Here is a 50,239-nt window from a genome sequence, read left to right on the forward strand (position 1 = left end):
GCCCTGGGGGCCTTACCCCCCGGCCTGGCGGCCGGGGCGCCGCTGACGCGGCGTCAGCCGGGGGTGCCGGCTACGCCGTCACCATGCGTGGCGTTGGCCTCGGCTACGCCTCGGCGGGCGGTGGGTGGTTGGGGGAATTCGCCGGTGGCGAATCCTTGGGCTTGGTGCGCGCCGTTGGGGCGGGCGTCGGGCGTCGCTGCGCTCCGCCTTTCCTGGGGCTTTTCCCCGGGCCTACGGCCCGTCAACCGGTCGGCTTTCCCGTCTTGTTCGCCTGGTGTTTTCACGGCCCTACGGGCCGGTTCGCTGGCATGGTTTCCCGGGCTGCGCCCGGGGGCGAGCGTTGACGATGTGACGCGAAACTCGGGTAGTGGCCCATCCTTCCGGACGGGCGGGAGTGCCGGCCGGGGCCTGCGGCCCTCGGCGTTGACGATGTGACGCGGACTTCGGGTATCAGTCACAACCCCACCCCCGGGGGCCCTCCGCCGGTCCCGGCCGGTGGCCGGTCAGCCGCCTGGTTGCTGGGCCGACGGCCCATCCGGCGCCCCTAGGGCGGGGCCTGCGGCCCTCGGGAGCAACCTCCGGGCATCGGCCCCGGCTCGGCCTCCCCGGCACCGGGTGGCGGGCCCTCACGAGCGCCCCGCACGGCGGTAGCTGGCGGGCCCTCAACCGCAGACTCCCGACCGGAATCCGGAGGGTTTTCAAGGGGTTTCAGGCGGCGTATCACCGGCTTCCGTACAGCTCTATCCTACCGATTCCCCGGCGGGCGCCATCGGCGAACAGGCAACCTCTCGACAACCGCCCATCACGCCTCCATCCGGCCGCACTCCCGGCGGGCATCCGAACTCCCTCCCACACCCTTTCCAGCGGCAATCCGAACCCTTTTCATGGCGCAGCGGCGGGGAATCGAATTCGGGTGCCTCGGAAAGGGGCCTACGGCCCCCATTTCCGACACGACGACCGCCCTTCCCAACCGCCCAGAAAATCCCGCCAGCGTCACCCGGGCAATTCCCGGAGTGGCGATACCAAACCGAACGCCGGACCAGGACGGCGGCCACGACGGCCGCCAGGGCGGGGCGCAGCGGGGCACGGCACCGGGCGGCCAGGACGGGTACGGGCACAACGGCCGGACGGCCGAGACCGGCGCAACGGACGGCCTGGCGGACGACCAGGACGACGGCCAGGGCCCGGCACCGGGCGACGCGGGCGGGCCGTCGAGGCCGGCCAGCCGGCGCCACCCGGTGCAACACGGGGTGCAACACGCCCACCCGCCCCCAACAAGCAGCTGAGAGCGGCACGACACGGGGCAACCGGGTGGTGCGGCACACTTCCACCACACAGCTGGATGAGCGAGGTATCGGTGGAGAACAAGCAGTTCTGGTACAAATGCGACAACTGCGACGGCTCGGGCGGCCCCGGCAGCGCCGGGTGCGCCGTGTGTGACGGCCAGGGCAAGGTGGAGGACCCCGAGTACTGGTACCAATGCAGCGACTGTGGCGGATCCGGGGAGGTCGACATCCCGGACGGTCCGGACGAGACCCACCTCATCAGCGCCACGTGCCCCGGGTGCGACGGCTCGGGCTGCTATCAGGGCGACCCGGACGACCACCTGTACGGCGGGATCCGCATCCCGAGCTCCGACAACTGGCTCCGTCTCTGACGGGCAATCGGCCTGACGGCCGACCAGAACGGCAACCAGAAGCACAGCACCCCGGGCGCAGCACCGCACGGCCCAAGCGAAGCGGCGCCCGTCCCGGACGCCGAGCGCCACCACCAGGGCAAGACCACCTAGAAGGCCGGCTCCGACAACGGCCGACCTCCTCGGCGGACCCGGCCGCCCCAGACAGCGGCAGCAGACACCCGGACGGGGCGCGGTCTCCGAGACAGCGGCGCAGCAAGGCCCGGACGGCGACAGCGGGCACCCGGACGGGGGCACGGCCTGGACCGCGGACCCGGCACGGCGGCGGCCAAGCGGGCGCAGCAGACCCGGACGCCGCCGGGCCCGCGCACCGCCCCGGCGGCGCAGCACCGGCCAGGCACAGCACCCCGGACGGCGACCCGGCGCAGCGGGACGCCCTGCCGGCCGACCAGGGCGGCGCCCAGGGGCCCAGCAACGGACCGGCGGGACGCGGCACCAGGCCACGCCGGCGTGCAGCGGCGGGCGGCGAGGTCAGGACCCGGCGGCGAGGATCAGTTCCGCCATCGTGAGCAGGCGCCGAAAGGCCGTAAGGCCCTCGTGGTACTCCGCAGACCGTTCCAGCAGGACGACGGCTGTCTGAAGCTCCGGCAGGCAGTTACGGAGGATGCCGAGGTGGCCGTGACCGGGAACACCCCCATTGCCGAGATAGGTCGAGACACAGCCGGCCACGGTCAGGTCCAGGTACGCCAGGTCGAGCTTGTCGTCGAGCGGCACCTCGGGGAACGGCCCAGGGTAGTGCCCGGCCCACATGAGGGCCACCTCGCGGACGGTGGCCAGGTGCCTGTCCGGGCCGGTGGCTGGAGGACGCGTGGTCATGAGGCCATCCTCCCGGGCCTGCCGTCACTGTGCCCCCACCGGGCCGGCCCCGGGCACTTCGGGCAAGCGACGGCACAGCAGCGGCAGGCCGGCGCAGCGGACCCGCACGGCACGGCGGGCGACCAGGAGGCGGGGCGCCTGGCGGCGCAGGGAACCGCCGAGGCGGCCGGCGAACCCACCCGCACCACCAGGACAGCGCCGGGACTGTCTCCACGGCGGCCTGACGGCCACCCAGCCGCCCAGCGAGGGGGCGCAGCGGCGGACACGGCCCGGACGGCGGCCAGCACGGCAGGACGGCGACACGGCGCGGCCCGGACGGCCCCGGACGGCGGCGCAGCAAGGCGGGCACGGCCACCAGGGGCGGCGGGCCCGGCCCGGACGAAACCAAACACCAACCCCCGCCAGCACCCCTGACCCGCAAATCCGGCCCGAATTTAGACCACCACCAGAAACCAATCCGCTAAAACAACCGGGCCAAATATCCGGCGGAATTCACCCCCGAAAACAACCCACAACACCAGACCGACCCCCCAACCGGCCCCGACCCGACCCCCGACCCCACCCAACACCACACACAGTCACCAAACCCCGACCCACACCAACCCTATCCGAGTCCCCAATAGGTCCAACCAAAGGTCCAGACAACACGGCGAACGAGGCCAAAACACCCCCACACCGGCCAACAGGTCACACAGAGCGACCTCGCGACGGCTCAAAGTTGTACTATTCTGAGAAGTGGAAGACCTAGATTAGGGGGCTCCAAAGTGGCCGTAGTCATCCGCGTCTCACTGCCTAACGCCACGGTCGAAACCAAGACCGTGGGCGACGACATCCACATCGACATCCGCGTTGCCGAGGGCGGCTCTGGCAGTGCTACCAGCACCACACCGGGCGGCCTGGCGCCAATGTTGGAAAGGGGCGACCTCGTAGCTGGCGAGGAGCTCTACTGGTCACGTCCCCGCCTGGGCGTGAAGCATCTCGCTACCGTCCTGCCCAACGGCTGGCTGCAGTTCGATGGCAAGGCGTACCGGACTCCCTCCGGGGCGGCCGTAGCCGCCGCTCACACCGCTGCTGACGGCTGGACCGCTTGGCGCCGCAGCCGAGACAAAGTCATCATCGGTTCGCTGCGTAATCAGGACTGACAAACCGGGTGCAGCTGAGGGCCGGCCCTCAGCTGCACTGGTGCGTGGTGGCGGCACGGTCGACCGCTCTGCCCTCCCGGGACAGATCCGACTACCAGTACTCCGAGCCTTCTCCCCTGATTCGCCGTCGGACCTCGTCGCCGAACCTCCGCGGCTCGCCCGCGCTCGGGTAGGGGCACGACCACTTGTAGTTGCCCGTCTCGCTGTCGAATACGTAGTCCGCGTGCCAAGTTTGCTTCCTGGAACCGCTCCAGAACTCCGCTGTCACGTTGAAGCCGTACGTCAAGACGCTCTTGACGCTCCTCATGCCGTCGGCGACCTCGTGCACCATCGCGTCGAACTCGCGTTCCGCAGGTGTCAGAAGCCGGGCAGGCAGTTCGTCTGCCTCAATCTCCACGGCGTCGTGCCGCTTCCTGGCGGCTTGGACCAGCAGACTGGCCATGCCGATGACCACGGCGCCGATGACAGCCTTCATCCGACTGGGCACAGTGGCCCCTTTCCGGTCCGGAGAACTGCCCCAGAGTAGCGATCAGGCTGGCACCGCGGCCCCTCGTTCCTACCCTGCGGCAGGCACCCCCGGCTGCCGCCTGCCTTCACCTGTCGCGGTCCTTGGGCGGATAGAGCTTGGCGTGCAGCACGCGGTCCTCCCACCACGGATCGTCCGGAGTGGAGACCAGCGCGGCCACCAGCTCGCGCTTGGTCGGGACCGGCAGCATCAGCGGGCCCAGGTCCTTCGCGGCGCGGGCCTGTACGCAGTCGGGGCACTCCAGCCGGTCCGGCCCGGCCTTCTCCCGCAGCTCCAGCTTCGAACCCTCCTTCCCCCCAATCGAGCCCCGGCACGACCAGCACGGGCGCAGCGCGGCGTTGGCTGTGCGGGCGGCCTCCAGCTGTTCTTGGGACTCCCGTTCCAGGCGTTCCTCGCGGTCCTGGTGGCAGGGCCAGCAGTGGCCGCCGGGGCGGCGGGTCCACTCGACCTGTCCCTGGGAGCCGTACTCCCAGGTGCTCTCCTCCCCGGGAACGTCGCCGCAGTCGATACAGGCCAGGAAGTCCATCAGCTCCTGGTGAACGCGTTGCTGCTCGTCCTCGCGGGCGTCCTGGCGCAGGTCGTAGGCGGCCCGGTCGTCCGGGTTCTCCAGCGCCTCGATGAGGGAGTGCCGACCCGAGCGGCCCAAGCGCCACCACACCGGCCCGAGCGGCCCGTGCTCGGCCAGCAGCTCCAGGGTGGTCGCGACGATGGGCACGGCGTCGTCGTACTCGCGCCACCCGTCGTCGTTGTAGTCGCGGACCTCCCTGCACCACCGGCCGCACCAGCAGTCGACGGACAGGTCCGCGACGGCCTGCTGCCGGTTGGCCAGCGCGAGGGGTCCGGCGTCGGTGACGACCAGCGCGACCGGCGGGTACCCGGGCCGGGTGTGGCCGGGCCAGGTGCGGCGCCACCAGTGCACCGTCCGCTCAACCGGCTCACGGCCGGCGAAGGCCGGGTCGTTGTCGCGGACCCTGGCGCGGAACAGCTCGCGGTACCGGGGAAACTTCGCCGCCACATCGGCCGGAGCCATGGTCGAGCGGTCCACCTCCACCATCAACACCGGCACCCCGACCTCCGGCGCCCGCCACACACCGTCCGGCCGCACCCTGCGCCTGCCGCCGGGCAGCAGGAACTCGGTCTCCGTCGACCAGGAACGCACCGTCCCAACCCCGCCCGCGGCCCCCGGCCCGCAGCCCGCAGCCCGCAGCCCGCAGCCCGCAGCCCCCGAGAACGAACGCGAGCACGGTCTCGTTCACTGCCATCGCATGCTGCGCACCTGAGCGGCCGGCGCCCCGGGCGGTGCCGCCCACCTCCGAGCGGACCATCCCGAGCACGGAGGCGGCCGCGTCCAGCCCGGCGGCGCCTTCCAGCCGCCAGGTCTTGCGCCGGTCCAGGGTGTTGCCGTCCGAGGCCACCAGACCATGCCCCCGAAGCTGAGTGGCGCCAATCCGGGATCTGACGACTACCGGGGCGCCTGGTCGACCGTCTCGGGCGGGTCGCTGAGCTCGATCGCCCGGTGTCGGCGCAGGGTGCCGACGGCCGCCTGGAGGAGTCCGTAGACGGTGACGCCGGTGCCGAGGCCTTCGGTCAGAAGGCCGTGAAGGCCGTTGGCGCTCTGGAAGTAGATGGCTACCGCACCAACGACAACGGAGATCGTGTTGTTGCTGCGAGCCTTGCTCTTCAGAACCAGTCGAGCGGTACCCACAGCGGTGCTCCGAGGGTGCGCAGGCGCAGCTTTAGCCCGGCGAGTACAAATCCCAAACCCAGCAAACGCGCTTGGCGGGGTGTGACCTCGATGCCGTATTCGGGGGCTCCCGCGAGGTCTGCCTGCCATGCCTCGCGGAGGTGGGCGTGGCGCGAGCCGGCCAGCCGAGCAGCGACGGAGGTGAGCGCCTGACCGGGCTGATGGGAACCACAAGCCCGCAAGAGGTAGCGCCAGGCCCGGCCTCCGGTGAGCATCTCGGCTGCGGTGATCCTCCGCTCTCGCCACCGAGCGTTCTGGGTGATCCGGGAGACCCTCTCCTCGTACCCGTTGAGGGTGAACGTGAAGACAAGCTTTCGCCCGAGATAGGCCTGCTGGACCTGCTCACGTGCGACGGGGTCCTCGATGGCGGCGCACGCCGCGTCCATCTCGGCTCTAAAACTCGTCACGTTCTGTCGGAACGTGACGAGCTCCCGATGGATCACTTCCTGCTCGGCTTCGTCTCTGTCGAGCTGCGCCCGCAAGCCGTGGATGAGGAAGCCGGCCACAGCATGGGCAACGCCGAAGAGGCTCACCACGCCCAAGGTGATTCCCAGCGCGAAAACGGCGGCGCGCATGCCGAGCGGCTGCATGTCCCGCGCCTGAAGCACGATCGAGAGCCACGACGCGGTGCCGAACATGGCGGCCGAGAAAAACGCGATTCTGCCAACGAGAGTCTGTGTGAACGCGCGCAGGTAGCGGATCACGCACTCGCTCCCGCTGCGCCGAAGAAGTGTCGCCGCTGTCTGCGGGCACGGAGCGCTTCGGTCGCCTGGAGCCGTCCGGTTCCGGTGAGCTGGTAGAAGCGCCGGGGCGGACGGCTGGGGTGGGGGGCGGTTTCGATGGACGACGTGACCCAGCCGCGCTCGGCGAGGCGTTCCAGGATGGGGTAGACGGTGCCGGAGCCCAAGTCGGCCTCGGCGCAGATCTTCAGGCCCCAGGCGGGGTCGTCGTCAGTCGCGGCCAGGAGAACCTCCAGCACCCCAATGGTCGGCTTGGTCATTCGTGGAGTACTCATGGTCACCATGACAGCAGCAAACTGAGCGTTTGTCGAGTACGAGTCTTGTAGTCGATAAACGCTCACCTGTCATGCGAGAGAGCGGGGCGCCGGCCGCGGGAGGAGGCCAGGTAACTGCCGGACCCCCCAACACCGGTTCGTTCACCGCCCGCAACCGCGGCGCCGTGGCCCGATGGGCAGCCCATCAGCGCTTCATCAGCGCAGCGGAGTTAGCCCTGGACGGACTGAACCGAAGGCGTTGGCCACCACTGGTGGCCAACGCCTTCGCGATGTCCGACGGTCAGCACCGCCCTGGGGCTTCGGCGTCGGTCAGGGCTTGCGCTTGAGGAGAAGGGCGAGGATGGTGCGGGCCTCGTGGCGGCGGGCGGGGGTAGGGGCGGTGATCGCGGTGATGGCCAGGACAGTGAGGGTCAGCAGGTAGCCGGCGGCGGAGGTGGCCAGGGCGAGGGTCGCGGGGTCGCGGGTGGGCACGAGGGGATCTCCCAGGGTTCGGTGGGGCCGGGCCCTCACGGTGGCGGGCCCGGCCGGGGCGGCGGGTCAGTGGGTGGCGAGTTCCTGGAGCTGGTGGGTGATGTCGCCGGTGGGCAGGGTGAAGGGGCCGCACATCTCGTCGACCGCGGCGGGGAGGCCGTCGAGGGCGTCGCGCAGGGCGGGGTCCGGGCTCGGCAGGGCCGCGGTGTCGGGGATCGGGGGCGCGAGGAGCAGGGCCAGGTGCGGGTAGCCGGCCATGTCCGGCACTGTGGGCTGCAGGGGTTGCGGGGCGGCGCCCTCGCCGAGGCGGGCGGCCTGGTGGAACCAGTGCTCGGCGTCGCGCAGTTCGCCGGCGCGGACATGGTTGAGGTAGAGGCAGTCCGCGGCGGGGTACGGCCGGAGGCCGGCCAGGACGAGGACGCGGTCGGCCCGTCGGCCCTCCGGACAGTGCACGGCGAGGGACCGGCCGACCCCTCCCGGCGGGCCCGGCGGCGGGGCTCGGACGAAGGCCGGCCGGAGCGCCCGTACGATCGTGCGATGGGCAAGCAGCAGACAACGTTCGAGTACCCCGACGGCCTGATCGCGGCGCACCGGGCGCTGGAGGCCGTCCAGGCCGAACGCCGCGCGCACCTGGCCGCGCTGCCAGCCTTCAGCGGCGACCTGGACACGGCCCGCGAAGGACTCACCGAGGAACAGCTGGCCGAGTCCGCCCGGCTCGAGGAAGCCGAGCGCCAGGCCGCCCACGCGGTGTGGACCGACACGTACTGGGCCGGACTGTCCGGCGAGGACCGCTTCACCGCCCGCAGCCGCCTCAAGCACACCGGCGAGCCGGGGCGGCGCCGGGCCAAGCCGGTGGTCAGGTGGTGACTTCGTCGAGGGTCTCGGCGATGAGGACAGGCAGGACGTGGCAGGCCTTGGCCAGGAGCCGCTCGATGGGAACCGCGTGGACGCTCGCGTCGACGTCGATGTGGCGGGCCCACTGGGCCGGCTGGTAGCGGGCAAGGGTGGACAGCGCGTGCAGGACCGCCCACCAGGCCATCAGCGAGTGTATGCCACGTGCCGACTTCGCCACCGCCGGGGTGAAGTACCAGGCGCCGTTGTGTCGGCGGGTGATGCGTCGCAGACGGTCGAGGTGCTCGTCGGGGAACGCGTGCCTCCCCTCGGGATCCGCCCAGTTCATCACCACCTCGCTCCAGCCGTCCTGGTATCGGTCGAGGGCCGGCTCGGCGCCGTTCATGCTCTTGCGCACGTAGCTGTCGTAGCCCAGCGCGTCGGGGAAGTGCTCGAGGTAGGCGAGGAACGCCGTGACCGTGTCATCGGCCTCCAGGACCCGGGGCGGGAAGTAGGTCACGGGAACGCTCGCCAGCGGGTGCGGCTCGTCGGAGAGACTGCGGTGGGCGACAAGCAGCGGTGTCGTGCGGCCGGTGTGCGCGGGGTCCAACGGGGCGTGGGTGTTCAGGGGCAGGCAGTCCCACAGCTCGGCGAGCGTGACCGGCTCCCTTCCCCACACCGGGGAGTCGAGGAGCTCGGACAGCCGCACGAAGCTGCCCTGGTTCCCCGCCGGATCGGTGGTCACCCGGACCTCCGTGAGCGGGCGCTGCGGCTCCACCGTATGGATGCCGTGCCCGACCAGCTCCCACCTGTCCCCGGGCAGCGCCTTGGCGCTCGCCGCGATCGCCCGGCCAGCCTGGCTCAGCCCGTAGAACACCAGCACCGGCTGCGTCGCCGGCCCCACCGCGGCCGCCGCCCGAAAGAACTGCTCCGCCTGCTCCAGCGACGCGCTGAAGACCCGCCGCCGGGGCCGGGACGACGCGGCCAGGCCGGGCGGTACGGAACGGGCACCGCGCAACACGTCCCACGCGTTGCCGACCGAGATGTTGATGACCATGCCGGGACGCTACCGATCAGCAAGCCACCGGGCGAACGGATTTGCGAACCGGCCGCCCGCGCTGGTAGTTACGTGCGGCGGGTGACCGCGCCAGCGGTGAACCACTGCACGAGCGCCGCCGCCAGGTGCACGGCCATCTCGGCGGCCTCCTGTGTCTCCGGACGGGTCGGCGTCTGCCCGCCGTGCCGGCTCGTCTGCCCCTGCCACAGCATCTGCAGCATCCCGAGCACCGGTCCCGGCTCCCCGCCAGACGGGCCGTCGATCGCGACCCGGAAATTCTGCGGGGCATCACGCAGGTTGCGGATCATCGTGCCGAGCGTGGACTTCGCGTTGTTCGGCTCCAGCACCGCGTGCGCGGCCGCCTCCACCGCCTTGATCGCCTGGCTGTAGGCCACCGAAGGATTGGGCGAGCGACCGTAGACGTTCTGCCACGCCTCCCGAAGATGCTCCGACGCCGAGCCGGCCGTCGCGGCGGTCGCGCTGGCCTGCGCGAGATCGACCGCGTCCCGGACCGTCTCGTCCATACGCAGTTCCAGGAACCGCCCGTTGCTGGACACCCGGTACGCCGAGCCCGCCTCTCCAAGGATCCGGGCGAGTTCGTCCTCGAAGTCCCCGCCGACGTCGTCGTCCTCGTGGGACAGGATGGCATCGACGACGTCGAGGAGGTCCATGCCGTCCGTGCTGGTCAGCTTGAACTTAGGGCTCTCGCCGGGCAGGAGGGCGAAACGCAATCGCAGACACAGCAACTCGGCTACCTCGTCGTAGTCGCTGAAGTGCGTACCAACCCAGCGTTGCAGCGGGCCGACCAGGTGGCGGGGCACTCCCTCGTAGAGCGCATCGTCATCGAACTCGGCAAGGCCCAGGCGTTCGGAGAAACGCGGGCGGCGAGCAGTCGTCATGACGGGAGATTACCGGTCGGTCCTGACAAGCCAACCGGATTATCTACCGCCGTTTCATCGCCCACCGCCCGCCCCGGACCGGACGCCCGTTCATCGGCCTACCGAGCAGACCGCCCTTTGGTACAGGCTCGGCTACCTCCTCGACTTCGGCCGCGTGCACACCGCGTTCGCGACCGATGCCCGCACCTGCACGGAGCTGCAGACCGCTGACCTCATCCCCACGTTCCCGCTCCCCACCTGCCCGGCCGAGGAGTCGTACCGGCTCGCCTACACCGCGACCACCGGCAGCGGCCGGTGCCAGTGGCTGTGCGCCTTCGTCGAACTCCACCGCCCCGTCGCGGGCACCGAGCACACCGCGCAGCAACTGGCGGCCTGCACCCTGCTCTACGCTGCGCCCACGGCACCACCAGCCGGGCCCTGGCCTACCTGCCCGACCACACACGGCTGTGTCCGCACCACCACCACTGGGCCGCCGGCCCCCACCACAGCCTCAGTACCGCCACGCTCCCCGAACTCACCCGCGCCCACACGAGCCACCAGCGCCTACTCCGCCGCGCAGACACCGCGGACGCGTGGACCTGGGCCACCGCCATCACCACCCGCTGGCACGACCACTCCACCCACGCCACCCTCACCGCCCGCTGGCAGCACCGCCGACACCTCCTCCAGGCCACCAACCCCGACGTACGGCCCGTGACCGGCTCCTGGACACTCCTGGCCCGTGACGCCGTCACCTACCCCGAAACCGTCACCCTCGCCCGCGCCCTGGCCACCACCGCCCTCTTCCCCGCACCCCGCCACGGCCACCCCCACCCAGCCGTACGCGCATTCCTCAACACCACGGCCACCGCACTCGGCCTGCCCCACCTCACCCCACCACCCCGTGACCTCCTCACCACCTGGACCCGCCACCACACCCACTAAACCCCCAGGCCAAACCGGCGTCAGCCCCCAGCCCACCCAGGTGCATACAGGGCTCTCAACCAGACCACGGAAATCCCCACCACTTCTCACGCCATCAACAAATTCTCGACCAACCACCAAAACCCCCAGGTCAACCAGCCACGACAACCAGCCGACGGCCCCCCTCAGAATCCGTCCCACCCCGAACACAACCCCACCACAGCCCGGACCTTCTCAACCAACCCATCAACCCCCAGCCCGCAAACAACCCTCCTCACCCGATCACCGACCCGCCACAGCCGCGTCCGCGGTCTCCCCCGTCCCGGCCGTCTTCCTCGACTTCTGTGGCGAGAGGGCGCCGAGGTGCCGCCCCGCAGTATCCCGGTCCACGGGTCTACTGCCGATGACGAGCCGGGAGTTGTTGATGAGTAACGAGAACAGGCTGCTGATTGCGCTCGTGGTGGTGCTGGTGTGCGGGATCGTCACGTACATCGCGTTCCTCCACCCGGCGCTGGGCATCGCGCTCGGCGTCGGCGTCGCGGTCGCGACGCTCGTGTGGGTGCTGCTCCACAGCAAGTGAAGCCGCCCGCGGCTCCCGAATCGGGCCCCGGCCGTATGGCCGGGGCCCGCTGCATCTACCGGATCCTCGCGGCGGCGGAAGGTCTTTTCGGGATCCGTCCCCCGTTCCCGGGACCGGTGACGACTCTTCAGCCGAAGGGCCACCGAACGAAGCGAGGACCAAGCACACCATGACAGCAGGATTCGTCGAACACGGACCGGACGGCAGCTCGCCCCCGCGCGAAGCCGCGCCGCCGGCCGGCCCCGCGGCCCGTGCGCAGCAGCCCCTCCCGTCCCCGGTGCCGGACGTCTCCGAGGTGCCGGGCTTCCCCCGGCAGACGCGCAGTGACTCCGACGATGCCGACGACGGCGAGGCGGCGCAGTTGCTCCGCAAGCAGGTCCAGGAGGAGTTGCAGCAGTACTGGGAGGCGATGAAGGGGAAGATCCGCGGGGCCGGGTACACCGAGCCGGACCTGTCGGAGATCCACCAGCTCGTGAACGTGCGCTACTACAGGGCACGGATGACGCCAGGCTTCGCCTTCACGGCGGACACCCCCTGGCCGTTCATGCTGAGCTGCTACGCCTTCGCCAGCGCGGACTTCCTCCGGAACAGGGGACTGAAGGGCGGGCTGGAGGTGCCGACGCAGGAGCCGCTCGAGCCCGAGGACGCGGCGGGCAGGACGTCGGGCCCAGACGGCGTCGACCGGCGGGAGGCGATCAAGGCTCTGCTGGCCGCCTACCTGCCGGACAGGCAGGAGCTGGAGATCTACCTCCTGACCCACATGGCCGGCCTCGGCCCGGTCGCCATCGCCGAGCGGTTGAGGATCGACCGCAAGACCGTCACCAAGCGGCTGAAGAAGGCCGAGGCCCGAATGAGGTCCGTCCCCGGCGACGAACTCGACGAGCTGCGCTAGACCCCCTCTAGGGACCGCGGTACCCGGCCCTCGCCGTGGTTCCAGGAGGAGGCCTAGACACCCTCCGCACTGCGGGGCTGCAACCCCGCACCACGCTCCACCAGTCCCGTCAACGCCCCAGAGAGGCACCAAATGAGGAACGCGCACGACGTCCTTATGGACATCCTGCGAGAGGCCGATGCGCCGCCAGCAGAACAGGCTCAGCAGAGCGGCCCGCAGGACTGGGACGCCTACATGTCCCGCCTCGCCGAGCTGGCCGAGGCTGACGACGCGGCGCAGCAGCACCCGGCCGTCGTCGAGGAGAAGACCGCCGCCCCGACCGTCAGCGCGGTGGACGCGCTGCTCGCCGAGCTGTCGGCGCCCGGCGGGCCGGGCGACGCCCTCGGCCGGGTGGCCCGGCTGCTGGCCGACGACAGCGACGCCGAGTCGATGCTGGAGACGGTGCTCACGAAGGTCCTGGCCGAGCTGGACACCCGGCCGGACGCCACCACGATGACCGAGCGCGAGCTGGAGGGCCTGGTGCTCGCCGCGCTGGTCGCCGAGCAGGACGCGCGTGTCTGCGGCAACACCATCAACGTCAACGGCACGGCCGATCCCCGCGGCGCGAGCGACGCGGACAGCAAGGAGACCACCGACATGCACCACACGCCCGCGGCCGGCCCCGTGACCCTCAGGCCGCAGAACAGGCTCACCATCGCCGCTCTAATCACCATGATCATCGGTCTCGTCGCGGCCGTCGGCGCCACCGTCTCCAGCGCGGCCGCCGTCCTCGTCGGCACGATCGCCCTGGCGGCCGGATCCGGCGGCAGCATCGCCCTCGCCCGGCACAGGCACCCCGCCGGCCCCCGAAACCGGGAGTAGACCATGCCGTTCCATTTATGACAGCCGCGCCCACAGGAAGAGGGCGCGACACCAGAAGACCCCACCGGCAGGAAGGAGCTGTTTGAACCACGCGTGACAGCCACGCCACCACCACCGCAAGAAGAGCGACAGCCCGAAGCACAGCCGGCCCGGGCCAAAAGATGCGCATGAACCCACCACCCGGGGGCTGACGGACTGCGAGGGGGGTACCGAACCGTACCCACAGCCTTGCGGCCGTCCCGGCATGCCGAGACGACCGCAAGACGGAGGGCACAGAGCACCACCACGGACCAGCGGTGGAACAGGCCAGCATGGCACCGAGAAGGCGCTGGGGCCGTCACCCACAGGGTGACGGCCCCGGCGTACCGGCTCCCACCGAACCACCCGCAGTCAGGCAGCGCGGACATCGCCACTCAGCCCACCGATCCCACCCTTGACATCATCGACGCCGCAGCCGGCTCCAAGCACTACTTGTGTAAGGGTGAGGTTCCCCCGGGATGCGGAGGATGGTGACAGCGGTTCAGATGGGTCTCATGAGAGGACCCGAGGCCATGGCCGCCCCGAAGAAGTACCCGCAGGAATTGCGTGAGCGTGCGGTGCGGATGTACCGCGCCGCCGACCCGAAGCCCGTCATCCGCCGGATGGCCGAGGACCTCGGCGTCCACCCCGAAGCTCTGCGCAACTGGATCCGGCAGGCCGAGGCGGATGCCGGCGAGCGCGACGACCGGCTCACCACCGCCGAGCGCGAGGAACTCGCCGCCCTGCGCAAGGAGAACGCCCAGCTCAAGCGGGCGAACGAGGTGCTGCGGACGGCGTCGGCGTTTTTCGCGGCGCAACTCGACCCGACCCGGACCAGGTGACGGCGCTCCTCGACGAGCATCCTCACCTGGGGGTCGAGTGCGTACTGCGGGAGCTCGGCATCGCCTCCTCCACCTACTACCGGTGGCGCCGTGCCGAACGGGAACCGTGCGAGCGGCGCCGCCGCGATGCGGAGCTGGCCGAGGAGATCACGCGGATCCACGCCGAGTCCGGCGGGATCTACGGCTCGCCGCGCGTGCACGCCGTCCTCGAGCGCGCGGGTGTGGCGGTGGGACGCAAGCGGGTAGAGCGGCTGATGCGCGAGGCCGACATCGCCGGGATCAGCCCACGCAAGCACGGCAAGGGCTTCACCCGGCGTGACCCGGACGCCGAGCCCGCGCCGGACCTGGTGCAGCGCGACTTCACCGCCCCCGCACCGAACCGGCTGTGGGTCACCGACCTGACCATGATCCCCACCATCGAGGGGCCGCTGTGGCTCTCCGCGATCCGGGACGCCTACTCCCGCAGGGTCGTGGCCTGGGAGACCTCAGCCCGCGCGGACGCCGACCTGGTCCTCACCTCACTGGAGTACGCGCTGGCCTCCCGCGAGGTCGCTCCCGGCCGGCTCGTGCACCACGCCGACCACGGAAAACACTCGGCTGGAGAACTCCTGCGGAGGCTCTCGACGATCAGCTACTCTCGCTCCAAACCAGCGGTGTTGCAACGACCCCTTGAACCCGGTCAGTACACGTCTATCAAGCTCACAACACGCCTGCTCAGAGCGGGAATCCACGCGTCCATGGGAGCGATCGGGGACTCCTACGACAACGCGCTCGCCGAGAATCTGTGGATGCTGATCAAGACCGAGTGCATCCGCGGCCGCGTCTTCGGCACCCGCGCCGAGGCCAACCTCGCGCTCTTCGAATACCTCGACGGGTTCTACAATCCCCGCCGCGTCCAGAAACGACTCGGCTACCTCAGCCCCATCGAATACGAGGAGAAGCACTACGCCAACCATGCGACGACCGAACAAGTGAACCTGAAACCACGTCAACCCCTTCTGACCAGCTGATCAACACCTCCCACACACCGGGGGAAGCTCAGGGCACCAAAGCGAGCATCACGGCCGGCTCGACGGGCCTTCCGGTGTCCAGGGCCACAGACCAACCCAAGGTGCGCCGGCATCTACTGGGGCGCGGGACAGCTGGGGCGGATCTGACACGCGGGTACAGCATCTGCGCTGGCCAGGGCGGTCGGAGGCGGTACAGGGTTCGCCGCGATCCCGTGGACGTGGCGGGGCAAGTATGCGACGGCCCAAGACAGCGCGTTGGCGTTCGGAGGCACCTGCGCGCCATGGTGGATCCCGGCCGCAGGATGCCGCGCCCAGCGGCCCGCCAAATTCCCTGCGGCAAGGGCGCTCTGGCGGCTCCTCAGGTCTGTCCCGGTCTCCCTCTTCGACAGGAGTTTCCCAACCATGCCCAAGCCCAGGTCCACCCGCCTGCTCTGCATCGTCTCCACGAGCCGTGCGGGCCGGATGCCGGCCGGTGTCCGGCGCCGTTTGGTGGTCGTCACCGTTCTGCTCGCCGCAGCCAGCGCGCTTGCCGTCGGAGTGGACGTCGCCACCGTCGTCGAGGCCGTCACACTGCCGGCGGCCGCTGTGAAGCTGGCCGACCTCACCACCGGCGCCGGGCCCGTCCGTCGGCGGCACCGTGGCCGCCGTGCGGGGCGGTGAACCGGGCCGTGCCACGCCCCGAAAGGCCGCTCCCGGATGGCGCGGGCGAGGAGTTGCGCGCGCTCGCCCAGTGCTTGTGCGGCCTTCGCCGCACCGCCCGCCTCAGCTACCGCGAGATATCCGCGCACCCGGACGGCGGCGGGTACTCAGCGGCCACCTTCCATCGCGCAGAGGCCGGTGGGCAGATCCCTACCCGGGAGGTCATCGCCGCGTTCGCCACGGTCTGCGGCGGCAGCGTGGGCAAGGCGCTGCGGCTGCGTCTGAAGGCCGCCCGTGCCGTTGTCTGGGACGCCGAGCACAAGGCGTGGGGCCGCGCCGTGCAGGAAGCCCTCCAGAGCAGCCGAAGGCCCGGCGACCCGCCCCCGCATCTGGCCCCGAGCGACATCGGAAGCCTTGCCGACCTGCGGACCGCGATGCGCTACATCCACCTCCAGGCCGACGCCCCGCCCCCTCCAGCCGCTCTCTTGAAGCCGCGGCCCCGCCTGGGCACCTCGCCCACACCACCCTCGACCGCTTCCTCAGTAGCTGGAAAAGGCCCCAGCTGCCCACTCCAGAACTCCTCACCGCGTTCCTCACCGGCTGCGGCGTCTCCCTACGGCGTAGGAGCGCCTGGATGGCCGTGTACCACCGCCTCGTCGCAGGTGACCTCGCCCTCAGCGCCCGTGCCACCCGGGCCCGCGAGCGCTTCGGCGCTGGCCCGCCCTGCGACGGCTTCTGGGACGTCTACCACCGCGAAGAACTCGAGCGCTGGCTCAAGACGCTCCCCCGCAACCGCAGCAGGCGACCAGACCCAATCGGCTTCGGTCTGCCGGACGACGCGATCGAGGACTACCCCGACCAGTGGGCCATCGACTACGCCTACCGCAAGGCGTCAACCGACTGACCACCGCGTAGTCGTCCGGTGTGGCGGTGGCGGGGGAGCGAGGCCTTGAGCCCGGGCGGCCAGCCGCCGCCCGGCATAGGCCCGCTCGGCTGTTGTCGGGGCGGCGCCATCCTGACCGCGGCCTTTGTGCAGAGGTCAGTCCTTGTCTCGTTCATCGAGCCGGGCCAGTTGTGCTCGTAGCCGCTCCGCGTCGGCCTCCGCCCGGCGAAGTCGGCGCTCCAGGGCATCGCGAGGCGCTTGCACTGCGGATTTTTCGAGCGTCGTGCCGCGCGGGATGAGCCAGCCCACGGCCTGGTAGGCGATGATTGTGCGAGCGTGGACGCACGTAGAGCAGCGCTGCTCCGGGCGTGGGCTCGGCCAGCCTGCCGCGATCATGCGGTGCATGTGCTGACCGTCGGAAGTCTCGAGCAGTGCCGAGTCCGCCGCTGATGCCTGGTCGAACTCCTCGGCCATCTCCCGCACCTGACGGGGTCCACCACACAGGGCCCATGTTCGGGCTTCCAGCCGAGCGACGGCGCCACAACCTCTGTGCCGTGCCCGCAGTCCAACAAGACTGTCCAGAATGCCTTGGTATGAGGCTCGTCGCGGCGCAGCACCGCCCACACGTCGGCGGTGATCCACTCGGGCGGCTCCGCCGTATCAGCGGGAAAAGCGACTTTCCTGCGATCCTTCCACTCGGTGATCTCGCGGTAGGGGACGGGAACGGATTCGTCGTGCTCGCAGTACAACTGCCCGGGAGGAAGAGGTTCGTCAGTCCACCCCCTGCCCCACCGGCGTTCGTTCGGAGGAGTGCACTCGCTGTGAGTCAGCAGCTCGGTGATGCAGCCGCAGTCCAGCTCGACCCGCCAGCGAAAGCACTCGTCAGCGCCGGGGGCGAAGAACGGCCACAGTTCGCTGGGGACACGGCTGCGGCGCTCGGCGTTGAGTTTCTCGTACTCGCGTAGGGCATCCGTACGCCGCCTCGCCCGGCCCGGAAGCTGCCGCTGCACGGCCAGTGGCCGCTCGTCTGCTGCGGAGCACGCCACGTCAAGTTCCTCTTGCCGAGCAATGTGCCGTTGCTCAAGCTAGGCCTGGGGACCGGCTTGGGACAGAAACGCTGTCTCGCCTCGCTCGTTAGACTCACGCAGCAGTCAGCCTGTTGCCCCACACTGCTGCGTGTGATGACCAGGCCGGCCGCGTCCGACACAGTGGCAACGCAGCTTCAGAAGGCCCTCACCGACCCGGCGCACAACTCGACCAGCAACACAGCAACCACCAAGTCTCCTCGCCGCCCGGCTCGCCGAGCCCGCGCCGCTGAGCCTCGGGCTGCTGAGATTCCGCGGCCGAATCAGACGCGGACCGCAGGCACCAGGCGGCCCCGGGAACGGGCCGCAATGAGGCGGACCGCCTGCCAGAGGTCGTCGGCGGAATCGCGATGCGGAATCCCGACCACGGCGTATCGCCGTCCGGCCGGACAGCCCGAGCGTCACCGTTCCGTGTTGTCCCTCCTCCTTGTGGCAGAGCCCGGCGTGCAGCAACGTGCGCCTCTGGCAGATGCTGGGAGAGGAGTGAGGTTCTATGGCAGACGTCGTGGCCGTGCACGGGTCGGCGGCGAGCAGCTCGAGCGCAGGCTTACGCCAACGACCAGGGCGACCTCCGAGCCCTGATCGCAGTCTCCTACCAGTCCAACCAGCAGAAGGCCGATGAGAAGCGGCTTTGCTCAGCCGCAACGCCGATCTGCTGGGCTCGCCAGCTCCCGCTGCCGGGAGGGCAGCGCCAGAAAGTCCAGTGGGTGGGTCAGAAACGAAATCCGAAGAGGCCGCCAGTAGCGTGGGCATCGGTGAGAAGCGTGTTGCCAATGTAGGGCTCTGCATCGAAGCCGAGTCTGGTGGCCTTGGCGAGGTCGTCTGTGTTGAGGGTGACGATGTATTGCAGGTCTTCTTCTTGGGTGACCTCAGCGGCCAGCTCTAGAGCGGCTTTGATCTGACGATCGTCAACCCCGTCGTACAGGTGGCTGTCGTGAATGAGGAAGTCAGGGCCGCGTCCGTGCCGGTGGGCGAGGACTGCGATGGTGAGGTCGAAGCAGAAGATGACCATGTTGCCGATGCCCCGGCTGTTGTCGCTGTCGATGCGGGGAGTGATGGTGAGGCTCTCGGGGCCGGCCTGGATGGCGAGGTAGGCATCGCGAGTGCCGTAGAGAGCCTGCGCGAATCGGGAGAACAGCTCGGTTGCTTCACGGCGCTGTTGGCTGCGCTCGTCTAGGTCTGTTTCCACAGCCTGCTGGAGCTCGATGCGCTTGGCCTTGATCTGCCGCGCGCTGGATTCCAGGGTCTGTGCGGCTTCGAATCGGTGCCGCAGTGCTGCTAGAGCGGCCTCCTCTCGTGCCAGTGCCTGCTGAAGGGCGGTCAGCGCCTCCAGCGCTCCGCCTTCTGCAAGGGCGCGTAGCAGGCGCGCCTGCTCGTCACCGAGGGCTGCACGTTCGGATCGGCGCTGGGCCAGCCTCGTTGTCAGCTCGTCGATCTCCTCGTCGAGGAATCGGCGACGGTTCCGGACGATCGAGTGGTGGAATGCCTCGACCTCGTCGAATCGGCGGCGCACCTGGTCACTGAGGACGATTCCAAGTTCACGGTAGACGGGCTGCAGATAGTCGACGTCCACGTCGGCGGTCTCCGTAACCGCCTGTTGCAGTTCATCAAGGTTGTTCTGGTCGATAACGTCGTCCTGGGCGAGCTTCTTGATGTGGCGGCTGAGAGCGTCGGCCTGCTCTTTGAGGTGCTCATATTCGGGAACGACTTGGAAGGCGGAAACCTGTCCGCGCAGACGGTCGACCTGTACTTCGGCAAGTGTGATCTGACCCCGGAGTTCTGCGGTGGAGCCGACGATGCGCCCCCAGACCGGGTCGTTGACGGCCTTGCTGAGCTGCTTGCGGGTCGCGTCCCGCGCGGAGAGCTGCCGGTACCCGTCGGCAAGCTGCCAGTCCAGGCCGAGCAGGTAGGCGAGGTTGGTCGTCGCGTCTGCAGCGGACTGACGAGAGAAAGTGCGCCCGGCCTCGTTGAAACCGTGTGCGGAGACCCGGCGGGCAAGGAAGGACAGCAGAGTGCGGCCGCTAACCCCGGGATGGTCGGCGCCGAGTCCGAAGAGACTTCTGTCGATGAGCTGGTTCCACTGCTCGACAGGAACCTCGGCCGGCTCGTCATAGCCGAAGAGGGATGGCTCGCCGGCTTGCGCGATGTCGGGGTCAAGGCGGACCACAGCTGGCCGCTGCCCGGTGCGGCTGACGGACAGCAGGCCGTCGAAACCCGGCCAGTCCATGTCCAGCTGGAAGGTGATCTGCTTGAGGACCTTCCCGGTGAACATGCTTCGCTTGTCGCCTCGGGCGCCAAGCAGGAAGTGAATGAGCTCGATGACGCTCGACTTGCCGGAGCTGTTGCGGCTGTCGGTGCTGGTGGAGTCGGCCCTCTTGTCTGCGAGTACGAGGTTCAGTCCGCTGGTGAAAGCCATCGCTTTGAAGCGGGGGTCCTCAGCCCTCAAGCGGCGCAACATCTATGCTCCTTGCAACGAGGAGGTCTCGGCGCAGTTCGATGGCGCCGATTCCGTAGAGGACGTCCAGGGCCAGGACGAACCAGCCAAACGATACTGGCGAGTGGTGTCCGTGCTCCCGGCGCCAGGTCTTGAGACGTGCCCAGGTCTGGCTGACCGTGCGGGGTTCATCGAGCTGGAGGAGCACTTGGGCACCGACTGCCAGCAGGCAGCGGTCGGGGGAAATGCCCTTGGTCGGGGTGATCACGGCTGTGCGCCTACCAGCCCTTGGGGCCAGTCACTGGGCGGGGCCTGGAAGATGTCGCAGCGGAAGAAGAAGTGGGCGAGGATCACCCAGGCCGCCCGTTGGACCCGTGGCCGCTGTTGGGCGTTGCCAAGCACGTACATCTGCAGTTGCCACAGTACGTCCTCTGGGTCCTCGTACTCGTCTCTTACCTGCTCGTAGCGGATCCGGAAGCCCTGAGCGATCTCGTCGTGCTCCAGCTCTCGCATCGATCCGGCGTAGAAGGCTTCGACGAGGTGGGCGTGGCGGTTGCCGCGCAGCAGCTGATCACGGGCGTCGCCGACCAGGTTGTTGAAGTCGAGCTTCTCCACCCGTGCTTGCGGTACGTCCATGAGGGGGTCGGATTCAGTCCGCAGTTCCTTGAGCTGCTTCAAGAGCGGGGCCAGGTCATCCATGCTGATGCCGAAAGCGAGCGGCTTGATCGGGATTTCACAGCCGAGGATGTCTTCTGCCAGAAGTTGATCAAGCTGCATGAACTCCTGCCATATGTGGCGGGTGCGCATCTGTTCGAAGTTCAAGTCGGGGTGGTCGGCGTCGGCATCGGACAGCATGGTCGCTACCTGAGGATGAACGCCTCTGCGGTCGTTGTGGACGAAGACGAAAGTGTCGAACTGCCCCTTGCGCTGCCGGATGGCGCTCGCCAGATCACTGGTGAATTTCGCCTTGACCTTGTCGATCTTCACAGACTGCGGTGCGTAGCAGGCGTAGAGCTTGCGGGAATGCAGAGCCAGGCCGTCGGCTCCCTGGTCGCCCAGCTTCCCAGCGGTCCGCACATCCAGGAAGGCTGGGTAGCGCGCACACATGACCTTGTGAAAGAACTCCTCGAATGCCGATTCATGCAGTTCGGTCATCAGGTCCATGAACTTCAGATGGGCATACAGGCGCTGCTCGTACTCCACCCGCCCCCCTAACTGTGAAGGGCGCCATCGTAGCGCTGAGCAATCATCCTGCGGAAGATCGCCAGCACAGCGCGCTGGCTGCATCGTAGGTCGCCGCTCGTCCCAGGGGATGACGGATCCGACGCGGCTGTAGCCCCAGGCCTAATAGACGGCTTGCGCTGCGGTGTCGTCGAAGGCGAAGGCGGCGCGGAAGCTGGCGACAGGTCTGGGAGCGGCAGCGGGAGCAATCGCGGTCAACGTCGGCCAGCCCCTCGCTATACGGGGGTTCGACGAAGAACCCGGTGAAAACAGCGCGCAGTTGGGGTCAGCCAGCGACGGTCTCGGTGTGTCGGTGCAGGGCGTCCAGGAGCGCGGTCTGGTGGTCGGTCAGCTTCCCGTCCGTGCGGGCCTTGTCCTGCTTGCGCAGCCAGGTGCCGGGCCGGAACGCCGGGTCGTCGCCGAGGCCGGTGCGGTTCGCCGGGCCGTTCAGGGTTCCGCCGGCGGCGAGGTAGGCGAGGAGGCGGCGGTAGGAGCGGTTCCAGTCCGGCTCCAGGCGCCACAGCTCGTCCAGGGCGTCGAGCTTGGCGACCTGGTCGGTGGTGAGGCCCGCGGCCTTGCGCTGGCGGCGTATCCACGCGCCCACCGCGTAGTCGTCCAGCTTAGCCGTGGCGGGGATGGCGAGGTGGCCGTGCCGACGGTGGAACGCTTTCGCGTACGCGGCCCCGCGTTCCCAGGCGTTGGCGTTCTTCGACCAGATCATGCCGAGCGCGTCCAACTCGCTGACCCGGGCGGAATCGAGCAGGTGCTGGCCGTGGAGGTGGCGCTGGCGGGTGAGCCAGGAGATCAGCTCGGCATGCTTGGTCTTGTCGGTAGGGTCGAGGTGGCCGTGCTGGAGGTGGAAGACCGCCGCGACGGCGTGCATGCGCTGCCACTCGACCGCGCGCGGGTTGAAGGCGCGCAGCTTGACGGTCTGAAGGATCCGGGCCGCGTGGTGCCGGGCGTTGATCCGCAGCCACTCGACCGACGACTCGACCGGGGCCGACTGCTGCTCGGCCTCCCCCGCCTCGGTGGCCTCGCCCTCGGCCGGCTTGGCCGCGGTGGTGTGTACGGTGCCCTGCGAGCGGGTGCCGCGCAGTTCGGTGATCCGGCCGGCCACCCGGGCGTCGTGCGCCGCCAGGGCCCGCAGGACCCGCCAGATGGTGCGGAACGAGCTGGCCTCGATCTCGGCGTCGGCCTCGGCCTTCACGGCCTCGCCGGCGTCGTGGACCTCGGACGGTTCCGCGGCCGCCGTGTCGTCGCCGACCTCGGGAGTGGGCAGGTAGACCGGGATGATGATCCAGGAGACCTTGCCCTGGCGGTAGGACTGGCGCAGCGCGCGGCCGACGGCCTGGACGATGTCGATGACACTCGACTTCGGGTCCGCGAAGCAGACGGCGTCCACGGCGGCGACATCGATGCCCTCCGTCAGGAGCCGGCTGTTGCACAGGATGCCGCACTCCTCGCCGTCCTCCCCGGTGTGGGCCTTGAACTCGGCGAACGCGGCCCGGCGGTCCTTGAGCCGGTCGGTGCCTGCCACCGCCTTGGCCCAGATCCGCTCCGGACGCTCCGCATCGGGCAGCAGCTCCGAGGCCTCCAGCAGGGTGCCCGCGAACTCCCGTGCCCCAGCCACCCGGGAGTGGAACGTGATGACCCGGCGCAGGCCGAGGTCCGCGACCGCGCGCAGCACCGCGACCTGCAGCGCCAGGCGCAGCAGGTCCTCGTTGCTGCGCTGGGAGCGCAGGTCCGCGACGGCCGGGAGGTTCAGCAGCTCGCGCAGGTCCTCATCCGTCACCACCGGCACGAGCACCCGGTAGTCGGCGAGGTAGCCGTGCTCGATCCCCTGCCCGAGCGTCCAGGTGAAACAGACCTTGCCGTAGATGCTCTCGTCTTCCATCGAGCAGAGGGCGGGCAGTTTCTCGGCGTTGTCGGCGTCGGCAAGGTCGGCCAGGCCCTGCTTCGCGCGCCGGTCGTCCGCGATCCGCGGGGTCGCGGTGAAGTACAGGCGGCGCTTCGCCGGGACCTTGGTGTCGTCGTGGACGGCGGCCCAGGCCTTGCCCTCGGCGCCGGCGGTGCGGTGGGCCTCGTCGATGACGACGAGGTCCCAGGCGGGCAGGCCGAAGTCGCGGTGGGCGGCCACGATGCGCTCCAGGGAGGCGTAGGTCGCGTACACGGTGACCGGCTCGCCCGTCTTCTCCTTGGCGACCAGGTCGGCGATGCGCGGGGCCTGGGTGGTCACCTGGGCGTGGACGCGGCCGCCGGCTTCCGCGCTCTCCAGCGCCTCCTCCCGCGAACACGCCGCCACCGCGAGGCCGCGGCGTCCGCCCCGCAGCGACCAGGCTTCGGCGGTCTGCTCCAGCAGTTCGATCGTCGGCACCAGGACCAGCACCCGGCCGCGCGCGGCCAGGCGGCGGGCACAGCCGGCGGCGATGAGGGTCTTGCCGGAGCCGGTGGCGGCGACGACGGTTGCGCGGCCGCCGTTCTTGACGGCCTTCACCGCGGCCGCGACCGCGTCCTTCTGGAACCCGTGCAGCGGCAGCGGGTTCACCACGACGGTGGTGCCGGACGGCTGTGCCGGGAGCGGCGGTCCGGCCGGCACGTCCCGCTCGGTGGTGGCGGTGGCGGTGGTGTCCACGGCGGTGCTTCTCCTTCGGCGTGGGTGGTTCGGGGGGCGGTCGGGTGCCGGTCAGCCGATGAGGACCTGGGTGCTCTGGTGGCCGGTGGGGGTCCAGGTGCGGATCTCCAGGTAGACGATCTCGGCGTCCTCGGTGGCGCGGCCGGTCTCCACCAGCCACGTGAGCACCGCGTGGACGACGTCGCCGTGCGAGGCCGCCACCCTGCGGGACCATTCAGCGGCGGGGAAGCCGCCGGTGGCGGCGGAGCCGTAGGTGCGCTCCTCGGTGCCGTCCGTGCGGGGAACCACGCCGCGCCGGATGCCGGGCGAGTCCTGCCGGGAGCCGGCCGACAGCGTGAAGTACCGGGACTGCATGCGCACGGTCAGCGCGACCCGGCCGTCGGCCTGCGCGGCGGCGTGGATTACGCCGGCCAGGTGCGCGGCGCCGGACTTGATGGCCTGGCGTCCGGCGCGGCCGGCCATGCTGCCGCCCGGGGTGCCGATCACGTCCTTGCCCCGCACCCGGGCCTTGTGCCCGGTCCTCGTGCGGCGGCGCTGCACGTTCTCCTGGGCGACGGCCGACAGGGCCTCGGGGTCGCGCTCGCCGCCGCGCACCGCGCGCACGACCTGGCGCAGCGCGTCCACGAACGCGGCGCCCTTGCCCTTGGTGAAGAACTGCGAGACCAGGGAGGCGTCGCGGCCGAGCATCCGGGCGACCTGGCGCTTGGTGAAGCCCTCGTCGAGCAACTGCTGGGTCAGGCGGGCGGCCTCGTTCGGCTGGTTCGGGTCGGCCGGGCTCACTGGTCAGCTCCCTTCTCCGCGAGTTCGGCGCGGCCCAAGCCGCGCAGCTTGAGGTACTGCTCCTGGCTGGTCGGGTGCTCGACCGGGCCGGTCAGGTGGCCCTTGAGGAGGTAGTCGCCCGGCTCGCCCCGGTAGGGCCAGGGCTGGCGCTCCGTCAGGGCGATACCGTCGGTGCCGAAGTAGACGACCGTACCGGGCTTGGCGTGCAGGGCACCGGCGTAGCCGATGACCTCCTTGCCCTGGCGGTACTTCATGTCCAGCAGCGCCGCCCGCGCCCCCGACCACACGTAGGCCGCCCACTCGGGGTGGGCGTACGGGTCGCGGGAGAAGCCGGCCTGCCGCTGCCAGGTGACCACCTCGCCGTCCTGGCCGAGGATCTCGACTCCGGCGGGGAGCGCCTCGCCGACCGGGGTGGTGCCGGAGACCAGGCGGGGGCGCTGGGCGAAGCCGCCGAGGCCGAACAGCAGCACGCTGCGGACGGCCCGGCTGGCGAGGTAGGCGGCGGTGCGCTGGCGCTCGTCGCCGTGCAGCTTCGAGAGGTTGGTCAGGTCCGCCCAGGCCGACTTGAGGCGCTTGCCCCACTCGTCAAGCGGCTTGCCGTCCTCGAACAGCAGGCCGCCGAGGATCTCGACCTTCCACGGCATCAGGTGGTTGGACAGCGCGAGGTGGACCTCGGCGCCGCCCGCCCAGGTGGTGAACGTGGCGCCCGGCTCGGACGGGTAGATCCAGGCGCGGTCCCCGGTCACCGGCGCGGGCAGCAGGCCGACGTGATTCCACCCGGCCGGGACGGTCACCTTGATGTGCCAGTGCGAGCAGGACATCAACGCCTTCACCTGCTCCGCCCCGGTCATCGCGGCGAACGCGGCCGCGGTGATCCGGCGCGGCGTGCCGACCGGGCTCTTCCACAGGTGCTTGGCGTAGGCGAAGGTGCGGTCGTACTCCACCAGGGCGGGCAGGTGCTCGGGGACGCGGGGCGGCAGGATCAGCTCGGTGCGGCCCTGCCCGCCGGTGGCGTGGAGCAGGCCCCGCAGCTCCTCCGAGAGAACCGGGTAGCCGCCGGCCCACTTGCCGGTGGTGGGGATGGTGCGCGACCACAGGTCCCGGCCCGTCTGCGACGGCGAACCCATGAGGACGGCGTCGTCCCAGTGGCGGCGCAGCGCCTGCCACAGCAGCCGGAACGCGTCCCGGCAGGTGACGACGTCGGCGCCGTCCGCATCGAACCACTCCCCCATCGAGCGGATCTCCGTGACCGGCCCCTCCGGGGAAGTGGCGGGGGCGTAGCGGCCGACGGGCTGGCGCTGGTGGACGAAGTGCCCGGCGAGCTTGTCGCGGCCGGAGCCGACGGCGGTGGTCCAGCGGTCGGACGGGGTGTTGAGCCAGGCGGCGACGGCGTCCTTGAGGGTGGAGTAGCGTTCGGCGCCGTCGTGCCAGGGGGCGCCGGCGGTGATGTAGATCCGCTCGGTGCCGGGCGCGGTGGCCAGCACCGCGTCCAGGATCTCCCCGGGGGTGCGGGCGCCGAGGTCGAGCCGGACCACGCGGTCGCGCACCGCGAGGTCGCCGGTCGCGGCGTCCAGGAACACCGTGGCGCGGGCCTGCTGGACGAAGTTCGGGCGCTTGGAGACCAGGCCCGTGGTGACGGCCTCGAACCGGGCGCCGGCCGGGCCTTCGGGGAGGGTGGGCAGCTCGCGCGGACCGGCCTCGACCGCCGGACGCGGCGCGGCAGCGACCGAAGCGGCCGGGACGACCGGCGCAGCGGTGGGGGCGGGCTGCTCGGCGACGACGGCCTGGTCCTCGACCTCGGCCGACGCCTCGACCACCGGGGCGGCCGGGGCCGGCTGCTCGAGTACGGGGGCCGTGCGGGTCAGGGCCGGGGCGACCGCGACGGCGGGATCGGCGACCATCTCGGCCTCCGGGGCCGGGGCGGGTGCAGCGGCGGTGGCGGTGGCCTGGTCGTCGGCATTGGCGGCGCGGACGTCGGCCGGGGTCGGGTCCAGTAGCGGGGCGATCCGCACGACGTCGCCGACCGACAGCCCGGAGGCCTTCGCGATCGGCGCGGCCTGGGCGCCCTCGTACCCCGCGAGCCCGGCAACGCGACGCGCACGCTGGGCGGTGAGCTTGTCCAGCTCCTTCTGCGCGGCCGCGACCGTCTTCTCCGCGGCCGTGATCTCGGCACGCAGCTCGCGCAGACCGGCGAGCTCGGCGGTGTACGACTTCCGGTCCATCAGGCCTGCTCCCCCTCGTCGGCGGTGTCGGTGGTCGGGTTGGTGGTGACGTAGGCGATCGGGCCACCGGACACAGACGCCAGGCGGGTACCGAGCAGCAGGCCGGCCAGGCGGGCGTCCTCCGGGTCCTGGGGGGCGGCGGCGTTGACGGGGGCGGTGAGGTCGGTCAGGTAGCCGGCCAGACGCGCCTTCAGGAAGCGGAAGCGCCCTGCGGTGCCGACCGTGCCGTCGGACTCCCACTCGGCCAGGCCGGTCAGCACCGCGACCACGAACCCGGCGACCGTCACCGGCAGTACCCCGCCGGCCGCGACCCGGGCAGGGTCGCACCGCCACCAGCCGGACAGCGCGGCCAGCAGCTGCGCCTGGTCCAGGCCGGTGCCGAAGCCGATCCACTCGCGGTCCGGCTCGTCGACCTTCGCGGGGGCGTCCGAGCGCAGCACCGCGACTTCGGGGGTGCCGAGCGCGCTCAGGTCAGCAGCGGGCCAGGCCTGCAACTGCTGGAGGGCGGCCAGCGGGAAGACCTGCCGGCCCTGCTCGCGTACGCCGGGGACCACGCCGGTGGCCATCAGCTTCTTCACCGTCGGGATCGAGCACCCCAGTGCCGTCCCGGCTTGACCGGTCGTCACGAACACACCCACAACCTCCACGCCTATTCATCTAACTTGAAACGCTAGAGCGACTCTACGCCTCCCCACCGACACCGTGCACGCCTTTTCAGTAAGTCACATAAGCGTGACAGCGATGAGCTCCGCTTGTAAGGCGAAAAGCCCATTGCCGACCATCGCGGTCTGCCATGCTCCTCCGCATCGGCCAGGCACGGACGGACGGCGTCTCATGAAGATTCACTCGATAGCGGCTCAGGACTTCCTCTCCTTCGCCTCCCTCGACCTCACTCTGAGGCCCGGGACGACGGTCGTCACCGGGCCCAACGGTGCCGGGAAGTCGAACCTGGGCGCCGCCCTCGCGCTACCTCTGCTGGTCCTGGAGCAAGGACTTGGCGGCTCCCGAGACGGCTCAGATCCGTTGGAGCTGTATGAGCGGGCTGGCCGGTTCGGTGCCGCCGCCTACACCGTCAGCCTCGAAATCGAACTGGACCAGCCCGGGGAACAGGAGTTGGTGCGGTTGTTCGCGGAAGCCGCGGTAGCCGCCAACGCGCTCAACGCTCATGGTGAGACAAGGCATCTGGAGAGAGACGTACTCGCGCTGTTTCCGGGGCTGAACGTTGCAGCGGACTCCGTCACGTCCCTGTTTCGCGGCACTCTGCGGATCGCATTCTCGGCACACCGCCGGACCCGCTGGTGGGCTGCATGGGAGTTTGACCACAACGGCCAGCCGATGCAGTGGATCCTCCGCGGGCCCCGCGCCGATTGGCTCTGCCGCGGCCAGCTTCCGCCTTGGACGGAGGGCGGCTCCGCTTCGCCGCTACTGCGGTTCACGGAAATAGGGACGGAGCAGCGAGCACAGGAAGCGACGATGATCTACCTCTTCCTGCGGGAGGAGGAATCGCCGTTGACAGGTGAGACGGAGCCTGCGGCGATCGACTTCGCCCGCATCATGGCGAACATCGACCCTACGAGAGCGCGTGCCGTCGACGTTCCGGCGCTCACCGACGGCTCGGGCGTCGAGCCATCCGCCATCGCGGCGCTCTCGCACGCCTTGGGCCGCGAACACACGGGCCAGGAACGCTACGACTTCCGTTCCGTCCTCGCCGCGGTACTGCGTCAAGGCCTGGTGCTCACCGACAACCGCCGGCTCCCCCTCGCGCGGGACTTCCCTCTCGCGCAGCTGCGGGGTCCTGCCGACCTGCGCGACGGCAGCGCGGTGGCCGCCGAGCTGTACCGCCTCAAGAACGGCAGCATCGAGGAGCAGCGGCGCTTCGCACAAGCTCGGACGACCTTCATGGACATCACGCGCCTCGACCTTCACCTGCAAAGCACCCCTACCGCCGACCAGGGTATGACGATCGACATCCTCGTCGGCCCGGCCGGCAGCGCCCGTATTGTCCAGTTCGCGGGCGCCGGCGTCCAGGAGTCCCTGCTGCTCGCCACCCTGCTGGCAGGGGAGCCGGGTCGCGTCCTCGTCCTCGACGAGCCGGCCGTCAACCTGCACCCCACCGTCCAGCGAAGCCTGTCACGCCACCTCGCCAGCGTGCAGGGCATCGTCATCACGCACAGCCCCGACATGGTCCCCTGCTCCGACATCGAGGACCTCGACCGCGTCGTACGCCTCACCCAGCAGACCGACGGCACCCGCGTCAGCTCCGTGCCCGCCGCACACCGCCCCCAGCTCGCCAACTGGATGCAGCGACTCCTCCTCTCCGACGTACGAGCACTGCTTTTCGCCTCAGGGGTGATCCTGTGCGAAGGGGCCACCGAACTCGGCGCCCTGAGCCAGTGGTGGAGCCAGAACCCGGGCGGCCTCGGCGACCCTGGTAGCGCGAACATCGCGATGGTCGACGTGAACGGCGATGCGAGCTTCGGCGGGTACATCAACTACCTGGAGGCGTTCGACATCCCCTGGGCCGTCATCGCCGACGGCCCGGCGTTCGCGTCCACGGCCAACCTCGGCAAGCAGCTCAGAAAGCTCCGCCTCGCCCCGGACGACCCACCCGCCGACGACGCCGACTTCGCCGCCTGGCGGGCCTACTGGAACCGCGCCGGTGTCTTCACCCTGGCCGACACGTTCGGCACCGGCGGAACGAAGGCCGGCGAGATCGAGGCCTTCCTCGCTCAACTCGACAAGACGCTGTTGGACACCGTCCAGGCCGAACATCGCTCCAGCAAGCCCCGCATCGGTGCCGCGTTCGCGGCCGCCCACCCCGAGGCGCCGACCGAGGTCACGGACCTGTACCAACAGATCCACACCCACCTCAACACCCGCTCAAACCGACCAACGATATGAGCAGGCCAGCACCCGAAAATTGCGGAACCCCTCCGGCAGGAGGACCGTCGGTGTCCCGGCGCAGCGGGCCGGCTGGCCCGGCCTGGAAGCCGACCAACAGGACCCGCTGACGGCGATCGGCATCGAGGAGGACCAGGAGCTGGCGGCAGCGAAGGCCGCCGCCGAGGCGGAGCCGAAGGTGTCCCGCAGCTAAAGGTTCGCCCAGGGCGTGGAGCCGGTGGAGGGTATGGAGGCCAGCCCAGAGGGTGAGTAGCAGATGGTGGTGTCGCACTTCGCGCTGGGCACCTGCGCCCTGTTGTGGTGGACCGCCCGCCAGGTCGGCCACGACACCTGACGCAGCTGCGAGGATGCCCTCGCCCGGTCGCCGAGGACCAGACCGCCTGGTCGGTGCTCAGTCCGCCCAGCGGTGGTCGACGACACCGTACAGGTCGGTACGCGCGGGGCTCCACCGGCAGGGCTGTTCCGGCTTCGGTGATGGCGGTTGCACGCACGGCTTCAGGAACCGTTGGCTCCCCCGGGACCCGGGGGCGGAGCCGCTCCCGGGTGGTTGGCGGGATCGGCCGCGGTGGGGCATGTGCCGGCACTACGCTGCGGCGGGGGTGAACGGACGGTGTCCGTCACAGAAGTGTCCTGGGGGCGTGATGGATACCGTGTTGATCGTGGTGGCTGGAGCGCTCCGTGCCCGGAACGCAGCGGTGGGCGGTGGCGTCCGGTGGTTCGACGAGTGCGACATCGACGTCCGTCTCGCTCGGCCCGGATCCGTCCGCGGTGACGCACGCGGCATCGATTCGAGCGGGAGTCAGCCATGACCCCGCCTCCCTGGTCCTGGCGCGGCAGGCCCGGGAAGCCGCACGAGCCAGCCGCCGTGCGCGATCCCGGCAACCTGGGAGAGGTCGCCGACAGCGCCCGCCCGGCCGAGAGGGACAGCACACCGGTCCCGGGTCCGGACCGCATCCCGGCGATGCCGGCTTCGGTCGATGAGAGCGACGCGCCGGTGGCGGTCAGCGGGCCGACCGGTGCGCGGACGCCTCCCCCCGTCCGGGCGGAGGCGTCGGGCGAGAAGGCCATCGGAGCGGGGCACGACATCGCGCACTCCGCCGTCGGACAGGGCAGCCGTGTCGAGCACACGGAGGTGAACAACCGGGTCGAGGGCAGCACCGTCCACGGCGATTTGTTCCAGGCCGAGAACGTGACGGTCAACAACACCTACCACCCCGCGCCACCGCCCGTACCGGTGTGGCGGCCGGTTCGGGTGGGCGCAGTGCCGCCGCTGGCTTCGGCGTTCCAGCCCCGTCCGGGCCTGCGGGAAGTGATCGACGGGGCGCGGGAGCGGAACGCCGCCGTGGTGCTCACCCAGGTCCTGTCCGGTGGCGGCGGAGTCGGCAAGACCCAACTCGCCGCCACGTACGCCCACCGGGCCCACGCCGAGGGCGTGGACGTCCTGGTCTGGGTGAATGCCGCCGACATCTCGCAGATCGTCTCCACGTACGCGAGAGCCGCACACCAGGTGGGGGCACCCGGCGCAGACGGGCGGAAGGCCGAACGCGACGCGGACGCCTTCAAGGAGTGGCTCGCCACGACCGACCGTTCGTGGCTGGTCGTCCTCGACGATCTCACGGACCTCGAAGGCGCCCAGCCGTGGTGGCCCCACCCACTGGCCGGATCCGCAAGCCGCGCACGGGTGCTGGCCACCACCCGCCGACGTGACGCGCTCGTCTCGGGTGCGGGCCGGGCGGTCGTCGACATCGGTATCTACACCCGCGCCGAAGCGCTGGCCTACCTGCGCGAGCGGCTCGCCACGGCCGGAGCGGAGCATCTGCTCGACGTGGGCGCCGACGACCTGGTCGAAGCGCTCGGCCGGCTTCCCCTCGCCCTCGCCCACGCCGCGGCCTACATGATCAACGAGGACAAGGTCAGTACCCACTACCTCCACCTGTTCAGCGACCGCACGTCCCGTCTGGAGAGCCTGCTGCCGCCGGCTGCCGACACCGACGGCTACGGCCGGCAGGTCACCGCCTCCCTGGTCCTCGCACTCGACGCAGCAGAGCAACGCGAACCCGTCGGCCTCGCTGCGCCTGCCATCCGCCTCGCCGCGCACCTCGACGCCGCCGGCCACCCTCAGGACCTCTGGGCCACCGCCGCATTCACCCGCTACCTCACCACCTACCGCGCGCCGTCACCCGGCACCGCCGCGCCGGCACCGGTCACAGCCGATCAGGCACGCGCCGCCGTCCGCCTGCTCCACCAGTACGCCCTGCTCACGAGCAAGGCGGAGGACAACCCGCGCGCGATACGTCTGCATGCCCTGACCGCCCGCACCGTCCGGGAGGGCATCACTGTGGGCGAGACGCCGGCAACCGTCCACGCTGTCGCCGACGCCCTCAGGGAGGTCTGGGAGTACGAGCACGAGCACCCCGTGCCCCTTCTGACCGCTGTCCTGGGCTCCAATACCGCTGCCCTCGCAGCCCACGCCGGCGACCTGCTCTGGAACCCCTATGCGCACCCTGTTCTGTTCGCGGCGGGCGCCGGACTGAGCGACGCGGGCCTCTACTCCGCCGCGCTCGCCCACTGGAAGCGTCTCGCCGCCGATGCCGAACGGATGCTGGGCCGCGACAGCCTCAGCACCCACATCGCCCGGGAGAACCTCGCGACGTCCTACCGGCAGGCCGGACTCCCCGGCGAAGCGATCCTGATCGGCGAACAGGTGGTCGCCGACAGCGAGCGACTTCTCAGCCACGACGTCACTCGTGCTCTCGCCGCTCGTACGAGTCTCGCGGCCTCCTACCGGGAGGCCGGCAACACCGGTAAGGCGATCGACTTGCTGGAACAGGTGCTGGCCGGCAGCGAACGGTCGCTGGGAGGCAATCACCCCGACACATGGGCTGTCCGCGGCAGCCTCGGATCGTGCTACCGGCAGGCCGAACGCACCGGCGAGGCGATCACAATCGAGGAACAGGTACTCACCAACAGCAAACGACTGCTCGGCGACAACCACCCCGACACCCTCACCGCAAGCGCCAATCTCGCCGCCTCCTACTGGCAAGCGGGGCGCACAGGCGAGGCGATCACGATCGAGGAACAGGTACTCACCAACAGCAAACGACTGCTCGGCGACAACCACCCCGACACCCTCACCGCAAGCGTCAACCTCGCCGCCTCCTACCGGCGGGCAGGGCGCACCGGCGAGGCGATCGGTCTGCTGGAACGGGTGGTGCCCGACATCGGGCGTCGTTTGGGCCACGACCACCTCCACACCCTCACGGCTCGTGCCAACCTCGCGGTCGCCCGGGGACAGGCGGGGCGTGTCGGGGAAGCCGTCGACCTGTTGGAAGGGGTGGTTACCGACTGCGGGAGGCTCCTGGGTCACGACCATTCCCAGACTCTGTCTGCTCGCAGTAACCTCGCCGCCGCCTACCGGCAGGCGTGGCGCACCGACGAAGCCACCGAACTCGAGAAGCAGGTACTCGCCGAGCGGCAGCGGCAACTCGGCGCAGCCCACCCCGAGACCCTGACCACCCGTACGAACCTCGCGTCCTGCTACCGGCGGGCGGGCCGGGTCGGCAAGGCGATCGTCATCGATGAGAGTGTCCTCGCCGACAGCGTGCGGGTTCTCGGCGAGGACCACCTGCTCACCCTCACTGTCCGCGCCGGCCTCGCCGCCTCCTACCGGCAGGCAGGACGCACCGGCGAGGCGATCGACCTGCTGGAACAGGTGATCGCCGGTGCCGGGCGGATCCAGGACCACGACCGCCTCCACCGGAAAGATGCGGGGTCGGACGGGCTGTTGGAGAGGCTGGTCCGGCGGGCCGCCGGTCGCGAATGGCCGGGACAGGGGACATGAGCGGGGATCGACGGGGTCCGTGCCGGGCTCCTGTTCGGGCTCTTCCTCCTCGCCGGAAGGTGTCCGCGCGAGTCGGACTTCGTCTGCGCCGTGCGGTGGTGCCGCGTTCCCCGCAGGGGACGGACATGGCGACCGCTGGCATTGCCGGTCACCGGGGTGCCGGCGGCAGCAGGTGAAGCCGCTGAGCACGCCGGCGGAGCTGCGGCAGGCCGTGGTCTCCCATCTCGGCGCTCACGCGGTGCGCGAACAGCTGCCCGCGCACCTGCGCAGCTGCCGGTGCCGCGTGAGCGGGTGCCCGTGGCACCTGCACAGCCGCAGCTGCGCCGGGCGGATCGTCCTCGTGCTGTTCCAGCGCCAGGGCCGGATGTGGTACCTGGCCGACGCGTGTGAGGGCTGCGCTCGGGCGATCGCGGGGGCTGCGGCAGTCCACTTCGTCGGCCGGTTCCCGCTTCCGGCTCCTCCCCCATCGCAGCGCGTGTGCTGGCGCGGAGGTGAAGCCCGGACCGGGGAGCAGCAGCGGCTCGCTGCCAGAGCGGCTCTGGGCTACACCGCGGTCTCGCTGCATCCGTCGGTCGGTGCCGAGGTGAGGCTTCTCGCGGTGGTGTGCACGCTGCGGGTTCGCCCGTCGGGGCTGTCCCCGTTGCCTGGTGGCCTGGTGAGGGCGCTGCGGTTGGAGGAGCCGGCCGCGGCGTTACGGGAGTTGCGGGAGAGCGGCTGGCTGTATGAGTCGCAGGGGCATGACGGTTCTCCCTCGGTGCTGCTTCCGAAACTGGTCGGCTGCCCGAGGCGGATGCGGGCGGGGCATTGGGCGCTGAGAGCGCTCAGCGACCGCCGAGTATCGCGCTAGGGGTTTCCCGTCGGCTGGCTGCGCTGACGGTCGCGGCGTGGCGCACCGACCCGGAGGGTCCGGTGGTCCTGGACGGCGGGACGGCCGCGCGCGGATGCGGGCTGACCGAGGCTGCCTTCGGGGAAGCGCTTGATGAGCTTTGCGGCGTCGGCGTGCTCGGCGGTTGGCGGCCTGGCGCAGCCGGCCTTGTCCTCGCGCACACACCTTCCTGACACCACGTGACCGTCGATGGTCTCCTGTCCTTCTCTGGCCTGTTCCCGCCGAAGCCGCTCTGGGCCGATCGCATGCGTGAGGCTGGGGGTTGATGTCTTTGGCTGGCCTCGTGCTGGTCGTCTCCCCGCCTCGTGAAGCGGCCTGTCGGCGGCGGCTGAACCGTGGTTCTGGATCACTTTCCGCGATCATGAACGGTCGTGGCTGACGATCTCCTCCAAGACCTCTGGCTCCACCGGACTACTGACGTCGCGGTGAACTTCCTGACCATCCGCGCCGACCGCGTGACCGTTCACGCCGCCACAACCGGCGACGAGGCGGGCTGTCCGTCGTGCGGAACCGTCTCGACCCGGGTGCACAGCAGCTACGTGCGGCGGGTGGACGACAGTGCGTCGGGCGGGCGTCGGGTGGTCGTTGAGTTACGGGTCCGCCGGTTCCGCTGCCGTGAACGAGCTTGCCTCCGGGCCACGTTCGTCGAGCAAGCGGCAGGGCTGACCTTCCGCCATGGGCGGCGGAGCCAGGGCCTGCAGACTGCGCTGCAGCAGCTCGCCCTGGCCCTGGCCGGCCGGGCCGGCTCCCGCCTGGCCGAGACCTTCGCGGTCCCGGTGAGCCGCTCCACGCTCCTGCGGCTGATACGCGCCCTGCCGGATCCGGCGCACTCGGTGCCGCGCGTGCTGGGCATCGACGAATTCGCCCTGCGCAAGGGCCACGTCTACGCCACGATCCTGGTCGACATCGAAACCCGCCGCCCGGTCGATCTGCTGCCCGACCGCACGGTCGCAACCGTCCGATCCTGGCTGGCCGACCACCCGGGGGTCAAGGTCGTCTGCCGCGACCGGTCGGCCTCCTATGCCGAAGCCGTACGGCTCGGCGCCCCGGACGCGATCCAGGTTGCCGACCGGTTCCACCTGTGGCAGAACCTCGCCGACGCGGTGGAGAAGACCGTACTCCAGCACCGTGTCCTGCTGCCCGAACCAGCCCCTGCGGCCGAGTCGGTCCCGACTGTCGCCTTGGCGCCCGTCGGCTCCGAGCCCCGCCGGACCGGCCGACTGTCCAACCGGGTCCGCGAACAGCACGCCTCCGTCCACGCACTCATGGAGGACGGGTTCAGCCTGCGCGTCATCGCCCGCAGACTGGACCTGGCTCGCGGAACAGTTCGCCGACTGGCCCGCGCGAAGGACCCCGACGAACTGCTCGTCGGCCGCTGGACGGGACGCACCAGCATCCTCGGCCCCTACAAGCCCTACATCGACCAGCGTTTCGCCGAGGGTCACACGATCGCCCGGCGCCTGTTCGAGGAGGTCCGGCAGCGCGGATTCCCCGGCCAGGAACAGATCGTCCGCGAGTACGTCCGCCGACTTCGAGCAGCGTTCCCGCACCGGGACCCGCCACGCCGCAAGCCCTCCGTCAGGGACGTGACCGGCTGGATCACCCGCCCCCCGACCGCCTCCGCAGCGAAGAGGCCCAGCAGCTCAAGGAGCTTCTCGCCCGAGTGCCGGCGCTGGCCACCACCGCCGAGCACGTCAGAGCCTTCGCCGAGCTGATGAACGACCGCCGCGGAAGAGAGCTCAACGACTGGATCACCCGCGTCCAGCAGGACCATGTCCCGGCCCTACGCAGCTTCGCCAACGGTCTCCTGCAGGACCTCGATGCGGTCGTCGCCGGCCTGACCCTGCCCTACAGCTCCGGCGCGGTCGAGGGCCACAACAACAAGATCAAAATGCTAGAGCGGCAGATGTTCGGCCGAGCCAACTTCGATCTCCTACGCAAGCGCGTTCTCCACGCTGCATGACCGCTGGCCGTGGTGGCGTGGAGGGTCAAGCATCAGGTGTGGACGGTGATGGCGCCGCGCACGACGGCCGGAGGATAGGGCTCGGGTCAGTGCTGGCCGATGCCTCGGCTGTCGAGATAGTCGACCAGTGCGGCCTCCTTCCGGAGCAACTGGTCGCGGTCATCGGCCGGTAGTGAGGCAAGGGCGTCGAGCAGGACGCGCTTGCGAGGAACGTAGACCATGTTGCCCGAGTAGATCCGGCACCCCGAGCACCAGGCAAACCCGATGCACCGCTCGAAGCTGGAGGACTCGGGCGGATGGAAGCGGTACTGGTAGGAGCGGACAGGCTCGTGGCACACGAGGCAGATCCAGCGCCCCTCACCGTCGCGGACGGACCAGGCGTTTCCCCTCTTGCGCCAGGACTTCCGGCCAGCCGTGCTCTTCAAGTTGCCATGCGCTCATTCTGCCGTCGGGCGGCGCTCAAGGGACAACCGATTGTTCTGGCTGTCCATGCGGCGGGTACAGCAGCCACGACCGTTCATGATCGCGGTTCCGGTGACGCTCCGTGGCTCTGGCACGGAAAGTGATCCAGAACCAGTTTTCACCCGTCGCCGAGACGGCGACGCCGCGAGCAGCACCACGCGGGTACGGACGCCTTGCCGTGTTCGGCGGCCGGCGCCTACGCGTCGCCGTCCGCTCCCGCTCCGCCGCTCGGGGCGACCGGCGGGCGTCCGAGGGCGGTGCCTGGTCGCACTGGGCTCCCAGTGAACGGCACGCTGAAGCCGGTCAGATCCGGACGATGAGTCGGAGTTCAGAAGTCTCTCAGCGTGCTGTCCAGACGGCTCATGATCCATCGGATGAGCTTCTTGTCGAGGGCCAGGCCTGGATTGCGGGTCATCTCGTCGCGTGCGTGGTAGGTGACGTTGGCCCAGCTGCGGAAGTTGCCGTGGCAGACATAGTCGTCGGAATACATGATGAGGTCGCGGTCCGCTTTCTCCCACAGGGGGTGGAAGGCGGGGATGTGGGTGAGGACGTCGGCCGGTGTGAGGGGGCGGAACTGCTCCCAGTCGTGGATGGCGAGGCCAGGGCCCGGCGGTCCCTGAGCTTCTTGTGGGTGCTGTCGGCGCCGACGAACACGAGAGGCCGCTGGGTCCGGTCCCAGAGGGTACGCAGGTATTCGAAGGCTGTGGCGCTGAGGTGTTGGGCTTCGTCGCACAGCAGGACGTGTGAGGTGCTGGCGAGGGTGTGCATGAGGCGGTCGTAGGAGACGTCGGCGGGCAGGTTGAAGTTCCACCTTCGGCTCGGACACCTGGACACTGGGACGTGTGAGCCCGGAGGAAGCAGTTTCAGGTGGGAACCAACGGCAACATGAGTAAGCGGTATACGGCGGAGTTCAAGCGTGACGCGGTCGCGCTGGTGCGCTCGTCACCAATCGGAACGTCACCGAGATCGCCAGGGAGCTGGGGGTCGGCCCGGAAGGGCTGCGGGGCTGGGTCAAGCAGGACCGCACCGACCGGGGCGAGGGCCGGCCCGGGGAACTGACCGGCGCGGAGCGCGAGGAGCTCACCCGGCTGCGGCGACAGGCCGTCGAGCAGCAGAAGACGATCGAGATCCTGCGCAAGGCGGCCGCCTGTTTCGCGGCCGAGACGAATCGGTGATCCGCTTCCGCTTCGTTGAGGACCATCACGGCGCCTGGGGCGTCAAGCGGATCTGCCGGGTTCTGGGCATCGGCCGTTCCTCGTTCTACGACTGGCGGGCCGGCGAGCAGGCCCGCCGTGACCGCGAGCGGGCGGAGGACCTGCTCGACGCCGAGATCACCGTGATCCACCCGGCTTCCCGGGGCGCCTACGGCGTCCCGCGCGTGCACGCGGAACTTCGCCGCCAGGGCCGGGCGGTCAACCGGAAGAGGGTCGAGCGGATCATGCGCGAGCGTGGGATCGCGGGCGTCACCCGCCGCCGACGCCATGGTCTGACCCGTCAGGCCCGCAAGCCGGTGCATGTCCCCGACCTGATCGGGCGCGACTTCAGCGCGCCCCGGCCGGGAATGCGGCTCGTCGGCGACATGACCTTCCTGCCGACCGAGGAGGGCTGGCTCTACCCGGCGACCTGCATAGACCTGGCCACCCGCGAAGTGGTCGGCTACGCGATGGCCGACCACCACCGCGCCGAACTGCCGGTGGCCGCGCTGCGGATGGCCGAGCTCCTCCACCCCGCCAACCGCCGGGTGGGGCCAACTTAAACCGTTCCCCGGTGGGGCCACTTGCAGCCGTCACCCGGGGGCCAGAAAACACCGTCCTAGACACTCTCCTGCGTGGCCACTTCAGCGACGACACGGTGCGCCGGGACGCCTACGGCGTTACCGCCGAACTCGCTTACTTGCTCGCCTGGAAGCACCACGACCTCGGCCAGGAAGGCGCCGCTCAGCGCTACTACCTGCTCGGCTACCAACTCGCTTGCGAATCCGACTACCACGGCCACGGCGCGTGGATGCTCCGCGCCCTCGCTCACCAGGCGCTGAACCTCAAGCAGCCCGAGTTCTGCGTCGACCTCGTTGAGGAGTCCCTACGCCGCTCGGCTGGCCGCATCGACCAGCAGACCCGGGCCCTGCTGCTCATCACCAGCGCCCGCGCCTACGGGGCGACCCGCCAGGGCGGCAAGGCCTCGGCCGCGCTGCTTGCCGCCGAGGACGCCCTGAGCCGGACTGGCGACCCCGTGGCGGGTTACGCGCTTGCCGTGGGGCCGGTGGCCGCGACCATCAGCTCCCACACGGGGAAGACCTTGACCGAACTTGGCGACCATGCGGGCGCTGAACGGCACCGCCGGGCTGAGCTGTCCGGTCGGGACCCGGAGGAGTTCCGACGGGTCCACGCGCTGAGCACGCACGAGCTGGCCAGGACGCTGGACCGGCAGGGCCGCATGGACGAAGCGGTCGCTACGTGGCACCAGGCGCTGGACCTGATGGACGGAGTCAGTTCGGCCCGGAATACCGAGTCCGTCAAGTCCATCTCCAAGACGATGGCCAGCTACCGGGCGCGCGGTGTTCGCGGCGCTGGTGCCCTCGCCGAGAAGGCACGGGGGCACTACTCGCAGCCTGATCGACAGCGCTGCTGACCTACGCTGCTGGAATGACGAGCGAACAGGACAGCGGGATCTTCATCAACGGCACCGAGGGCGCGGAGACCGGCCGCCCCCTTGGCCTGCCGGTCGTCCCGTCTGCTCCGATCGTGCACGAGGTCACGGTCGGTGCCGCCGCCAAGGTGCTGGCCGCGCGCGGTGGCGCCGAGGGCCTGGCCGCCAGCGCCCGCCGCGCTCTGCTCCACCGCTCGTGCCGGCCGTCCCCCGATGCTGTGAGTGTGGCGACCACCACCGCCAACAACGGCTTCGTCCGGGCGACCGCCCGGGTGGAGTGCGCCGACCAAGGGTGCGCGTTCGAGCGGGAAGTCCAGGTGCAGCGCGAGATCCTGGCGGCCATGCTGGAGGGAACCCGAGAGATCGTGGCAGAAGCGGCCGAGCGCGCGCTGCTGCACAGCCCCGGTGGCACCCGATCTGCGGCGTGGACCGTATATCAGCAGACGGTCCGGCGGGCACTCGGCGAGCTACGGGACAAGCTGGAGCTGTACACCGGGGAGGCGTCGTGAGGTGGCTCCGTCGCCGCCCGGCCGCGGCCGCGCCACCGGCCGAGCGTGCGAACCCGCCCCGGATCGCCGTGCCGGAGCACGACCTGCTCGGCATCAAGCCGGTCCTGGGCAGCCCGGCCGCCCTGGCCGTCGCGCTGTGCTGTGCCGCACCGGCACCTGCGTCGAGGTCGAGGGCGAGCTCGTCGCGGACGACGACCAGGTGCTTGTGCAGTTTGCGCTGCCCGTCTTCGACGCCGAGGAGCCGTTGACCGCCGAGGCCGCCGAGGACCTGGCGGACGCCCGGCCGGAGCGCACCACCGGCACGTACGACGAGCACCGCGCCCGGGTCGGTGAGCTCCAGGCGGGGCGACGGCCGGCCGCGAACTCGCGCGGTACCGCGACCTGGTGATCCTGCACTTGGGCTACCGCACCCGGGCCCGCCGCTCCGACGAGGCCCGGTATCGCCGCGCCGAACGGCCTCACACTGCGGTCATGACGGAGAGCCTGGTAGGCCGCTACGAGGGCCCGGTGCTATCGGCGGGGAGCGGTTCGAGCGGGTGGTCTTGGTCGTCGGGGCCTCCCCCACACCGACGGCTCGGCCCCCCGGGTGCTGAGCGGTAGGGTGCCTGGCGCGGTTCCGAGAAGACCGCTGGTGGCCCCGGCGCGAGCAGTGCGCCGGGGCCACCTTCTCGCGGAGCGGCCGCACACGAGACCCGGCGTACGGGGCGACCCCGCGCCCCGTACGCGCCCGTGCGCCCTCTACCGCCGCCGGGGCAGGGCGGCCAGGATGGTCGGGTCGTTGTCCCGTACACGAAAGGGGACCTGCGGTGAGGCAGCCGCTGCGAGGTGCGCACGAGAGGCCGCCGGTGGACCCGGGCAAGGGCGACCCGCCGCCCGGGAACGCGGATGGAAAGGTGCCGAGGCCCGACCCGGGCAGCGATGGGAAGCACCACAAGCCGAAGAAGGACTGACGTGGACCTGGCGGAACGGCGGTCCGCACTCGACAAGGTGATGGACGCGCGCGGGGAGTGGCCCGAGCGGTCCGCGTGGCTGCGCGAGGCCGTGGCCGCGCTTCCCCGGGACTTGTTCGCGCCGGAGAGGCTGTGGCGGTGGGACGGGCACGCGTACGTGCCGGTTGACCGGCAGAGCGATCAGGAGGGCTGGGCTGACGAGCTGTACGGCAGCCCGGACGCGGCCGCGATCACCCAGGTGTCGGGCGGGCTGCCGTCCTCCAGCGTCTCCGCGCAGGGGGTGGTGGTGGACATGCTGGACTCGCTGCTCCTGGAGCCCGGGCATCGGGTCTGGGACATCGGCGGCGGTCAGGGCTGGAACGCCGCCCTCGCGGCCTGGCGGGCCGGGCCGGACCGGGTGGTGTCGACCGAGATCGACCCGGCCCTCGCGGTGTTCGCCCGGGAGCGGCTGGCGGCCGCCGGCCTGGACGTGGAGGTCCTCGTCGCGGACGCCACCACGGCGGTGCCCGGCGGCGGGCGGTTCGACCGGGTGACCGCCACCTACGCGGTCGAGCGCGTGCCGTGGACGTGGGTGGAGGCGGCCGGGCCGGGCGGGCGGATCGTCTACCCGTGGGGCCGGCTCGGGCACGTCGCGCTCACGGTGGCCGCCGACGGCCGCAGCGCGAGCGGCTGGGTGCAGGGGCTCGGGCAGTTCATGGCGGACCGCACCGGCCCGGTTCCGCCGTCGGCCGGCCCCACCGCGTTCCGGGCGGTGCGCGGCGAGGGCCCGGCCGAGACGGAGCGGTTCCTCGACCGCGACCTCGCCCCGCTCGAATCGGACGTGGACCTCAGGTTCGCCCTGCGGGTCGCTGTGCCGGACGCGGTGGTCAGCACCGGCCGCGACGAGGAAGGCGTCAGCGCCTGGGTCCACGACGGCGCGGCGTCCTGGGCGGTGTTCTCCGCCGTCGGCGACGGCCGGACCGTGCTGCACCAGGGCGGTGGGCGGCGGATCGGCGACGAGCTGATGCTGGCCTGGGTGCAGTGGGAGGGGCTCGGCCGGCCGGAGCCGTACGACTATGGCATCACGGTCACCCCCGAGCGCCAGTTCGCGTGGCTGAACAGCCCGGACGACGGGCCCCGGTGGCCCCTCCATGAAGCGGCGGCCGCGACATCGCACTGAAGTCTGCGGGCCGCCGCGACGGTCTGGCCCCGCCTTCCCCGGGCAGGCGGGGTCAGGCCGTCGCGGCGTCGGCCGTGTCGTCGGCGAGGTGCTCGGCGGCGCCGGGCAGCGGCTGGGCGGTGCCGCCGGGCCCGGGCAGCAGCAGGGTGTGGGTGCGGGTCCGCACCCCGGCGCGGCCGCGGCCCGTGCACACCACGGTGGCGGTGCGCGAGGTGATCATCCCGTGGCCGTCGCCGAGGCCAGCGTAGGAGCGGTGGCTGGTGGTCAGGCGCAGGGCGGCGCCGGGCCAGGGGACGGTGACGAGCAGGGTGGTGCCGGAGGCGCGCAGGTGCGCGGCAAGTCGCTGGTGGTCGCGCGGCTGCGGGGCGGTGGTGGGCTGGAGCATGATCACGCCGCAGGCGCCGTTCCTGGCGAGGGCCGAAACCACCTCGCTCCAGTGCGGTCCCGGGGTATCTGTCCTCTGACAGGAGATCGTGACCGATTGCCAAGCGATCTCGACCACTGGGGCGGTGCGGTTGCCGGCTCCTGCCACCCTGCTCTCATGGATGACTTCGTTGGTACGCAGGCCCCGATTCGCCGACTGACCGATCCTGCGGAGGCGGTCGCCGCATTGGAGAGTGCAGTTCCGGGTCTGGTGGCTCTGCGTCTGCCAGAGCCCAGGAGCGTCGACTGGCGGCTCGTGGAGGCCGGCCTGGGTACTGCCCTGCCGGAGGACTTCAAGCTCCTTCGCGAGCTCTACCCGACCTTCGGCCTGGGAGGCTTCCTCGGCTTCGGCGGGCCGGAGCGCGGCCACGAGCAGCCCTGGGTGGAGGGTGCGCGCGGATCGCTGGAGGATCTGGAGGAGTTGTGCTCGGAGGCGAACCTCGCCGCGCCGTTCCACCCCTTCCCCGCGCCGGGCGGGCTGCTTCCCTGGGCCGGTTCGAACCAGGGCGATCTCTTCCTATGGGCCACCAGTCCTGCCGGGCCGCAGGAGTGGACGGTCACGGTCACCTCGCGGAGCTCCGCCTGGTGGCACTACACCGGCGGAGCCGTCCAGTTCCTTGCCGACCTGGTCACGGGCGCGGTGGAGCCCTGGGCCCTGCCCAGGGTCGGCCCCGACATCGCGAGATGGTGATCGGAGCCAGCCCGCCCGCACGACAAGCAGCCGCTCGGCGGCTCCCGCACTCACGCGACGGCCCCGGCGGTAGCGCACCTTCAACCGGTCAAGATCACTTGACAATCGATCACGATCGCCTGTCAGAGGACGAGGCTGATCGGCTACCTGCCGCAGTCTGGTCGAACAAGTCCTTGTACCTTGCCGTGGTGACCAATACTCCTGCTCCTTCACCGTTCAGGCGCCTGGCGACCCACCTCGGCCTCGTCCACCGTCCAGGAGGAGAGCCGTTGCCGGGGGCGCCCCGCAAGTCCCGGTTCGGCCCTGTCTCGCCGCGCTTGGACCAAGAGCTGGAGGAGCTGCGGACCCGGGTGGCAGCGCTTGAAGAACTTGTTCGGGGGCAGGATGCCCAACCCCCTGCCGGACGCGATTGAGACGTCAAGGTCACCTGTCAATCGGTCAAGGTCACGTGGCAGAGGACAGTAACCGCCCGAGCCGGGTGCCCCAGCACCTGTCCCCGCCCAAGCGCGGAGCGCCACTACCAGGGAAAACGGCTGGGACTGTCCAAGCGAAACGGGTGGAATCGGACACCTGAGACACGGGGTGGGACAGGGCTGGGACAGCCCCTGTCCCAGCCCGGTCGACCCGCCCTCCGACGCCCCGGCCTGCAGGTTCGGGCCCACCCGCAGCCCGGTGACCGGGCCGCCGTCGCGGCCGCCGTGGCCCCAGGCCCAGTGGATCCGCCAGGGACCCGGCCCCTGGTCGATGTAGGACGTCGACGCCGCCGTGCCGTGGTGGCCGGGCAGGGTCGATGAAGCGCGCGCCCCGGAACTGATCAAGCAACTGCGCGTGGCGACCGAGGATGTCCGTGCCGCCATTCTGGCCCTCGCCCGCCGGACCCGGATGCGGACCGTTCGCGGGTACCCGTTGTGGCCTTCGTACGCCGTGGATTCTCGGATGCCGGGCCTGTGGCTCAGCTGACTGTCCTGGTCAGCTCATGGAGGGAAGGTGACGGGGCTACGGGGCAGAGGTGGTCGGTGCGGTCGGGGGCTTCAGGCAGGGGGTTGTGACGCCCAGGACCATGGGGCTGCCGAGGGTCACGATGTCGTCGGCCTGGAGGCCGCCCTTCTCGCTGTCGGCGACGCCGACAGCGAAGCTGCCGTAGCTGTGAGCGATGTAGCTGAGATGGGTCTTCGGCTCGCCGTGCGCGACCCTGAGTCCGTCGGAGAAGCGGCGCATGTCGTCGGCGGCGTCGAGGCCGCGCATGGGATTCGCCGCTTTCGGGATGCTCTCCGGTGTGTCGTAGCCGAGGTAGGAGATCACGGCGACGGCCTCGCCTTCCTTCGCGTACCGGCCGGCGTAGCTCTGGAGCTTGCGGATGTGGTCGATCTGCCCAGGGACGCCCGGCGGTGTTGGTCCCGGGAACGAAGACGGAGGTGTGGGCGGCCTTGTCCGGGTTGCCGGTGGAGACGATGGCGCGCCCGTCCCCGCCGTAGGCCTCGGGGTCGATGCCGAGGAGGAACATCTGGTGCGCCTCGTCCCTCGCGTCGGCGGTGTCCTCCAGTTTCTTCTTGATCTCGGCCAGTGCCGCCTTGCGCTTGTCGAACGCCGCCTGGTCCAGGCCGAACGATGCCGCGGTGCCGGCCTGCAGGGCATCGAGCTTCTGGTCGAGCACGAGCCGGTTGGCCTCGTCCCGGACAGTCGACGGCAGGCCGTCCAGGCTTCCGATCCTGGCCGCGTCCAGGGCGAGGAAGGTCTCCTGCTGGCCGGGCGTCAGGCCCTTCCACCACTCGGCGTTCTTCCCGGGGTCCTTACCGTCCGGGATGTAGGACTCGGCCAGACCCAGGTCATTCATCACCGCCGTGACATCACCACGCGTCTCTGCGACGGCCCCGTTCACCCGCTCGCCGCTCAGAACCTCCCCGCCCAAGCGCCCGAGGGCGATCTGGCCCTGGTTGCTCGCCGCCTCGGCTTCCTTCAGCGCCTGGTCGATCCTGGCCTGGTAGCCGGCCCTGAGACCCATGAGATTGCGACGGGCGGCCTGGGCGTCCGGATCGTTGCGGTCCCCCGGCTCCTCCGGCGCAAGGTCCACCCTCCCCCCGGCCGACACCGTCAGGCCGCAGTCCTGCGCCCGCCGCACCGCGTTTGTCAGATTCGTCTGCGCCTGGTAGATCCGGTCGGCGACCGTGTTCAGCGTCAGCGCCACCGCCTCCGCCTCCACCCGGACGACGTCCAGCTGCTGCTCGGTGCGCGCCATGAACGGGAACGCCGCCTGGGCATCGGCCCCCTTCCACTCCCGGTGCAGGGGCCCGTTCACCTGACTGCGATGACGTGAACCCACCGTCTCCACCGCGTGCGCCAAGGCCTTCCAGTTCCTCGCGACCCCGCGCAGCCCTTCCGGATCGAACTTCACCAGCAGCTCGTAGAGGCCGTTCACTGCTTCGCCCCCTGCTGGCCCCAGACGCCGGCCGCCGCCTGATCGGTGTCGCTGTGAGCAGCGGAATTGGCATCGAGATTGGTTCCCGTCGCAACGATCCGCTGCTGAAGCGCCGCAAGCGGCGCACTCCAGCTGCTGCCCAGATGCCCCAGCGGGCCGGCGACGGACCAGCCGGCGAGCTGACCACTCACCGTCGTGGCCGAGGTCAGCGCGGCCTGGACCGGAGCACGGAGCTCCTCCGCGAGCCCCTTCGCCACCTGTGCCGACGCATGCAGTTCCTGCAGAACGACGTTGACGTCCGCCAACGGAATCTCCCCCCAGAGCCACGCCCGGTACAGCACCCGCCGCACCGGCACCCCCGGCACCACCATACGCTGCGCATCCGTTCAACTACGCAGATTCCGGGCCGCCGCCGACTACGCCAGCCAGGCCGACGAGCACCAGGCGGTAGCCGACGTCGACGGCTTGCGGCGGCGCGTCGGCGACCACACCGCGCAGATCCAGCCGCCGCGGGCGCAGGCCCTCCACCTGCGCGCCCAAGACGAGGAACTACACCGCCAAGCCGCGGCCGAGGTCGTATCGGTCGGCGGTTCCGGTTACGGGATCTCCGAGCAGCGAGTCGCCGACGAGCGGGCGAAGCCGCCCGGCCGCGCCGACACCGCCCTCGCCCTGGAATTCACCGCCCAGGCCGACGCCGGCGTCGGCCTGACGATGCCGGACGCGCTGTGCGCGGCCGCAGCCCACCGACTCGGCCTCCCCCTGCTCACCGCCGACCTACTGCCCGTCGAACAGAACACCGCGAAAGAGGACCAGCAGCTGGAGCGCCGGAACCCGAAGCCGGACCAGGAACCCGACAACGACCACGACGCTGCCGCCGACCCGCTGCCCGCCGAAGAAAGCACTACCACCACGGTCGAAGAGACGGAGCAGGGCCGCGATCGGAAGCCGGCAGCCGAACAGCCATAAACGCCGCACGCCCGGCTCGACCCCGCGCTGCCGACCTCCGCTCGGAGAGCTTCCCAGGGCACGTCTTCCTGCCACACCCACCGGCCCGACACCGGGCTGGGCGCGTAGACGCTGCGCCCGCCCGGATACCGACAGCCGGCTCCCGAGATGATCGCGATCCACGGATCCGACCGGCGAGGCCTACAGTCGCCCCGCCCACCACAAGACGGGGACCAAGCCCCGCCGTACCGGCTGATGCGGTCAACGAACGGGGAAGGCCAGCAACTCACGGTCCCATTCATCGGCTGCACGCAGCAGCTCAGCCTCGGTGAGCTCGATCTCGACCTCATACGGGGCCAGGTCACCCTCGGTGTCCGGCCGCCATGGCGGCGAGGCCTCAAGCGACAGATGGACGCGAACCCTCACGGCCCCGTCGGTTCGACCGACCAGACTGAAGGCCAGCACCGGTTCGATGAACGTCAAGGACGGCGACCACCCGCCCTCCCTGTCCTGCTGGGCCACAGCGACCCTTCCCCGGGCTGCAGCCCGCAACCAACGGGACAACCGCCGCCCCTCGTCGGTCAGCAGGACCGGATCGCTGAAGGACCAACTACCGTCGGGAGCCGTCACTCTGCCACCGATGACGAGCCAATTGTCGTCGTAGGAGTCACCGCTCGTCGCGGAGAACTGGTAGCCCACAGGCCGCAGCTCAACACTGTGTTCGTTGCCCGTCAGTAGCACCGCCATAGGATGTCACGGGCGACTGGCGCGAAGACCCACTGGCCGGTCGCTCCCCGCGCCACGGCTGGAACGTCAAACGGCAAGCTGAACCACCGACCGTCGATCCCGGCCCAACCCGACGGCCCGCCGGTTCATCCGGCGGGCCTCGCCGGTTCCGGATGAGATGCTTCGTCCCATGGTGAAAGGCCCCCCGGGCACCCCGGGGATCCGCGGCGGGATCATTCGCCTCGCCGGGCCCGGCAGGCCTTGGGCACGCCGGGTTGGCGGCTCGGGGTGACGAACGTGGGCTCGGCGACGTTGGAGCGCGGGTGAGCAGCACTTCCACGCCCCGCCCGCGGCGCGGCGCCGGGTTGGCGCCGGGCGTCGCCGGCCGGGCCTTCGCCGTCGTGGGCCGGGCGCCGCGGTCCCCGCTTCCCTGGTCCCGCGAGTCGGTCGACGACGAGCTGCAGAGCGTGCTGGCCGGCCATCAGCGACTGGTGGCCGCGCGGTGGGAGGCCGTGTTCGACGACCTGGACGAGGACGCGCTGGGCGAGGTGGCCCAGGAGGCCCGCCAGGACGGCCAGGACGGCCAGGACGGCCAGGAGCCGGCCGGGGCCGTCGACGTCTTCGTGCGGAGCCTGATGCGGCAGCTGGAGGACTGGAAGCAGGCCGACACCGCGCTGGCGAAGGCGCTGAACGAGGCGGCGCTCGGGCGACCGATGCCGATGTGGGCGGCCGACGCCCTGGCCGCCGATCAGGGCCGGCTGTGGGGCGCGCGGCAGGCCCTGCTGGAGGCGATCGCCCGACACCACCACAGTGGCCCCGCGCCCTGGTGAGGCCGGGTCAACGGGCAGGGCCTGGCGGTCTGGTCCGGTGAGCGCGCAGGATGGTCCAGCACCGGTTCCGGCGGCAGGGGGTTGACTGGCTCACGGTGCAACGTCAGCCGGGGAGGAAGTCCGTGGAGGATCCGGAGTTCAGGGTGGTCCTGACGGGGGCGGCCTACAGCGGGCCGGGAGCGCTGAGGGCGATCCGAATGGTCACCGGCCTGAGCCTGTGGCAGAGCCGCAAGCTCCTGGCCAGCGCACCCGTCACCGCCCTGGCCGAGCTCCCGTTCGGAGTGGCCGTGGCCGCTCTCAGGAGCCTGCAGGAGGGCGGCGTACAGGCCGCCCTGTGCTGCGAGTACTGCGAACGTCTGCTGCCCACCGACGGCACACCCGTCGACCCGGGCCCGTGCGAGTCCCCGTACTGGCCCACCGCCCACTGCCAGGCCAACTCCGAAACCGTCTGCGACCTCGACCGCTTCCCTTCCCACGACCCCGAATGGCCCGGCCCGTAGACACCGCCGGCTGCAAGGCAAGCGGCCGGCGTTGCTGGAGGCGATCGCCCGTCACCTGAGCTGCTCCGGGTTCGACATGGGATGCGGCTGGAAATGGTTCTCCGTTGGGTGGATGCCGCAGTCCTGAAGACTGAAGGAACGATGCAATATTTGACCAGGATCCTTCTTCTCCGCTGGATACCGTCGGGCCGACCTTTGCGCCTTCGCCATCAATTACCTGACCGGTAGTGATCTTCTTTCCGGCAAGGTCATCCGCAACAGACTCAATTGCCTCAATTGGGTCTTCGCAATTGTGCACCAGGACCGGGGTGGCGCCTGCCAGCACATAGCACATGTGGGGCAACATGCGATCGGCGCGCCAGCTTCGCCGGCGCGCCGATCGCGTTTCTAGCTTCGCGTTCTTCGAGGCCTTGTCGCAAGCTCCCGAATAACACTGAATCTACTTCCTATGCTGCACCGCCCTGCGCTTCCAGCCGCTCACATATTGCATCCAATTCCGCATCGTCTAGCTCAGGCGCGACCCACTCGCGAGAGGCCATGTGATCCAGGAATTCTTCAGGCAATGCCGCGTGATAGGTCCTCACGTAGTACGCTAGATCGCTCGGCCAAATCCACACGCCATCCGTCAAAGTTGAATATTGCCAGATATTCTTTCTCTGGCTATTCAGCAGATCGTCGGCCCAACTAAGGCGTGTCTGACAAATGATCATCTGGTCGGTTCGCGGAGCCAGAGGATCAGGGAGGCCAGGACGACTCCGGCGCGGTAGCGGTCGGCGAGCTTGTCGAACCTGGTGGCGATCGCGCGGAACTGCTTGAGGCGGGCGAAGCATCGTTCGACCACGTTCCGCTTGCGGTAGATCTCCTCGTCGAAGGCGGGCGGCCGGCCGCCGAGGCGCCCGCGGCGTCGGCGGTTGGCCACCTGGTCGCGGCGTTCGGGGATTGTGGCAGCGATGCCCCGACGCCGCAGCAGATGCCGGATCGCCCTGCTGGAGTAGGCCTTGTCGCCCAGCACCCGCAACGGTGTTGTGCGCGGGCGACCTGTTGTGGCTCGTGGGACGCGGATCCCGTCCAGGACCTCGGCGAACGCGGTGGCGTCGTTGACGTTGCCCGGGGTGAGCACGATCGACAGCGGCAGGCCCCGGCCGTCGACGGCGAGGTGGACCTTGGTGGTCAGCCCGCCTCGGGAGCGGCC

Annotated in this window: 51 protein-coding genes and 4 pseudogenes; 29 read left to right on the top strand and 26 right to left on the bottom strand. The window is 70.4% G+C overall.

The genetic code is table 11. The annotated features are described in order from the left end of the window. Window positions 1-1,342: 1,342 nt before the first annotated feature. The gene (locus ACFVVU_RS35995; RefSeq protein WP_387794062.1) at window positions 1,343-1,657 is read left to right on the top strand and encodes a hypothetical protein; all 315 of its coding nucleotides are present in this window, start codon (window positions 1,343-1,345) and stop codon (window positions 1,655-1,657) included. A gap of 510 nt (window positions 1,658-2,167) precedes the next feature. Here the strand turns inward: ACFVVU_RS35995 and ACFVVU_RS36000 are convergent. Then, entirely contained in the window at window positions 2,168-2,512 is a 345-nt protein-coding gene (locus ACFVVU_RS36000; RefSeq protein ID WP_387794063.1) for a hypothetical protein, read from the bottom strand. A 764-nt stretch (window positions 2,513-3,276) separates the two neighbouring features. Here ACFVVU_RS36000 and ACFVVU_RS36005 point away from each other — a divergent pair. Next, the gene (locus tag ACFVVU_RS36005) at window positions 3,277-3,654 is read left to right on the top strand and encodes a hypothetical protein (protein WP_387794064.1); all 378 of its coding nucleotides are present in this window, start codon (window positions 3,277-3,279) and stop codon (window positions 3,652-3,654) included. A gap of 91 nt (window positions 3,655-3,745) precedes the next feature. On the opposite strand, the gene ACFVVU_RS36010 is transcribed toward ACFVVU_RS36005, so the two are convergent. Next, window positions 3,746-4,129, bottom strand: coding sequence for a hypothetical protein (locus ACFVVU_RS36010; protein WP_387794065.1), 384 nt, complete (start codon window positions 4,127-4,129; stop codon window positions 3,746-3,748). A 118-nt stretch (window positions 4,130-4,247) separates the two neighbouring features. After that, a complete protein-coding gene (locus tag ACFVVU_RS36015) occupies window positions 4,248-5,285 on the bottom strand; it encodes a hypothetical protein (RefSeq protein WP_387794108.1) in 1,038 nt (345 codons plus the stop codon). Between ACFVVU_RS36015 and ACFVVU_RS36020 the strand changes: the two genes are divergently transcribed. Beyond that, complete coding sequence (locus tag ACFVVU_RS36020) at window positions 5,209-5,460, top strand: hypothetical protein (RefSeq protein ID WP_387794111.1); 252 nt, start codon at window positions 5,209-5,211, stop codon at window positions 5,458-5,460. The genes ACFVVU_RS36015 and ACFVVU_RS36020 overlap by 77 nt on opposite strands. 182 nt (window positions 5,461-5,642) lie before the next feature. On the opposite strand, the gene ACFVVU_RS36025 is transcribed toward ACFVVU_RS36020, so the two are convergent. The 5 genes from ACFVVU_RS36025 to ACFVVU_RS36045 all read right to left on the bottom strand — a co-directional run bounded on the left by ACFVVU_RS36025 (window position 5,643) and on the right by ACFVVU_RS36045 (window position 7,863). Next, window positions 5,643-5,885 (bottom strand): hypothetical protein, encoded by a 243-nt coding sequence (locus tag ACFVVU_RS36025; RefSeq protein WP_387794066.1) that lies wholly within the window; start codon window positions 5,883-5,885, stop codon window positions 5,643-5,645. Next, on the bottom strand, window positions 5,861-6,628 hold the full coding sequence (locus ACFVVU_RS36030; RefSeq protein ID WP_387794067.1) for a hypothetical protein: 768 nt from the start codon (window positions 6,626-6,628) through the stop codon (window positions 5,861-5,863). Before ACFVVU_RS36030 ends, ACFVVU_RS36025 begins: the two co-directional genes overlap by 25 nt. After that, the gene (locus ACFVVU_RS36035) at window positions 6,625-6,939 is read right to left on the bottom strand and encodes a PadR family transcriptional regulator (RefSeq protein ID WP_387794068.1); all 315 of its coding nucleotides are present in this window, start codon (window positions 6,937-6,939) and stop codon (window positions 6,625-6,627) included. Before ACFVVU_RS36035 ends, ACFVVU_RS36030 begins: the two co-directional genes overlap by 4 nt. Before the next feature lie 309 nt (window positions 6,940-7,248). Next, a complete protein-coding gene (locus ACFVVU_RS36040; protein ID WP_387794069.1) occupies window positions 7,249-7,410 on the bottom strand; it encodes a hypothetical protein in 162 nt (53 codons plus the stop codon). 66 nt (window positions 7,411-7,476) lie between these two features. Continuing rightward, window positions 7,477-7,863, bottom strand: a complete 387-nt coding sequence (locus ACFVVU_RS36045) for a hypothetical protein (RefSeq protein ID WP_387794070.1) — start codon at window positions 7,861-7,863, stop codon at window positions 7,477-7,479. An 84-nt stretch (window positions 7,864-7,947) separates the two neighbouring features. Between ACFVVU_RS36045 and ACFVVU_RS36050 the strand changes: the two genes are divergently transcribed. Further along, entirely contained in the window at window positions 7,948-8,277 is a 330-nt protein-coding gene (locus ACFVVU_RS36050) for a hypothetical protein (protein WP_387794071.1), read from the top strand. On the opposite strand, the gene ACFVVU_RS36055 is transcribed toward ACFVVU_RS36050, so the two are convergent. Together ACFVVU_RS36055 and ACFVVU_RS36060 are read right to left on the bottom strand one after the other, a co-directional pair. Then, window positions 8,267-9,298 carry a YaaC family protein gene (locus tag ACFVVU_RS36055; protein WP_387794072.1) on the bottom strand — a complete coding sequence of 344 codons (1,032 nt, stop codon included), beginning with the start codon at window positions 9,296-9,298 and terminating at the stop codon, window positions 8,267-8,269. The genes ACFVVU_RS36050 and ACFVVU_RS36055 overlap by 11 nt on opposite strands. 68 nt (window positions 9,299-9,366) lie before the next feature. Then, window positions 9,367-10,197, bottom strand: a complete 831-nt coding sequence (locus ACFVVU_RS36060) for a hypothetical protein (protein ID WP_387794073.1) — start codon at window positions 10,195-10,197, stop codon at window positions 9,367-9,369. Between the two features lie 306 nt (window positions 10,198-10,503). Between ACFVVU_RS36060 and ACFVVU_RS36065 the strand changes: the two genes are divergently transcribed. From ACFVVU_RS36065 to ACFVVU_RS36105, 9 genes and pseudogenes are all read left to right on the top strand, one after another. Beyond that, entirely contained in the window at window positions 10,504-11,121 is a 618-nt protein-coding gene (locus tag ACFVVU_RS36065; protein ID WP_387794074.1) for a hypothetical protein, read from the top strand. A 403-nt stretch (window positions 11,122-11,524) separates the two neighbouring features. Beyond that, on the top strand, window positions 11,525-11,680 hold the full coding sequence (locus ACFVVU_RS36070; RefSeq protein ID WP_387794075.1) for a hypothetical protein: 156 nt from the start codon (window positions 11,525-11,527) through the stop codon (window positions 11,678-11,680). A 169-nt stretch (window positions 11,681-11,849) separates the two neighbouring features. Then, the gene (locus ACFVVU_RS36075; RefSeq protein ID WP_387794076.1) at window positions 11,850-12,572 is read left to right on the top strand and encodes a hypothetical protein; all 723 of its coding nucleotides are present in this window, start codon (window positions 11,850-11,852) and stop codon (window positions 12,570-12,572) included. A 132-nt stretch (window positions 12,573-12,704) separates the two neighbouring features. Then, window positions 12,705-13,433, top strand: a complete 729-nt coding sequence (locus tag ACFVVU_RS36080) for a hypothetical protein (RefSeq protein ID WP_387794077.1) — start codon at window positions 12,705-12,707, stop codon at window positions 13,431-13,433. Window positions 13,434-13,966: 533 nt separating this feature from the next. After that, window positions 13,967-14,293, top strand: a complete 327-nt coding sequence (locus tag ACFVVU_RS36085) for a transposase (protein WP_387794078.1) — start codon at window positions 13,967-13,969, stop codon at window positions 14,291-14,293. Continuing rightward, a pseudogene (locus ACFVVU_RS36090) lies at window positions 14,290-14,838 on the top strand (IS3 family transposase); the annotation flags it as partial. The gene ACFVVU_RS36085 and the pseudogene ACFVVU_RS36090, both read left to right, overlap by 4 nt. Window positions 14,839-15,081: 243 nt before the next feature. Then, window positions 15,082-15,303, top strand: coding sequence for an IS3 family transposase (locus tag ACFVVU_RS36095; RefSeq protein WP_387794109.1), 222 nt, complete (start codon window positions 15,082-15,084; stop codon window positions 15,301-15,303). A gap of 402 nt (window positions 15,304-15,705) precedes the next feature. After that, entirely contained in the window at window positions 15,706-15,963 is a 258-nt protein-coding gene (locus ACFVVU_RS36100) for a hypothetical protein (RefSeq protein WP_387794079.1), read from the top strand. A 613-nt stretch (window positions 15,964-16,576) separates the two neighbouring features. Continuing rightward, on the top strand, window positions 16,577-16,846 hold the full coding sequence (locus tag ACFVVU_RS36105) for a hypothetical protein (protein WP_387794080.1): 270 nt from the start codon (window positions 16,577-16,579) through the stop codon (window positions 16,844-16,846). 135 nt (window positions 16,847-16,981) lie between these two features. Here the strand turns inward: ACFVVU_RS36105 and ACFVVU_RS36110 are convergent, their stop codons facing one another. The 8 genes from ACFVVU_RS36110 to ACFVVU_RS36145 all read right to left on the bottom strand — a co-directional run bounded on the left by ACFVVU_RS36110 (window position 16,982) and on the right by ACFVVU_RS36145 (window position 27,825). Further along, window positions 16,982-17,299, bottom strand: a complete 318-nt coding sequence (locus ACFVVU_RS36110) for a hypothetical protein (RefSeq protein ID WP_387794081.1) — start codon at window positions 17,297-17,299, stop codon at window positions 16,982-16,984. Between the two features lie 1,323 nt (window positions 17,300-18,622). After that, window positions 18,623-20,368 (bottom strand): ABC-three component system protein, encoded by a 1,746-nt coding sequence (locus ACFVVU_RS36115; RefSeq protein WP_387794082.1) that lies wholly within the window; start codon window positions 20,366-20,368, stop codon window positions 18,623-18,625. Continuing rightward, window positions 20,346-20,612, bottom strand: coding sequence for an ABC-three component system middle component 6 (locus ACFVVU_RS36120; RefSeq protein WP_387794083.1), 267 nt, complete (start codon window positions 20,610-20,612; stop codon window positions 20,346-20,348). The genes ACFVVU_RS36115 and ACFVVU_RS36120 overlap by 23 nt, the downstream gene beginning before the upstream one ends. Continuing rightward, a complete protein-coding gene (locus ACFVVU_RS36125; RefSeq protein WP_387794084.1) occupies window positions 20,609-21,547 on the bottom strand; it encodes an ABC-three component system protein in 939 nt (312 codons plus the stop codon). Before ACFVVU_RS36125 ends, ACFVVU_RS36120 begins: the two co-directional genes overlap by 4 nt. A gap of 304 nt (window positions 21,548-21,851) precedes the next feature. After that, window positions 21,852-24,197 (bottom strand): Helicase associated domain protein, encoded by a 2,346-nt coding sequence (locus ACFVVU_RS36130; protein ID WP_387794085.1) that lies wholly within the window; start codon window positions 24,195-24,197, stop codon window positions 21,852-21,854. Window positions 24,198-24,248: 51 nt separating this feature from the next. Continuing rightward, a complete protein-coding gene (locus ACFVVU_RS36135) occupies window positions 24,249-24,977 on the bottom strand; it encodes a helix-turn-helix domain containing protein (protein ID WP_387794086.1) in 729 nt (242 codons plus the stop codon). Then, window positions 24,974-27,199: a hypothetical protein gene (locus ACFVVU_RS36140; protein WP_387794087.1), complete on the bottom strand. Its 2,226-nt coding sequence runs from the start codon at window positions 27,197-27,199 to the stop codon at window positions 24,974-24,976. The genes ACFVVU_RS36135 and ACFVVU_RS36140 overlap by 4 nt, the downstream gene beginning before the upstream one ends. After that, on the bottom strand, window positions 27,199-27,825 hold the full coding sequence (locus ACFVVU_RS36145; RefSeq protein WP_387794088.1) for a DNA-binding protein: 627 nt from the start codon (window positions 27,823-27,825) through the stop codon (window positions 27,199-27,201). The genes ACFVVU_RS36140 and ACFVVU_RS36145 overlap by 1 nt, the downstream gene beginning before the upstream one ends. A gap of 208 nt (window positions 27,826-28,033) precedes the next feature. Between ACFVVU_RS36145 and ACFVVU_RS36150 the strand changes: the two genes are divergently transcribed. The 6 genes from ACFVVU_RS36150 to ACFVVU_RS36175 all read left to right on the top strand — a co-directional run bounded on the left by ACFVVU_RS36150 (window position 28,034) and on the right by ACFVVU_RS36175 (window position 36,790). Next, entirely contained in the window at window positions 28,034-30,100 is a 2,067-nt protein-coding gene (locus tag ACFVVU_RS36150) for an AAA family ATPase (RefSeq protein WP_387794089.1), read from the top strand. A 19-nt stretch (window positions 30,101-30,119) separates the two neighbouring features. Further along, window positions 30,120-30,293 carry a hypothetical protein gene (locus tag ACFVVU_RS36155; protein ID WP_387794090.1) on the top strand — a complete coding sequence of 58 codons (174 nt, stop codon included), beginning with the start codon at window positions 30,120-30,122 and terminating at the stop codon, window positions 30,291-30,293. Window positions 30,294-30,965: 672 nt separating this feature from the next. Further along, window positions 30,966-33,941, top strand: a complete 2,976-nt coding sequence (locus tag ACFVVU_RS36160; RefSeq protein ID WP_387794091.1) for a tetratricopeptide repeat protein — start codon at window positions 30,966-30,968, stop codon at window positions 33,939-33,941. A gap of 172 nt (window positions 33,942-34,113) precedes the next feature. Continuing rightward, the gene (locus ACFVVU_RS36165; protein ID WP_387794092.1) at window positions 34,114-34,788 is read left to right on the top strand and encodes a hypothetical protein; all 675 of its coding nucleotides are present in this window, start codon (window positions 34,114-34,116) and stop codon (window positions 34,786-34,788) included. 410 nt (window positions 34,789-35,198) lie between these two features. After that, on the top strand, window positions 35,199-36,542 hold the full coding sequence (locus ACFVVU_RS36170) for an ISL3 family transposase (RefSeq protein WP_387794093.1): 1,344 nt from the start codon (window positions 35,199-35,201) through the stop codon (window positions 36,540-36,542). Next, window positions 36,491-36,790 (top strand): transposase, encoded by a 300-nt coding sequence (locus tag ACFVVU_RS36175; protein WP_387794094.1) that lies wholly within the window; start codon window positions 36,491-36,493, stop codon window positions 36,788-36,790. The genes ACFVVU_RS36170 and ACFVVU_RS36175 overlap by 52 nt, the downstream gene beginning before the upstream one ends. An 86-nt stretch (window positions 36,791-36,876) precedes the next feature. Here the strand turns inward: ACFVVU_RS36175 and ACFVVU_RS36180 are convergent, their stop codons facing one another. From ACFVVU_RS36180 to ACFVVU_RS36190, 3 genes and pseudogenes are all read right to left on the bottom strand, one after another. Then, window positions 36,877-37,215 carry a hypothetical protein gene (locus ACFVVU_RS36180; protein ID WP_387794095.1) on the bottom strand — a complete coding sequence of 113 codons (339 nt, stop codon included), beginning with the start codon at window positions 37,213-37,215 and terminating at the stop codon, window positions 36,877-36,879. Window positions 37,216-37,580: 365 nt separating this feature from the next. Further along, complete coding sequence (locus ACFVVU_RS36185; RefSeq protein WP_387794112.1) at window positions 37,581-37,742, bottom strand: hypothetical protein; 162 nt, start codon at window positions 37,740-37,742, stop codon at window positions 37,581-37,583. A gap of 143 nt (window positions 37,743-37,885) precedes the next feature. After that, a pseudogene (locus tag ACFVVU_RS36190) lies at window positions 37,886-38,020 on the bottom strand (AAA family ATPase); the annotation flags it as partial. 191 nt (window positions 38,021-38,211) lie between these two features. Between ACFVVU_RS36190 and ACFVVU_RS36195 the strand changes: the two are divergent. From ACFVVU_RS36195 to ACFVVU_RS36220, 6 genes and pseudogenes are all read left to right on the top strand, one after another. Further along, window positions 38,212-38,427: pseudogene (locus ACFVVU_RS36195) on the top strand (transposase); the annotation flags it as partial. After that, window positions 38,400-39,008 (top strand): IS3 family transposase, encoded by a 609-nt coding sequence (locus ACFVVU_RS36200; RefSeq protein ID WP_387794110.1) that lies wholly within the window; start codon window positions 38,400-38,402, stop codon window positions 39,006-39,008. The pseudogene ACFVVU_RS36195 and the gene ACFVVU_RS36200, both read left to right, overlap by 28 nt. 95 nt (window positions 39,009-39,103) lie before the next feature. Beyond that, window positions 39,104-39,880 (top strand): hypothetical protein, encoded by a 777-nt coding sequence (locus ACFVVU_RS36205; protein ID WP_387794096.1) that lies wholly within the window; start codon window positions 39,104-39,106, stop codon window positions 39,878-39,880. A 14-nt stretch (window positions 39,881-39,894) separates the two neighbouring features. Further along, window positions 39,895-40,407: a hypothetical protein gene (locus ACFVVU_RS36210; protein ID WP_387794097.1), complete on the top strand. Its 513-nt coding sequence runs from the start codon at window positions 39,895-39,897 to the stop codon at window positions 40,405-40,407. A 136-nt stretch (window positions 40,408-40,543) separates the two neighbouring features. Next, window positions 40,544-40,795, top strand: a complete 252-nt coding sequence (locus ACFVVU_RS36215) for a hypothetical protein (protein WP_387794098.1) — start codon at window positions 40,544-40,546, stop codon at window positions 40,793-40,795. A gap of 563 nt (window positions 40,796-41,358) precedes the next feature. Further along, the gene (locus ACFVVU_RS36220) at window positions 41,359-42,516 is read left to right on the top strand and encodes a methyltransferase domain-containing protein (RefSeq protein ID WP_387794099.1); all 1,158 of its coding nucleotides are present in this window, start codon (window positions 41,359-41,361) and stop codon (window positions 42,514-42,516) included. 52 nt (window positions 42,517-42,568) lie between these two features. Here ACFVVU_RS36220 and ACFVVU_RS36225 read toward each other — a convergent pair whose 3' ends face one another. Next, complete coding sequence (locus ACFVVU_RS36225) at window positions 42,569-42,943, bottom strand: hypothetical protein (protein ID WP_387794100.1); 375 nt, start codon at window positions 42,941-42,943, stop codon at window positions 42,569-42,571. 207 nt (window positions 42,944-43,150) lie between these two features. Here ACFVVU_RS36225 and ACFVVU_RS36230 point away from each other — a divergent pair, with 207 nt between their 5' ends. Then, window positions 43,151-43,630: an SMI1/KNR4 family protein gene (locus ACFVVU_RS36230; protein ID WP_387794101.1), complete on the top strand. Its 480-nt coding sequence runs from the start codon at window positions 43,151-43,153 to the stop codon at window positions 43,628-43,630. 996 nt (window positions 43,631-44,626) lie between these two features. Here the strand turns inward: ACFVVU_RS36230 and ACFVVU_RS36235 are convergent. Then, the gene (locus tag ACFVVU_RS36235) at window positions 44,627-45,265 is read right to left on the bottom strand and encodes an alpha/beta hydrolase (RefSeq protein ID WP_387794102.1); all 639 of its coding nucleotides are present in this window, start codon (window positions 45,263-45,265) and stop codon (window positions 44,627-44,629) included. Window positions 45,266-46,042: 777 nt separating this feature from the next. Then, a complete protein-coding gene (locus ACFVVU_RS36240; RefSeq protein ID WP_387794103.1) occupies window positions 46,043-46,351 on the bottom strand; it encodes a hypothetical protein in 309 nt (102 codons plus the stop codon). On the opposite strand from ACFVVU_RS36240, the gene ACFVVU_RS36245 reads away from it, so the two are divergent. Further along, entirely contained in the window at window positions 46,338-47,012 is a 675-nt protein-coding gene (locus tag ACFVVU_RS36245) for a hypothetical protein (protein WP_387794104.1), read from the top strand. The genes ACFVVU_RS36240 and ACFVVU_RS36245 overlap by 14 nt on opposite strands. 240 nt (window positions 47,013-47,252) lie before the next feature. Here the strand turns inward: ACFVVU_RS36245 and ACFVVU_RS36250 are convergent, their stop codons facing one another. Beyond that, entirely contained in the window at window positions 47,253-47,732 is a 480-nt protein-coding gene (locus ACFVVU_RS36250; protein ID WP_387794105.1) for a hypothetical protein, read from the bottom strand. A 308-nt stretch (window positions 47,733-48,040) separates the two neighbouring features. On the opposite strand from ACFVVU_RS36250, the gene ACFVVU_RS36255 reads away from it, so the two are divergent. Together ACFVVU_RS36255 and ACFVVU_RS36260 are read left to right on the top strand one after the other, a co-directional pair. Then, complete coding sequence (locus tag ACFVVU_RS36255; protein WP_387794106.1) at window positions 48,041-48,547, top strand: hypothetical protein; 507 nt, start codon at window positions 48,041-48,043, stop codon at window positions 48,545-48,547. A 122-nt stretch (window positions 48,548-48,669) separates the two neighbouring features. Beyond that, complete coding sequence (locus tag ACFVVU_RS36260; RefSeq protein WP_387794107.1) at window positions 48,670-49,047, top strand: hypothetical protein; 378 nt, start codon at window positions 48,670-48,672, stop codon at window positions 49,045-49,047. A gap of 684 nt (window positions 49,048-49,731) precedes the next feature. On the opposite strand, the pseudogene ACFVVU_RS36265 reads toward ACFVVU_RS36260, so the two are convergent. After that, a pseudogene (locus ACFVVU_RS36265) lies at window positions 49,732-50,239 on the bottom strand (IS5 family transposase); the annotation flags it as partial.

This window comes from Kitasatospora sp. NPDC057965, from assembly GCF_042887135.1.
Classification (GTDB): Bacteria; Actinomycetota; Actinomycetes; order Streptomycetales; family Streptomycetaceae; genus Kitasatospora.

Excerpts from the sequence above, each read along its gene's own strand:
- ACFVVU_RS36010 (WP_387794065.1), bottom strand. The coding sequence starts at position 4,129 with ATGAAGGCTGTCATCGGCGCCGTGGTCATCGGCATGGCCAGTCTGCTG.
- ACFVVU_RS36000 (WP_387794063.1), bottom strand. The coding sequence starts at position 2,512 with ATGACCACGCGTCCTCCAGCCACCGGCCCGGACAGGCACCTGGCCACC.
- ACFVVU_RS36115 (WP_387794082.1), bottom strand. The coding sequence starts at position 20,368 with ATGTTGCGCCGCTTGAGGGCTGAGGACCCCCGCTTCAAAGCGATGGCT.
- ACFVVU_RS36060 (WP_387794073.1), bottom strand. The coding sequence starts at position 10,197 with ATGACGACTGCTCGCCGCCCGCGTTTCTCCGAACGCCTGGGCCTTGCC.
- ACFVVU_RS36055 (WP_387794072.1), bottom strand. The coding sequence starts at position 9,298 with ATGGTCATCAACATCTCGGTCGGCAACGCGTGGGACGTGTTGCGCGGT.
- ACFVVU_RS36140 (WP_387794087.1), bottom strand. The coding sequence starts at position 27,199 with ATGGACCGGAAGTCGTACACCGCCGAGCTCGCCGGTCTGCGCGAGCTG.
- ACFVVU_RS36080 (WP_387794077.1), top strand. The coding sequence starts at position 12,705 with ATGAGGAACGCGCACGACGTCCTTATGGACATCCTGCGAGAGGCCGAT.
- ACFVVU_RS36035 (WP_387794068.1), bottom strand. The coding sequence starts at position 6,939 with ATGAGTACTCCACGAATGACCAAGCCGACCATTGGGGTGCTGGAGGTT.
- ACFVVU_RS35995 (WP_387794062.1), top strand. The coding sequence starts at position 1,343 with ATGAGCGAGGTATCGGTGGAGAACAAGCAGTTCTGGTACAAATGCGAC.
- ACFVVU_RS36050 (WP_387794071.1), top strand. The coding sequence starts at position 7,948 with ATGGGCAAGCAGCAGACAACGTTCGAGTACCCCGACGGCCTGATCGCG.
- ACFVVU_RS36075 (WP_387794076.1), top strand. The coding sequence starts at position 11,850 with ATGACAGCAGGATTCGTCGAACACGGACCGGACGGCAGCTCGCCCCCG.
- ACFVVU_RS36105 (WP_387794080.1), top strand. The coding sequence starts at position 16,577 with ATGGCCGTGTACCACCGCCTCGTCGCAGGTGACCTCGCCCTCAGCGCC.
- ACFVVU_RS36210 (WP_387794097.1), top strand. The coding sequence starts at position 39,895 with ATGACGAGCGAACAGGACAGCGGGATCTTCATCAACGGCACCGAGGGC.
- ACFVVU_RS36100 (WP_387794079.1), top strand. The coding sequence starts at position 15,706 with ATGCCCAAGCCCAGGTCCACCCGCCTGCTCTGCATCGTCTCCACGAGC.
- ACFVVU_RS36185 (WP_387794112.1), bottom strand. The coding sequence starts at position 37,742 with ATGTATTCCGACGACTATGTCTGCCACGGCAACTTCCGCAGCTGGGCC.
- ACFVVU_RS36095 (WP_387794109.1), top strand. The coding sequence starts at position 15,082 with ATGCTGATCAAGACCGAGTGCATCCGCGGCCGCGTCTTCGGCACCCGC.
- ACFVVU_RS36020 (WP_387794111.1), top strand. The coding sequence starts at position 5,209 with ATGGTCGAGCGGTCCACCTCCACCATCAACACCGGCACCCCGACCTCC.
- ACFVVU_RS36070 (WP_387794075.1), top strand. The coding sequence starts at position 11,525 with ATGAGTAACGAGAACAGGCTGCTGATTGCGCTCGTGGTGGTGCTGGTG.
- ACFVVU_RS36110 (WP_387794081.1), bottom strand. The coding sequence starts at position 17,299 with ATGGCCGAGGAGTTCGACCAGGCATCAGCGGCGGACTCGGCACTGCTC.
- ACFVVU_RS36150 (WP_387794089.1), top strand. The coding sequence starts at position 28,034 with ATGAAGATTCACTCGATAGCGGCTCAGGACTTCCTCTCCTTCGCCTCC.
- ACFVVU_RS36235 (WP_387794102.1), bottom strand. The coding sequence starts at position 45,265 with ATGCCCTGCAGGCCGGCACCGCGGCATCGTTCGGCCTGGACCAGGCGG.
- ACFVVU_RS36085 (WP_387794078.1), top strand. The coding sequence starts at position 13,967 with ATGAGAGGACCCGAGGCCATGGCCGCCCCGAAGAAGTACCCGCAGGAA.